The sequence below is a fragment of the Microbacterium sp. NPDC089190 genome, assembly GCF_040701795.1.
Classification (GTDB): Bacteria; Actinomycetota; Actinomycetes; order Actinomycetales; family Microbacteriaceae; genus Microbacterium; species Microbacterium galbum.
Map to the genome: position 1 here is coordinate 620,062 of NZ_JBFBHF010000002.1, position 54,889 is coordinate 674,950.

Genomic DNA, 54,889 nt, shown 5'->3' on the forward strand with positions numbered 1-54,889 from the left:
GCCCGCTACAAGCACATCGTGGACGCCTACGCGATGGGCGCCGCTCAAAAGCTCGCCCGCTGGTGACCCTGTGCCTGTGCCCGTGGTCGACGTACTCAGCATCCTGGGCGTCTACGCGGCCGTCTTCGCGATCTACATCGCGGTGCTCCTCGTGATCGCCTTCGGACGCCGACCGCTGGAGGACTGGATCCGCTCCCGCCGCGACCGTAAGCGCGCCCGTATCGAGGCGGAGCTCGACCGCACCCAGACGGAGCTCCGCCAGACGATCCTTCAGCTCGCGGTCGCCATGAACGGCGACGCGCTGGAGGCGCGCAAGGCGCTCATCCGCGAGTCGTACCTGGCCCGCGGCGAGGTACCCAAGGACTAGATCCTCCAGACCGGCCGGGGCGGTGACATCACAAACGTGTGCGTGGATTGCACCGCCCCGGCCCTCTTCCTTGCCGCCCCGCCGAGCCCCGGCGCGGGCGGCGTTCTCTTCCTGTGGATGAGGGCGTGTGCTTTACGCAACACGCTCCCGGTTATCCACACCCCTACCTCTGACGGGCCGTCGGAGCGGTGTTTCAGCCGCGCGATCGGACGGTTGCTGAATCGCAGCTGAGAGCGCATAACCAGGGGGCAGCCCCGCACGGCCTCTCATATCCGGCCGTCATTCCCAGCGGGTGAAGACCGCTGCGGGAAGGAGCACATTCTCATGCACACCACCAACACCACCCCCGAGCCGTTGGAGGCCGTCGGCACCCCCGACGAAACGCCCCCAGACTGCCGGGCCCAGTACAAGACGATCCTCGTCGACCCGCCCTGGCCCACGGGCCAGCAGGGCAAGTACGGCGCGGGGCACCACTACAACCTGATGACCCTCGAGCGCATCAAGGCGATGCCGGTCGGCGACCTCGCCGCCGACAACGCCCACCTCTACCTCTGGTGCTACCCGGCCACCCGGTACATCGCGGAAGACATCATGCGCGGCTGGGGGTTCGACTTCAAGGACGAGTTTGTCTGGGGCAAAGACCAGATGGGCCTTGGTCAGTACTTCCGCCACGCTCACGAGACGTTGCTGCTGGGGGTGAAGGGGAAGCTGGCGGTGAAGTTCCGCGGGCAGCGGTCGTTCACGATGCTGCCTCGCCAGGACCACTCCCACAAGCCGGAGGAAGTCCACGTCATGATCCAGCGCCTCAGCCCCGGGCCGTACCTGGAGCTCTTCGCCCGCCGCCCGATGCCGGGCTGGGACGTCTGGGGGAACCAGGTCACTTCCAACATCTCCATCCCGGGCTATCCCGTGCCCAGCAACATCACGACGAATTCCGTCGACAACCGCGCCGCCCCGGGGCAGGAGATCGACCATGCCTAGCCTCATCACCCCGATCTTCACGTCCCTCGTCGACCATCTGAATGGAGTACTTTATGTCCTCTTCCGACCGTGGCCCGCTGGAGGCCGCGAAAGCCCTCGCCTGGACCGTGTTCCTCGTCGCTTTGCTGCTCTGCGGAGCCGTCTGGCTCGTCCAGCAGGTCTGGGTGTGGCTGCTCGTCATCCTCGCCGTCGTCCTGGTTCTGGGCGCGCTGGTGTGGTGGCTGCGCGTGCGCCGCGACCGCTGGTGAAAGAGGCCCACCTATGAGCCGCTCATCCTCTCCGAAAAGGGGGCGGGGACGTCCCCGCCGCGAGTATCGCATCCGCGTCCGCGGCGAACGCCACGCGCAACCGGACTACGACAAACTCGCCCGTGCCCTCCTCGAGCACGCCGCCATGGAAGAAGCCAAGCGCCGTACGAGCGTCAGCGACACGACTGACACCACAGCGACGACGGGCACCAAGATCAACGGCGTCGACACCCCGTCGAGCGACGACTCCGACGACGGGGACGCCGATGACTGACACCTGGCGTCAACTGCACTGGCCGCGCCCCTTCGACGCCGCCATCGCACTTGGCCTTCTCGAGACGCTCGCTGCGGATGAAACCCGCGGCCCGGTGGTGTTCGAAGCCCGCGCTGAGGGCGGCAACATTCGTCACCTGATGGGTGGGCAGCCGATCACGCTGTCCGCGGTGAGCAGCGTCCTTCGTCGCTTACTTCCCGGGGTCGCTATGACAGACCTCGAATCCAACCGAGTGCCGGTGGAGCGGGCAGGGCGCGTCCGGATTCGTCAGCGCAACCTCGGCCTCAGCCTCGACACGACGGGCGCAGCCCTCCGTGCCCTCTACGCCGCCTTGTCTGGGGCGGTGGGGAAGGGGGACGTGCTGGTGCTGCAGGTCATCCTGGGAGCCAGTGTCCCGCCGCAGCCGCTGCCGGCCTCCACTCCGGATCCGAACCTCAGCTTGTTCGACCTCATCACCAAGGGGAGTCGCCCCGCTCCGTCGGAGATCCGGGCGGACCTGCGCGACAAGCTGGCCCAGTACCGGTTCCGTGCCACCATCCGCATTGGCGTCACCGCCGCGAGCTCCGTCCGCCGTCGCCTGCTCGTGCACGCCGTGCTCGCGGCTCTGCGGCAGCTCCAGACCGGCTCGACCCGCATCGACCTCGTCTCCGACCGCCCCGGGCTGGTCGACGACGCTGTCATCCCGGCGAAGAAGCCGCTGCGTCTCACGGCTGCCGAAGCCCTCTGCCTGGTCGGCTGGCCCACCGGCGAGACCGCGCTGCCCGGCATGCCGCCGGTCTACCCCCGCCAGATCGCCGCACCCACTGGATACAAACCGAGCAAGGAGCGCGTGTTCGCGCGCACCAGCGCCCCCGGCCCGAGCCTGCCGGTCGGGATCTCTATGAAGGATGCGGTCCGCCACACCCACGTCATGGGACCTAACGGCGTCGGCAAGAGCACCGTGCTGCTCAACCTCATCGCCGCCGACATCGCCGCGGGCAGGAGCGTCGTCGTCATCGACGCCAAACGTGACCTCGCAATGGACGTCCTCACCGTCATCCCGGAGTCCCGCGCCAGCGACGTCGTCGTCCTCGACCCGATCAGCCCCGACCCGGTCGGGCTGAACCCCTTCGCCGGGGCGGGCGACCAGGCACCGCTCATCGCTGATCGCCTCCTCGCGGTCTTTCGCAGCCTGTTCCCATCCGCGTTCGGGCCGCGCACCAGCGATGCCGTCCACGCTTCGCTCCTGACTCTCTCGGGGAGAGAGGGCTCGACGCTGGCGGACCTGCCCCGGCTGCTCACCGACGACCCGTATAGACGCAGCTTCACAAAGACCATCACCGACCCGTCGCTGATCGAGTTCTGGGCGGCGTACGACGCCATGAGCGCCGGAGCCCGCTCCGCCATGATCGGCCCCGTCCTTACTCGGCTCCGTCAGTTCCTGCTCCGCCCCTCCATCCGCGCGGTGCTGAATCAGGCTGCACCGCGCTTCGACCTCCGCGACCTGTTTGATAAGCCGCGCATCCTCGTTGTCCCTCTGAACCGGGGTCTGCTCGGACCTGTCGCGGCGGAGTTGGTCGGGTCGCTTCTGGTGAGCCAGCTCTGGCAGCTCACCCTCGCCCGGGCGGGTGTGCCGAAGGAGCAGCGCCGCCCCGTCTCGATCTACCTCGACGAGGCGCAGATGTTCGTGAAGCACGAGTCCGATCTCGGCGAAGCCCTCGAGCAGTCGAGGTCGATGAACGTCGCCTGGCACATAGCCCACCAACACCGTGCCCAGATGCCGCCCAGCCTGCTCGCCGGTATCGCCGCCAACGCCCGGAACAAGATCCAATTCCAGGCAGACCCCGTCGACGCCGCGGCCGTCACGAAGTACTCCGTGCTGACACCGGAGGACGTCATGAAGCTGCCGCCGTACCACGTCTACGTGGACCTCATGGCTGATGGCGTGCAGTCCGGCTGGTTCTCAGCCATCACGCTGCCGCCACCCGTCACCCTCTCTGACCCCGACGCCGTGCTGGCCGAAAGCCGCCTTCGCTATGGATCCCAGGTCAAGCACCAGAACCCGACCGCGACCGACCCGTTCGCCTCGGCCTCGAAACAGGGTGACGCGGGCATCACCCTCGAGGGTGACGGAGCGGGTGACGAGGGTGACGCTGAGCCCATCGGACGACGCCGAAAGGCCCGCCCATGACTACCCAACTCGACCTTCAGAGAAGAGGGCAGCGGTGTCCGGTCGCCCGTCCATTCGACCGTCCGATCGCCGAGACTTCGGACCCAGATGTACCGCGTGTTTCTGCGGTTCCTGGCTTCGGTTGGGAGCGGACTACTCCGCCCCTGGCGGAGTCCCGGGCCGCCCGCGAACTTGCCGGCCCCAGTCAGCGCCGCTCGCGGCCAGAGAGGGGACGCCCATGACGATGCATGTCCCTCGAACAGGAGCCGGACCATCCAAGCTGGTGGTGCTGCGCACCGAGCTCTCCGGCCGGGACGAGGAAATCCTGACGTTCCTCAACCGACACCGCTACGCCACCACCACGCACATCCGCGACGTCTTCTTCGCCGAACACACCACACCGACGGCGGGTACCCGTGCCTGCATCCGGGTGTTGCACCGGCTCCTGCACAACCGGCTCATCGCGAGGTTGGAACGCCGCGTCGGCGGCACCGCCCGCGGCTCTGCGGCCACCATCTGGTACCTCGACGCGGCCGGCGAACGCCTCACCCGACCGGAAGGCGCGAGGCGTCGCCGTTTCGCATCCGTGTCCACACCCTTCCTGGCCCACATCCTGGCCGTCACCGACACCCACGTCGCCCTCATCGCCCGCGCCCGCACCGGGGCGTTCCAGGTTGAGCGGGTCGATCTCGAGCCCGACACTTGGCGGTCGTTTCTCACCCGAGCGGGCACGGCCGGGATCCTCAAGCCCGACCTGTTCGTCCACCTCGCCACTACGGACTACGACGACCTCTGGTACCTCGAGATTGACTTAGGAACCGAAAGCATCCCCGTGCTCCTCGCCAAGTGCTGCACCTACACCGCCTACAAGGCCACCGGCCGCGCTCAAGCAGAACACGGCGTGTTCCCGCGTGTGCTCTGGATCCTGCCCACAGCCGCCCGGACAGCCCGCCTCCGTGCCGCCATCCACGCCGCCGCTGACCTCGACGACCGGCTCTTCGTCTGCACCACCTTCGACGCGTTCCTGGCTGCAGTAGAAGACCCGGACGTATCCAGTGAGCCGACGCCAAACAACCAAGAGAGGAGGAACCCATGACCCCCGAAGTACCACCCCCGCCAGAACGCGAACCGTCCTACTCCGACGGCAACGCCCCATTCGGCCCCGAAGCGGCGGCGTCCGTGGAGCGGTCGCTGGCCGCACTGCGCGACCCCGATGACGGTCTGCGCATCCTCCAGGGGGTAAAGAACAACGGTGTCGCCTTCGCCGCGTTCCTGCTGCTAGCCGACACGAACCTGGCCGATCGAGAGATCATCGACCGGTTCCACGAAAGCTATGCCGACGCGTGGGAGTACTTTGCCCAGTTCCGCCACGACGTGCTCGAAGGACTCGGCTGGCTGCAAGCCCTGGAGAAGGTCATGAGCGAACAAGGCATCCCCGACGACCATCTCACTTGGAACCACGCCGCCATCGACAAGCAGATCCTCGACACCTACGACGTTGTCCACCTCGACGGCTGGTGGCACGTCTTCAATAAGTAGATGCGCGAGTTTTCCCCAGATCAGTGATGGCAAAACCACAACGCCAAACATCTCGACTTAAGAGGTGGAGTGAGCGTAAATCAAGGAGCTAAGTCCGCCCGAACTCGGGCAGAAAAGGAGGACACTATGACGCACCACAAAACGAACACCCGCCACGAGCACCCAGTCCCGCGAGCACACGCTGACCCAGCAGCCATGCCAACGTCGAACGGGGCGCCTGCCCGCACGATCGTCCCGGGGAGCCCCGCGCACCACCTCATGCAGGAGCTGGTCCGGATCTTCCAGGGGCTCGCGGCGGAGCACCACGGTCGCGCCGTTCGCGAAGGAAAAGCCCGAGCGAAAGCAAGACGTCTCGCCGAACAGCGGGACAGGGCCAGCGCCGTCACTAGCGACGAGACTGAGCCGCGCCGATGAGCAGCGACCTCGAACCCCGAACGGCACCCGGACGTCGCCGTACCTCATTCGCAGGCTGGGAGCACCTCCTCGGCCTCGACGGGTCGGCTCCGCCTGAGTTCGACCTCGGTATCCAGGGCCAAGCGGTCCTATACCTGCGCGTATCGACGCAGCGCCAGATGTTCACCGCCATCGACATCGACGCCGACGGAAACTCAATCGCCACCCAGCGCGAGGCCTGCCTCGTTCGTGCCAAGCGTGTGAAAGCCCCCGTCATCAAAGAGTTCGTCGAGCCCGGAAACTCCGCGCAGACCATCGCCAAGCGTCCGGTCTTCCGCGAACTCCTCCAGTACGTCGAAGAGCACCCCGAGGTCGCCTACGTCGTGATCTACATGCGCTCCCGCGCGTTCCGCAACTCCGGGGACGCGGCGATCACCAAGCGCATCCTCGCCGGCATGGGCGTAAAGCTCATCTCAGCAAAAGAAGACTTCGGCGATGGCTACATGGCGGAGGCCATGGAAGCGGTCACGGACATCATGAACGAAGTTCAGGTGCGTCAGAGCGGAGAGGACATCAAGCAGAAGCTGCTCAACAAAGCAAAAAACGGCGGCACCGTCGGTCGCGCCAAGCTCGGCTACATCAACGACCGCAAGGACTTCGACGGGCGCCTGGTCAACACAATCAGCCTCGACGAGCAGCGCGCGCCCCTCATCCGCTGGGCCTTCGAGCAGTACGCGACCGGCGAGTACAGCACCACCAAGCTCGCGGCCCTGCTCGCCGAGCAGGGACTCACGACTCGCAAGTCCAGCAAGTGGCCCGAGCGTCCGCTGTCGCGCAGTCAGCTTGGCCAGATTCTCCGCGATCCGTACTACCTCGGGATGGTCACCTTCAAAGGGCACGTCTACCCGGGCCGACACCAGGCGCTCATCACACCGGAACTCTTCAACCGGGTCCAACAGGTCATCGACGCTCGAGTGAAACGGGGACAGCGAGACCGCGTCCATAATCACTTCGCCCGCGGCATGCTGCACTGCGGCCGCTGTCACTACGTTGGACGTGAACACCGCCTCATCTTCGCCGAGGCAAAGAATCACGCCGACCAGATCTACGAGTACTTCCTCTGCCGAGGGCGCCAGGACGGCCTCTGCGACCTGCCGTATCTCCCTACCGCAGAACTCGAGCGCGCGCTCACTCGTGAGTTCGCCAGCCTCCGCCTCTCCCCCGATGCCATCGACGACGCAAAGAGGGAAGTGCACGCCGCGCTCAACCACGTGCTCTCCCGTCACGCCGAGCAACGCGCACGCCTGCAGAAGGAACTGAAGAAGCTCGACGTCCAGGAAGAACGCCTCGTCGACCTCGCCGCCGACGGAGCCCTCGCCACCGACAAGCTCCGCACCCGGCTCCGCGACCTGCAGATCAAGAAGCATGAGGTCCGCACGAGCCTCGACACCACCACCGAGTCCCTCCAGCAGCACACCGAGATGGTGCTCAGCTACCTCGACCTCATGGCCCGGCCCGACGCGCTCTTCACGGCCGCCACCGGTGCCGTCAAGCGCAAGCTCCTCGCGGCCTTCTTCTCCCGCATCTGGGTCGACGACGACGGCCACCAGCTCACTGTCGCCGGGGAGTTCCAGCCCCTCTTCGCCGACATTCGCCACGCGGTGGCCCTCGACAGCCACAGCACCCTCGTCAACACAAAAAGCGCCGGAGAAAACTCCGACGCTTCTGATTCCGAACGCCTAAACCATTATCTCAAGGTCATTTGTTCGAGTAAAACTAGTTTGGTAGCGGGAGCGGGGCTTGAACCCGCGACCTCACGATTATGAGTCGTGCGCTCTCACCAACTGAGCTACCCCGCCGCGTGGCATCCGGATACCGAATGCTTGAGCCCCGAGTCAGGATTGAACTGACGACCCCTTCCTTACCATGGAAGTGCTCTGCCACTGAGCTATCGGGGCGTACCCGGATCGCTCCGGGCAACTAGAAGAGAATATCAGACCGAGACACTCTCTTACGAATCGAGGGTCATCCTCCGGCGTGCTGGCGCAGCCAGGCGATCGGGTCGATCGGCGTCGTGCCGTTCTGGAGGATCTCGACGTGGGTGTGCGCGCCGAAGGAGCGACCGGTGTTGCCGGTGCGACCGAGGAACTGACCCACGTGGACCTTCTCGCCCTGCGTGACCTGGAGCGAGCCGTATTGCATGTGGCCGTAGCGGCTCGAGACGAGCTGCCCGTCGATCTCGTGGTCGATCAGCACGGTGACGCCGAAGGCGCCGCCCTGCTCGGTCGCGATGCGCACGGTGCCGTCGGCGATGGCCTGAACGGGCGATCCCTCGCCGGGAACGAAGTCGGCACCCTCGTGGAAGCCGCCGTCGCGCATGCCGAAGCCGTACGAGATGGACACACCCACGGCGAAGGGCCACTGAATGGGCGCGGTCGGGTCGTTGACGTAGAAGTCGGACGGGCGGGTGATGCCCGAATCGAGAGCCATCTTCGCGTAGGTCGTGGCACTGTAGCCGTCGTCGGCGCGGTCGACGACACCGGCCTGCGCCTGCGCGGGGGCGACGTAGGCCTGGATCTCGCCGTCGCCGGCGGCGACGTCGCTGCCGCCGACCGCGAGGCGGGTCGTGGCGGACGCGGCCGGGGCCGTGACGCTGTCGGTGCCGCTCGCCGAGGCGAGGGCGCTGACGGGCATGGTCATGCCGACGGTGAGCAGGCCGACGACGCCCATGACGCCCACCGAGAACGACGTGGCCGCGATGCGCCGGACGTTCCGGCGGGTGCGGGGAGCGGCCGCCGCCGCGGCGGGCAGCCCCTCTGCGACAGGCTCCTGGGGCGCGACGATCGGCGACTGGATCGCGGTCTCGCCCGTGAAGGCGAAGAGTCGCGCGGCGGTGGCGAACTCGTCGGCCTCGTCCGCGGACGCGGAGGGCGATGCGACGGGCTCGTCGGCGGCGACGGAGGCCGCGAGCGCGGGGACGGCGGCATCCGGGCTCTCGTCGACCGGCTCGGCGGCGACGGCGTCGTCGACGGCGGAGTCGATGATGACCGAGGATGCCGGGCGACGACGCGAGCGGCGGGTGACCGGAAGCGTGATGGGCGAGGTCGGCAGCGAGACCGGGGTGGTGGCCACGTCGCTGTCGGCGCTCTGCAGGATGACGGCGACCTCGTCGGAGCGGCGCTCCTCGACGACGGTGACCTCGAGGGCGTCCGCCTCGTCGGCTGCGGCGCCGTCGGCCGGACCCTCCGCGACAGTGTCGCGGTCGGGCAGCGTCGGCTCGATCGTCGCGGCGATGACGGTCTCCATGACGGCCATCGCGACGTTCTCGATCAGCTCGGGCTGAGAGGCGGCTTCGGCGTCGACGGGGGCCGGATCGGCGGGCTTCGGGGCGGGCTCGTCGACGACCGCGGTGGGTGCTTCGCTCGCGGCGAGACGGCGCATCTCGGCGCGGGTCAATCGCGGAGCGGACTCGGCGGCGGGCGTGGCGAGGGGGCGACGAGACCGCCGGGTCGGGGCGGGCTCAGTCTCGGGGGCTTCTGACGGCAACGCGCGGGGGCTCTCGTGTCGTGTCGCAGGCGCGACGGCTTCGGGCTTTGGGGGCTTGGCCTTTTCCGCAGGTTCGGGTCGCGGAAAAATAACGAACTGGTAAACACCCTACCTCGGGCGGTCTGGGAATGCCATGAGCGCCCCGCCTTTTCACCTGTCGTAGTCGAGCAGGGGCTCCAGGCGGTCAAAGAAGGCCGGCCCGGCGGCGATGACCATGCCGTTGCCGGGGCGCCCGCCGGGCGCCCCACCCACCGTGCCGCCCGCCTCCTGCACGAGGAGCGAACCGGCCGCGTGGTCCCAGGGCTGCGTGCCGCGCTCGTAGTAGGCGTCGACGCGCCCCGCGGCCACCGAGGCCAGGTCGAGGGAGGCCGCACCGATGCGGCGCACATCGCGAGCGATCGGCATGACGCGCGCCAGCTGGTCGAGCGCCGGACCGTGGGTCTCGGGGTTGTAGCCGAAGCCGGTGGCCACGAGGCCGCCGGCGGGGCCCACCTCGCTCACCGCGAGACGTCGGTCGCCGAGCCACGCTCCCCCGCCGCGCGAAGCCGTGAACAACTCGCCCGTGACGGGGTTGAAGACGGCTCCGGCGAGCGCCGTCCACGCCGCCGTCTCGGCGGTGCCCTCGACCGCGGCGATGCTGACGGCCCACGCCGGGATGCCGTAGGCGTAGTTCACGGTGCCGTCGATGGGGTCGACGACCCAGGTGATCCCACTCGTGCCCTCCTCGGCCCCGGACTCCTCGCCGAAGAACCCGTCGTCGGGTCGCTCGCGCGCGAGCTCCGCGCGGATGAACGCCTCCACCTCACGATCGGCGGCGGTGACGATGTCGGCGGCGGCCGACTTGGTCGCGGCCACCGTCACCCCCTCCTGTCGACGGCGATGGGCGAGTTCGCCGGCCTCACGGGCGATGCGCGCGGCGATGTCGAGCAGTTCTGCGGGAAGGGTCATGGCATCCACGCTAGTGCGCCACCCCCTGCGCGGAATTCGTCGCCCTGGTTAGCGTGGGGTCATGACCGCTTCGGATTCTCGCCGGTACGACGTCGTCATCGCGGGGGCCGGGCACAACGCCCTGGTCGCCGCGGCCTACCTCGCCCAGGCCGGGCGCCGCGTGGCGGTGATCGAGAAAGCCGAGGCCGTGGGCGGTGCCGCCGTCTCGGAACGCCCGTGGTTCGGCGTCGATGCCCGCCTGTCGCGCTACTCCTACCTGGTGAGCCTGCTGCCCCAGAAGATCATCGACGACCTCGGGCTGCGGATCACGCTCGAACGGCGTCGGTACTCGTCGTACACACCCGACCCGCGCGATCCGTCCCGCGGAATCCTGATCGACACCCAGGATGCCGAGGCGACCACCGCGTCGTTCGTCCGGACCCTGGGCGACGAGGGCGCCGCCGAGGCGGAGCGGTTCTCGGCCTTCGGCGAGCGCCTCGCCCCGCTGGCCGCGGCGGTGTTCCCGACGATGACGGATCCCCTGCCGACCGCCGAGGAGCTGCGCGCCCGGGTGGGCGACGACGACCTGTGGGACGCGCTGACGACACGGCCCCTGGGCGACCTGCTGCGGCGGTCGTTCGAGAGCGATCTCGTGCGCGGCATCGCCCTCACCGACGGACTCATCGGCACCTTCGCCACCTCCGACGACCCCTCGCTCGTGCAGAACCGCTGCTTCCTGTACCACGTGATCGGCGGAGGGACGGGCGACTGGGACGTGCCCGTGGGCGGCATGGGTGCCATCACGAAGGAGCTCGAGCGAGCCGCTCTCGAGGCGGGCGTCGAGATCTTCACCGGCGTCGAGGTCGTCTCGATCTCGCCCGACGGCGACGTTCACACCATGACCGACCGCTCCGAGGTGTTCCACGGCGAGCTCGTGCTCAGCGGCGTGGGCCGCGCCGCCCTCGACCGATTGCTGTCCGCGGGCGGGAGCGCGACCACGGGCGCCGAGACGCCCGAGGGCGCTCAGGTCAAGGTCAACATGCTGCTGTCGCGCCTTCCCCGCCTGCGCGACGGATCGGTCACTCCCGAGGCCGCCTTCTCGGGGACCTTCCACGTCAACGAGACCATGACCCAGGTGGATGCCGCGTACGCGGCGGCATCCGGAGGGCTCATCCCCGAGCCGCTCCCCGTCGAGATCTACTGCCACTCGCTGACCGACCCGTCGATCCTGGGCGACCACCTCGTCGCGGACGGCGCACAGACGTTGACGATGTTCGGGCTGCAGGTGCCGCACCGGCTCATCGCCGACATGGATCCCGTCGCCGCGGGCGCGAAGCTGCTGGCGGCGGCGCAGGCCTCGCTCGAATCGGTCATCGCGGAGCCGCTGCGCGACTGCATCCTCCGCGCCCCCGACGGGCGACTCTGCATCGAGGCGCGCACGACCCATGACCTCGAGGAGTCGCTGAACATGATCGGCGGCGACATCTTCCACGGCGCACTGTCGTGGCCGTGGCTCGACGCCCCCGCGTCGACGCCCGCCGCCCGGTGGGGCGTCGCGACACCTCACCCGCGCGTGCTGGTGTGCGGCTCCGGCGCGCAGCGCGGCGGGGCGGTCAGCGGCATCGGAGGGCAGAACGCGGCGATGGCGGCGCTGGAGATCCTGGAGGGCTAGAGACCGCGCGCCACCGCGATGATCCGGCCGACGGCATCCATCAGGGAGGGCGTGGGCGGCTCGGCATAGCCGAACACGATGCCCGCGGGCAGGTCCGCGGCGGTCCCCGGCACCGCATAGGACGTCAGGGGCGAGACCAGGATGCCGAGGGCGGCGAGCGCGTCGACCATCGCCCGCTCCGACGCCGGTGGGGCGTCGTCGAGCAGAACCACCGCGTGCAGCCCACCGTCGGTCGCGGTCAGCGTCACGCCGTCGACCGCGGCGAAGGCATCCAGGAGCAGCCGGCGGCGGTGGCGGTAGTCGCGGCGGCGGCGAGCGGTGTGCCGGGCCAGAGCGCCCTCCGCCAGATAGAGGGCGAGCGCGCGCTGCTGGACCTGCGACACCGGCGGGTCGAGGTCGGTGCGCGCCTCGACGATCCGATCGCGCAGGACACCGGTCGCGACGATCCAGCCGCAGCGCAGCGCCGGACTGAGCACCTTCGACAGCGTGCCGATCGACACCACGTTCACGGGATCGAGCAGATGCAACGGCGCCAGGGGCATCCGACCGTGCGGGAATTCGCTGTCGTAGTCGTCCTCGACGACGACCGCGCCGACGCGCGCTGCCCCCTCCAGCAGGCGGGAGCGGGCAGCGGCATCCAGTCGGCTTCCCAGGGGGTAGTGATGGTGCGGGGTCACGATCACGGCGTCGAGGTCGTCGTGCGCCTCGAAGGCGTCGAGGTCGAACCCCCTATCGAGCCGGACGGGCAGAAGCACCGCCTCCGCGCCGAGGCGGCCGAGCAGGCGACGGACACGCGGGTAACCGGGGTTCTCGATCCCCACGCGCAGGCGGGAGCCGCGGGGCGAGAGGGAGAGCAGGGTGAGCAGCATCGCGTCGCTCGTGCCCGCGGTGACGATGACGTCGTCGGGTGCGAGGTCGAGGCCGCGGGTGCGCCCGAGGTGGGCCGCGATCGCCGCACGCAGCGCGGGGTCGCCCGTGACATCGGCCACGTCGGGCGCCACCTCGATCGCGCTCGCCCGACGCCAGGCCGACCGCCACGCGACGTCGGCGATGCCCGCGGTGCCGGGGCGACCGGGACGCAGGTCGACGACCGGGGCGCTCGCCGCGGGCACGGGCGACGTCGACGTGGCGGCGGACGACGCCGCGACCGGGCGCGCGATGTCGGCGACCGCCGTGCCCCCGCCTGGTCGGGCGACGAGATACCCCTCCCCCGCGAGGATCTCGTAGGCCGCCACGACCGTCCCGCGCGCGAGCCCGAGGTCGGCCGCGAGCGCGCGTGTCGACGGCACGTCGTCACCGCCGCGGACGCGCCCGGCCAGCACCGCCGCTCGGATGCCGCGCGCGAGCTGTTCGTGCAGCGGGACGGGCGCGCTGCGATCCAGGATGCCGACGTCGATCACGACCCGATTCTGTCACCGGTCCACTCGATCGCCACAGAACCGGACTAGGCCATGATCCACGCGGCGGGGTGAGATCGACCCATGACCGATCTGCCCCTGACGACCCTGACCCGTGTGCGCCGCGGAGCCCACCACCAGGTCACCGACCGCGCAGCCTTGTACGACGTGATCGACGGCGCCCTGTCCGCCACTCTCGCGATCGTGCGCGACGACCGCCCGATCGCCCTCCCGGTCGGCATCGGTCGCGACGGCGACGACCTCCTCGTGCACGGGTCGACCGGCAGCGACTTCTTCCGCCGCCTCGCCGCGGGCACGCCCGTCTGCGTCACGGTGACGCACCTGATGGGGCTGAAGTACGCGCGCTCCCTGTTCGACAGCTCGATGCGGTACCGGTGCGCGGTCGTGCACGGCGTGGCATCCGTCGTTCCGCCCGAGGAGAAGGAGGCGGCTCTGCTCGCCCTGTCGGAGCACCTCATGCCCGGGCGCAGCTCCGACGTCCGGCCGATGAACGCCCGCGAGCTCGCTGCGACGATGGTGCTGCGCATCCCCCTCGCCGAGGCGAGCGTGAAGGACAACGCCGGGTCGCTCGTCGAGGAGGACGACGACGGCGAGGATCGCCGCGTCTGGGCGGGGATGCTGCCGCTGCGGGTCGTCGCCGGAGAGCCGGTGACGTCGGCGCAGACGACGGAGGGGACGCCGGTCCCCGCCTCGGTGCGCCGCGCGGCGGCGCGCATCGCGGCGTCGGGCACGGCGTAGCCGCGACCGGACACGGGGAAGGCGGGGTCGCCCCGGAAAGGAGCGACCCCGCCTTCGACGACGTTCAGCGGCGGACGAGCGGCGGCACCGCATACCGGCGGGGCGTGCCGAACCGGTGCGCGGTGATCGACACGGCCTGCTCGCGCAGGAACGGCAGCAGCTCGACGTGTCCGGCTCGCGTGACCTCTCCGGCGTACACCGCGACAGACGGCGACCCTCCCGTGGCCTCGGCGACGGCGAGCGTCGAGCCGCCCAGCAGGCGCACGCGCCCGCCGGTGCGCGCGAGGCGCGCCGCGCGGCGAGCCCAGTCCGCGGCGTCCTCCACCGCGGCGCGGACGCCCACGCCCTCGAGCCACGCGCGCACGGCGGGCGACAGCTCGGCGGCGGCGCTCACGGTCACGACGGAGCCCGCCCGCACGCCCGCCGCGACCACGCGCACGAGGGCGGACGCCGACGCGTCCTCGACCCGCACGGTGACCGGCACGGCGGCGTAGCGCAGCACGTTCTGCTCCGACTCCAGCGCGGTCACGTCACGGGCGAGCGAGAACTCCTCGGCCCACGCGGCGGCGTCGCTCGCGAGCGCCTCGGCGAGCCAGTCGCGGTCGGCGGCGGGCACGGCGGCCAGCGCCGGAGCGGCGAGGGCGTCGGGCGTGTGAGGCGTCGAGGTCTCGGCATCCGCCCACGTTCCGAACCCGAAGAGGTAGTGCGGTCCGCCGGCCTTGGTGCCCGCGCCGACGGCCGACTTCTTCCACCCGCCGAACGGCTGCCGCTGCACGATCGCGCCGGTGGTGCCGCGGTTGACGTAGACGTTGCCGGCTTCGATGCGAGCGAGCCAGGTGTCGATCTCCGCGGAGTCCAGCGCGTGCAGCCCCGAGGTGAGGCCGTACTCGATCGCGTTGACGATCTCGATCGCCTCGTCCAGCGTCTCGGCGGTCATGATGCCGAGCACGGGTCCGAAGTACTCGGTGCGGTGGAAGGCGCTGCCGGGCTGGACGCCCTCGCGGATGCCGGGGCGCCACAGCGAGCCGTCGTCGTCGAGCTTCTTCGGCTCGACCACCCAGCGCTGGCCGGGCTCGAGGGTCGTGAGCGCCTGCAGGAGCTTGCCGTGCGCCGGCTCGATGAGCGGCCCGACGCGCGAGGCCTCGTCCCACGGCATCCCGACCTCGAGCGAGGTGACCGCGTCGACGAGCTGGTCGCGGAAGCGACGCGAGCGCGCCACCGAACCGACGAGCACGACGAGGGATGCCGCCGAGCACTTCTGCCCCGCGTGTCCGAACGCCGACATCGCGACGTCCTTCGCCGCGAGGTCGAGGTCGGCGCTGGGCGTGACGATCACGGCGTTCTTGCCGCTCGTCTCGGCGAGCAGCGGCAGGTCGGGGCGGAACGAGCGGAACAGCTCGGCCGTCTCGTAGGCGCCGGTCAGCACGACCCGCTCGACGGCGGGGTGGGTGAGGAGCTGTCGGCCGAGGTCGTTCTCGGACACCTGAACGAGCTGCAGCACCTCACGCGGCACGCCGGCCTCCCACAGCGCCTCGACCATGACGGCGCCCGAGCGCTCGGCCAGGGCCGCGGGCTTGATGACGACGGCGGATCCGGCGGCGAGCGCCGCGAGGGTCGAGCCGGCGGGGATCGCGACGGGGAAGTTCCACGGCGGCGTGACCACGGTCACACCGACCGGGGTGAAGGTCCCGCCGTCGACGGTCTCGAGGGTGCGCGCCTGCTCCGCGTAGTAGTGGGCGAAGTCGATCGCCTCCGACACCTCGGGGTCGCTCTGCTCGATGACCTTGCCGCACTCGGCGCCCATGACCTCGAGCAGGTCGGCGCGGCGCTTCTCGAGCGCATCTCCGGCGCGGTGCAGGATGTCGGCGCGACCGGCGGCCCCGAGCGCGCGCCACGACGCGGCGGCGTCCGCGGCGTCCTGGATCATCGCGTTCAGCGCGGTCTCGTCCGTGACCGTGTGGTCGGCGATGGTCTGCGCGCCGAGGGTCGACTCCTCCATGCGAGCGACGATCGCCCGCGACCAGTCGCGGTTCGCCTCGATCGCCGGGTCGGAGTCGGGGGTGTTGCGGAAGCCGTGAATCGGCGCGGGGGCCGCGGCAGCAGTGCGGTCCTGCACGCGGTTCGATGCGGGAACGCCCTCGGGCATGTCGGCGAGGGATGCCAGGAAGCGGTCGCGCTCCCGGGCGAACAGGGCCGCATGGGTGTCGAGGTCGAAGACCGCCGACATGAAGTTCTCGCTCGACGCCCCCTCTTCGAGGCGGCGGATCAGGTAGGCGATCGCGACGTCGAACTCCTGCGGGTGCACGACGGGGGTGTAGAGCAGGATCGAACCGACCGTGCGACGCACGACGGCCTGCTGAGCGGTGGCCATGCCGAGGAGCATCTCGACGTCGATGCCGCCGGTCACGCCGCGGCGCTCGGCGAGGAGCCAGGCGAGGGCGACGTCGAAGAGGTTGTGCCCGGCGACGCCGATCCGCACGTTCGCGGTGTGCTCGGGGCGCAGCGCGTAGTCGAGCACGGCCTTGTACGAGGCGTCGGTCGCCTGCTTCGACGGCCAGGTGGCGAGCGGCCAGTCGTGCACGTCGGCATCCACGCGTTCCATCGGCAGGTTCGCGCCCTTGACGACGCGCACCTTGATGTGGGCTCCCCCGGATGCCACCCGCGCGGCGGTCCATTCCTGCAGGCGGATCATCGCGGCGAGCGCGTCGGGGAGGTAGGCCTGCAACACGATGCCGGCCTCGACGCCGTGGAACTCGGGCTCGCCCAGCAGCGTCTCGAAGACGGCGAGGGTGAGGTCGAGGTCTTTGAACTCCTCCATGTCGAGGTTCAGGAACGTGCCCGTCTCCTTCGCGACCCGGTACAGGGGGCGCAGGGCCGCCACGGCGTCGGCGACGGCCGCGTCGAACGCCCACGGCGTGTGCGGGGCGACGGTGGACGACACCTTGATCGAGACGTAGTCGACGTCGTCGCGCGCGAGGAGCTTGCGGGTGCCGGCCAGACGACGCGCGGCCTCCTTCTTACCGAGGATCGCCTCACCGAGCAGGTTCACGTTGAGGCGGATGCCGTCTCCCCGGCCGCGGATCGAGGTGATGGCCTCGCCGAGCTTGCGGTCGGTGGCGTCGACGATGAGGTGGCGCACCATCGAGCGCAGCGCCGTCCGCGCGGCGGGGACCACGACCTGCGGCAGGATCGGCGCGGCGAAGGCGCCGAGACGGATCGCGGCCTTGAGGTGCAACGGGAGGAACCCGGGGATGAGCGGGGTGAGCGCCGCGAGGTTGCGCGCGGCGACGCGCACGTCTTCGGGACGCACGACGCCGTCGACGAATCCCACCGTGAAGTCGAGGCCGTGCGGGTCGCGCAGCACGCCGGCCAGGCGCTGGGCCGAGACATCGACCGGCTCCTCCCGGCTCTCGGCGAGCCAGCGGCGCACGAGGGCGATCGCCTCATCGGCGAGCTCGGCGGGCGACACGAGCTCCTGCGGCGACGGCGGAGCGGGGGTGGTGCCGGACGTGGTGCCGGACGTGGTGTCGGGGACATCGGTGAGCGACATGGCGATCCTTCCTCGGATGCTCTCAGCATGAGGTTCGCATCCGTTCGAGAAAAGCGATGAATACTGACGCATACTGATCGAGAGAACCGAAGGGATGCCGTGTTCGATCTGCGCCGACTCCGCCTGCTGCACGAACTGTCGGTGCGGGGCACCCTCGCGGCCGTCGCCGAGGCCCTGTCGTACAGTCCGTCGACCATCTCGCAGCAGCTCGCCCTGCTCGAGAAGGAGGCGGGGGTCGCGCTGCTCGAGCCCGACGGACGGCGGGTGCGCCTCACCGCGCAGGGCGCCGCTCTGGCCGCGCATGCCGCCCGCATGCTCGCCGCCGACGAAGCCGCTCGCGCCGAACTCGAACGCATGCGGCCATCGCTCGCCCCGGTGCGGGTGGCCGTGATGCAGTCCGCGGCGCACGGTCTGCTCCCGCGCGCCCTCGACGCCCTCGCCGCCAGCGAGCCGCAGCTGCGCGTCGAGGTGGCCGAGCTCGCCCCCGAGGAGGGACTGTTCGAGGTGGCCGCCCGCGGCTTCGACCTCGCCGTCGCCGAGCAGTACCCGGGTCACACGCGCGAGCATCGCGAGGGCCTGGAACGCGGACTCCTCGGACGGGATGCCATCCGCCTGGCCGTCGCGCCGGGCGATGCGGCGCACCGGCTCGAGGATCTCCGCGACCGCGCGTGGGTGATGGAACCGGTGGGCACCGCCGCTCGTCAGTGGGCCACCCAGCAGTGCCGGGCGGCGGGGTTCGAGCCCGACGTGCGGTTCGAGATGGCCGATCTCACCGCGCACGCGCGGCTCGTGGCATCCGGTCACGCCGTCGGCATGATCCCCGACCTCGTGTTCGCGGGTGAGGCGCCTCCCGTGCGACTCGTGGACCTGCCGGGCGAGCCCCGACGCGAGGTGTTCACGGCCGTGCGCCGCGGAACCGCCGACCGCCCCGGCGTCCGTGCGGTGCGCGCGGCGCTGCAAGTGGCGTACGACCGGGGCGGACGGTGAGACGCACCCGGGTCGCAGACGCGCACTCCCCTCGCAGAAGTCCGCCGCGGCCCGGTGAGGACGCGCGCATCTGCGAGGGGAGCCGAGCGCCGCTTACTTCGTCAGGGCGATCTCGTTCGGCGTCTGCGCGAGCGTCACGCTCTTCACGACCTCGCCGGTGGTGAGATCGACCGCGTGCACGGTGTTCTTCGCCGGCTCGGTGACGTAGGCGATGTCGCCCGAGACCTTGATGGCGGGGTGGGCGTCCTGCCACTCGACCGGGCCCTCCCAGGCGTCGATCACCGGGAAGGCGTCGGTGAACTCCCCCGTCGCCGGGTCGAGCACGTGGATCGCGCCGTCCGACGAGAGCACGTACGCGAGCTCACCGGGACCCCGCGCGACGTCGCGGAAGGTGTACTCCGCGCCCTCGGGCATGTCGATCACGCGCTGGGTCTTCGCGGCGGTGTCGATCAGCGCCACGCGGTGCAGCAGGTAGCCCTCGGCATCCCGGTCGTCCTTGTAATCGCCGACGACGAGGGCGCTGGTCTCGCTCACGTAGGCGTTGCCCATGCGGCCGTAGGGCTGGTCGGGGGCGGTGAGCTTGGTGAACGCACCGCCGTCGAACACGAGCGCGCCGTTCTCGCAGCCGAACACGACGACCTCGTCCTTCGCGGTGCCCTCGCCGTGCACGCCCGGACAGTCGGCGCTCTCGGCGATGGTGGAACCCGCGGCATCCTTCGCCACGACGCCCGTGCGGCCGTCGGCGGTGCCCACGGTGGTGAGGAACGTGCCGTCCTCCAGCACGATCGAGACACCGTGGTGCGCCTCGACGCCGGGGACGGTCTGCACCGCGGGAAGAGAATCGGTGGATGCCAGGAGGGCGTCGCTGTCGAAGATCGTCGAGTCGCTCGTGCCGTCGGCGTAGAGCACGGTCGTCCCGCCGTGGGTGACGACGTGACCGGGCTTGGACGCCTCGAACACGAGGTCGGTGAGCTCCGGCTCGACGCCGGAGGCGCCGGCATCCAGCACCTGGAAGCCCGCGCTCGTGGTGACCATGACGTGACGGCCGTCGCCCGCGGGGTTGAGCCGGGTGAACTCCTCGCTCGGCATGTCGCCGAGGGTCTCGAGGGTGTCGCCGTCGAGCACGAGGATGCCGCCGGGGTACGACAGGGCGACCCGGGTCGCCGCGTCGGCGGGGGCGCTCGACGCGGGGGCGGCCGAACCGGCGCCGCCCGCACAGGCGGACAGGCCGACGGTCGCGCCGACCGCGAGCGCGAGCAGGCCCGCGCGGCGGAAGGAGGAAGTGCGCATGTGATTTCTCTCTCTCAGGTGGTGACCGGTCGCTTACGGCGACAGGCCGGTGGCGATGCGCTCCGTGTTGACGCGCATCATGGTCAGGTAGTCGGGGGCGTCGCCCGCGGCGTCGGTGAGCGACTCGGTGAACAGCTCGGTCACCTCGACCCGCCGATCGGCCTCGTCGGCGAGCGCGCGCACGAGTCGATCCGGTGACGACGACTCCGCGAAGATCGTCGGCACTCCCGCCGCGTCGATCGCCGCGACCAGGTCTGCCAGGTCGCTCGCACTCGGTGCGGCGAGGGTCGTGCCGCCGGGGATGACCGCCCCGATCACGCGGAATCCGAACCGATCGGCGAGATAGCCGAACACGTGATGGTTGGTCACCAGCGCCCGCCGCTCGGCCGGGATGGCGGCGAACGCGGCCGTCATGTCGGCATCCAGCGTCGCGAGCTCGGCGCGATACGCGGCGGCGTGGTCGGCGACGGCGGTCCCGCCGAACTCCTCGAGCACCGGCGACAGGGCGTCGACGACCGCGATCATCTGCGCGGGGTCGGTCCAGAAGTGCGGGTCGTCAGCGCCGTCGGCGTCGGTCGAGCTGTAGGGCAGCACCTCGACGGCGTCCCCCGCGACGAAGGTCGCGACGCCGTCGGCGGACGCGGCGTCGAGGTGCTGCTGCAGCCCCTCTTCGAGCCCCAGGCCGTTGGCCACGAGCAGGTCGGCCGAGCGCATGCGGGCGGCCTCGGCCGCCGAGATCTCGAACGAGTGCGGATCGGCGCCGGGGCGCATGAGGGTCAGCACCTCGACCTCGTCACCGGCCAGATGCGAGACGACGTCGCCGAGGATGTTCGTCGTCACGACGACCAGCGGGCGGTCGGATGCCGCTCCCCCGGCGCACCCGGTCAGCGCGAGCAGTGCGGCGGTCAGCGCCGCGGCGAGCGCCCGTCGCCCCGTCATCGGCCCGTCTCCGCGACGAAGAGCGGAACATCCCCGGGCGTGAACTCCCGCGCGACGCGCGCGCCGTCGGCGAAGTCGAGCTCCCACAGGCGACCCTCCGCGGGGCCGTTGAGGTAGGCGCGCTGCTGATCGGCGATCAGCGACACCGGCTTCCCGGCGGCGAGGCTCGCGCCCACCAGCGGTACGGATGCCGCCCGCAGCTCCCCCGTCTCGCCGTCGAGCACGAGCACACGCCCGTCCGCCGTCAGAGCGAGCAGGTGGGCGTCCTTGTCGTCGACGGCCGTGGCCTGCACGACCGGCTCGGCCGTCGGCACGAGGTTCCAGGTGCGCTCTCGGGTGTCGAGCATCCAGACGCCCGCCTCCCCGGCGGGGGCGGCGACGGTCGGGCGGCCCTCGCGGTTCGCGAAGACCGTCGCGCGCGGCGCGGTCGTCCCCGCGGGGTAGGCGATCCGCTCGATGACCGCGCCCGCATCGGCGACCGTGACGAGGAGCGCCCCGTCGCGGCATCCGATGACCGCTCCGACCCGCGTGGTGATGGTGCCGGCCGGGTCGATGCACGGGGTGGGTGCGCCCACCTCGTCACCGTCGGCCGCGTGCAGGGTCACCTCGCCCGCCGAGGCGACGGCGGCGAACGATCCGACGGGGACGACCAGGCCCCCTCCGGCGGGACGCTCGAGCCGGAACCGCTCGACGACCTCGCCCTTCGACAGCGCCTCGGTGTCGAGGAGCACCGCCTCGCCCGAGGCGGGGAAGAACAGCCCCGTGCCTCCCGTCGTCGACGAGTTCGACGTCGCCACGGTCGCCACTCCCCGTCCCTCGACGGAGCCGAGCACCCGCGCCTCGGCCCGGTAGTAGTGGAAGTGGTCGACGTGGTCCCAGGTCCACACCCCGCTGTCCACGATCGAGACGCCCTCGTCGTCGGCGGCGAACAGGTACCGCCCGTCGGAGTGCACCGAGGAGGGCGCGCGCACGCTGCCGATCTCGACGGTCGTCTCCTCGAGCAGGTCGAGGTGCGTAACGCTCCCTGCGGCGTCGATGGTCGTGAGGCCCAGTGCGGGTTCGGCGAGCTCTGCGGCGCCGTCGATCGCGCCGTGCGTGTCGGCGGAGGGCTCCGGGGCGGGCGCGGCCGGAGCGGCGCAGCCGGTGAGGACGAGGAGACCGAGAGCGCCCAGGAGGGCGCAGCGGCGGGGGGCGGAGAGCATGGGGGGCCTTCGGGTCAGACGGAAAGAGGAATGGGGGATGCCGCGCGGCGGCGGACGGCGTCGACGGTCGCGCGGAGCACCCACGACAGCCCGGCGCCGGCGATCGCGGTCGCGGCGATGGTGGCGCCCGCGGCGGTGGCCGCGTGCCAGGAGACGAGCAGGCCCACGGCGACGGCGGCGGAGCCCACGACGGCGGCGAGCAGCATGGTCGTCGGGATGCGCGCGGTCCACTGCCGCGCCGCCACCGCGGGGGCGACGAGCAGACCCACCACCAGGAGCGAGCCGACCGCCTGGTACGACGCGACCACGGCGAGGGTGACCAGGCCGACGAGCACCGTCTGCGCGATCCGGGGACGCAGCCCCAGCACCGTCGCGACGCGCTCGTCCACGGCGGCGGCGACGAGTGCGCGATGGGCGAGCACCGCCGTGGCCACGCCGATCGCGGCGGCGATCGCGAGCACGACGAGATCGTCCGCGCCGACCGCGAGGATGTCGCCGAACAGGATCGCCGTGGAATCCGTCGCAAAGCTCCCCGCGTGCGAGATGACGATCACACCGAGCGCCAGCATGCCGACGAACAGCAGCCCGATGCTCGTGTCGTACGAGAGCTTCGCCCGGCGCTGGAGGGCGCCGATACCGAGGCTCATCACGATGGCACTCGCGGCCGCACCGAACAGCACCGGCACGCCCGCGACGGTCGCGAGGGCGACGCCGGGGAGCATCCCGTGGGCCAGCGCCTCGCCCAGGAAGGCCATCCCCCGCACGATCACCCAGGTACCCGCCACCGCGCACAGCACGGCCACGAGGACGCCGCCCCACAGGGCACGCATCACGAAGTCGAGGGAGAAGGGATCGGTGAGCCAGGACACGATGTCCGACCGTAGCGTTAAGTGATAACGATTCTCAAACTCGTATGATGGATGCCGTGCACCCCCCTCCCGAACCCGTCGCCGCCCTCACCGCCCACGCCGTGCGCGTGTCGTTCGGCGACACGACCGCACTCGACGGAGTGGGGCTCGTCGTGGCGCGCGGCCGTCTCACCGTGATCGTCGGCGCCAACGGCGCCGGCAAGTCGACGCTGCTCGAAGCCCTCGCGGGGGCTCGCGAGCCGTCGTCCGGGCGCGTCGACACCCACGGGTCCTCACGCTCGTTCGTCCCTCAGCGCGCGGCGGTGGGCGAGCACCTCCCCTTGACCGTGCGCGACGTCGTGACGATCGGCGCATGGGGACGAACGGGGCCGTTCCGCCGCCTGCGGCCCGCCGACCGCACAGCCATCGACGACGCCCTGCGCCGCCTCGACATCGCGGATCTCGCGCGGCGCCCCTTCGGCATCCTGTCGGGCGGCCAGCGGCAGCGGGCCCTCCTCGCCCAGGGGCTCGCCCGCGGCGCCGACGTCCTGCTGCTCGACGAACCCACGACCGGCCTCGACGCGGCGAGCGCGAAGCTCAACCGGACGGCCGTCGCCCGCGAGATCGAGCACGGAGCCACGGTCGTGTGCGTCAGCCACGACCAGCGCCTCATCGCCGCCGCCGATCACGTCGTCGAGCTGGCCGACGGCCGCGTCGTGCGCAGCGGGGTCGAAGGCGTCAGCTTCGAGCGCGAACGCGCTCGGTGATGCGCGCGAGCATCTCCGCGGCGGCGGCAGCGACGTCGGCCGGCTCGGAGCGCACGGCCTCTTCGACCTCGCGGGGGAAGCGTCGCAGCGCCACCCACGGCTCGTCATCCATGTCGACCTCGAGGTAGATGTGGTTGACGCGGCGATCCTCGGCGTCGAGTTCACGTCGCAACAGGCCACGGCCGATCAGGCGATCGACGAGCGTCGTGACACCGGCGGCGGTGACTCCGAGATGCGCGCGCAGGTTGGACGGGCGGATACCGGGCTCTTCGGCGATGCACGACATGGCCGACGCCTCGAGTTCGCTGACGTTCAGGTCACGACGCGCGCGGGCGATGGCCTCGTCGCGGGCCGCGACGTAGTCGTCGAGCGCCGAGAGCAACGCAGAGGGAAGCGACATGTCGACCCCCCTCCGAGTGCGATCCGGCCGATCGCTCGACTCCACTCTAGTGAGGAATCCGAATATTTCGCGAAGATAATTAACAGCGTGAAATACGTGGTACGTTAGAAGTCAACGCGACCCGACCACTCGACGAAGGAGATCATCATGGCCACGCTGTTCTACGGTTCCGACACCGCCCCCATCTCCCTCCCCGATCGCCTGATGGGCTACATCAAGGTGATCACGTCGACGAAGCTGCGCCGCGGGGAGTCTTTCACGCTCACCTGGACCGGCACCGACGAGGAGAGCGGCCGCTCGACCATCTGGCTCCAGCCCGCCATCCCCCTGCGCTTCGTCTTCGAATCCCCCGAGCCCGAGCAGCTCGTCGGCGATTACCTCCGCTCCTTGGCCGATCAGGCGAACGCCGCTTCCGGCCTCGTCGTGGACACCCGCACGTGGGAGGCCGCCGAACAGGCATCCCGTACGCCGGTCCACTCCGCTCGCACGGCTGCAGCCGGCCGCCCGGTGCGAGCCGCCTGATACCACGCTTCGCCACCCGGCGCCGCACGCCCCCCACGCCCTCCATAATGTGGGGGGCGTGTGACATTCATGCGCCTGAATCGAGGTGACGGATGCCGGTACGAAAGCTGCTCGACAAGGCGCTGCTCGAGGCGTGGCTGACGGACTTCCGCGGCCTCGGCTACCTCACCGGCAGCGACATCCGTGTCCTGGAGCAGGATGACGACGCCGATCCCGACGCCGACATCGGTCTGATCGTCGTCGATTTGAGCAACGCCAAGACGATCACCTACCTGCAGCCGATCGCGGGTGGCGACGGCACGTGGAAGGCGACGATGGAGGCACGCGACGCCACCATCGAGCTCGGTGCGGTCGAGCTCGTCAACCTCGGCAACGAGGTCAACGTCCTCGGCGCGCTCGTCGCGTTCCTCGAGACCAAGTCGAAGGCGCTGCTCGCCGCCTGCTGATGGGCGATGCGTCGCCGCGGGGCGGCGGACGCGGAGTCTCCGCGTCGTCGAGTCCCGATCTCGCGTCGCCCCGTCGCCGTGCGCGCGACCGCGCGGACGATCCCCGCTCGGGAAAAGAAAAACCCCTCCGCGAGGAGGGGTTTGTTCTTCCGGTGGCGAGTGAGGGATTCGAACCCCCGAATGCAATGCAGTCTGATTTACAGTCAGATCCCTTTGGCCGCTTGGGTAACTCGCCAGATGCGCACCCGCCCGGCTTTCTCAGTCGACCAGAGGCGCGAGAAACCACTCTACTATCCCCGGAGGGGTGCCTCAAACCACGCGCGCCGTCATTCGGGCGTCCGCAGCAGTGCTCCCTCGTGTCGGCAGGTGGCGGCGGCCACGTCCATGGCGCGCGAGAGCACGGCATCCCACTCCTCCGCCGTCGCGGGCAGGCGGTCGCGCACGAGGGCGGCGGTCGTGGCGAGCACGGCGTCGCCCCCTCCCATCGTGTCGACGATGCGGCCCGGCAGTTCGGAGATCCCCCGCGACACCGAGGTGCCGTCGGCGTCGATCGCCGCTCCCCCGGCGCCGTACGTCGCCAGCACCGCGCCGACGCCGAGGGCGACGAGCTTCTCGCGGAGCTGCTCGAGCGGCGCGTCATAGAGCAGACGCGCATCGTCCTCGCCGACCTTCACGAGCAGCGCTCCGGATGCCGCCTTCTCGAAGCCGCGGACGAACTCGGTGCGATCGTGGAGCATGCCGCTGCGGGGGTTCGGGTCGATCGCGAGGGGCGTCGACGGCGAGGCCGTGGCATCCACGAGCAGGTCGGTCTGCTCGCGATCGTCGAAGGGGAAGCAACTCACGACGACCATCGGGGCGGCGGCGATCGCGGCGTGCTCGGCGTCGCCGTACGAGACGCGGCGGTTCTGGGCGGCGTCGTTGAACACGTACTCGGGCTCGCCACCCGGCGAGCGCGTGCTGACCGCGCGCGACGTGCCGTGCTCCGACGGGCTCGCGAGCAGCTCGACGTCGTACTGCTCGAGGTAGCGGCGGATCTGCTCCCCCGCGTCGTCGTCTCCGACCATGGCGATGAGGGATGCCGGCACTCCGAGCCTCGACAGGCCCACGGCCACGTTGAGCCCCGCTCCGCCGACGAACTCGCGCACGCCCGTCTCGTCTCGCAGCTCGTCGATGAGGGCGTCGCCGATCACGACCACGCGTCCGGTCACCGCGTCACCTCCGCGGCATCGAGCACGCGCGAGACGAACTCCTCGGTGCGGCGCTTGGTGCCGTCGATCTTGCGGTCGACGCTCGCGCGGATCTCGCTAGGGGCGAGCGGGGCCGCGAGGCGCACCGTCTCGTGACACGACAGGTCGGCGCAGATGTAGGTGCCGACGGTGTCGCCGTGCTCTCCCGCCTCGCCGGCCTTGCGCGCCGTGAACAGCGACACCTGGTCTCCGGGCTGCATCGTGTGGCAGAGGTTGCACATCGCCGACCGCGCGCGGGACTGCCCCTCGGCCGCCCGCAGCACGACAGCCGTGGGCTCGCCGTCGTGCTCCGTGAGCACGTAGCCGCGCCCGCGCGTGCGGGGGTCGCGCCACGCGAGGAAGTCGAGGTGGTCCCAGTCCGCCAGCAGGAAGTCGTGGGGTAGGGCGATGATCCGCAGCTCGTCGGGGGTGGCGTTGACGAACGCGTCCCTGACCTCGTCTTCGGTGAGTGCTCGCATGGCATCCGAGTCTACGAGCGACACGGAGCCGTGGCGCCTGCCGGTCTCACTTCGTCACCGTCACCCAGGCCCGTTCCGTGTCCGAATCGACGGTGAGCACGACCTGCACGGTGCCCGACAACCCGACGCCGTACGTGTTCCCCTGCGGCGCCGAGGAGTCGCACCGGAACGTCCCGCTGGTCAGCACGGCACCCTCCCCGTCCGGGGTGGAGTCGCGCAGCGCATACGTCATCCGTTCCCCTCCTTCGCATTGGCCCGAGACCGTCAGCGCGTCGCCCGCGTCGAAGGCGTCGGAGAGCACGGTGTCGGTGGTGTTCACCCCGTCGACCACTTCGAAGACGGCACGGGCGACCTCGGCGGGCCCGGCGGAAGGCACCGCGTACGGACGGGGGGTCTGCGACACCGGCGTGGCGGTCGGCGCCGGGGAAGGCTCGGTCGCCGGTTCGGCGTCGGGTGCGCACCCCGCGGCTCCGATCACCACCAGAGCGAGCACGGTCAGGACGATGGGTGTTCCACGCACGGCCATCACCCGACGCTAGGCGCGACCGCGCCGGGTGTCGAGGCGCTGTGCGTTCGAGGGACACGACGTCCAGCCCCGGGACGCCACTCCTGCGCGCCGGTACCTTTGGATCATGGCTGACTCATCGTTTGACATCGTCTCCAAGATCGACCGGCAGGAAGCCGACAACGCCCTCAACCAGGCGCACAAAGAGGTCGAGCAGCGCTACGACTTCAAGGGCACCGACGCCTCCATCGCGTGGAGCGGCGAGTCGATCGTCATCAAGGCGAACTCCGAGGAGCGCGCGAACGCCGTGCTCGACGTGTTCCAGACCAAGCTCATCAAGCGCGGCATCTCGCTCAAGAGCCTCGACAGCGGCGAGCCGGTGCAGAGCGGCAAGGAATACCGCATCACCTCCACGCTGAAGGAGGGCATCTCGCAGGAGAACGCGAAGAAGATCGGCAAGATCATCCGCGACGAAGGCCCCAAGGGCGTGAAGTCGCAGATTCAGGGCGACGAGCTGCGCGTGCAGTCGAAGTCGCGCGACGACCTGCAGGAGGTGCAGCGCCTTCTCAAGGCCGCCGACCTCGACGTCGACCTGCAGTTCACGAATTACCGCTGAGCCCGTCCGCGGGGAGGATGACATGGCCGTCCGCGTCGATCTGAACATCTCCCTCGACGGCGTCGCCGCGCCCGCCGATCCAACGCCCGAGAACCCCATGGGCGCGGACTGGGGCCGGCTCGTCGAGGACTACATGGCGACGCGCACGTTCCGCGCGCGCGTGTTCGGCGACGCTTCCGGTGCCGGTACCACCGGGATCGACGACCGCTATGCCGCCGCGTACTTCGAGGGCATCGGCGCAGAGGTGATGGGGGCCGCGATGTTCGGCCTCCATTCCTTCCCCGACGACCCCGACTGGCGCGGATGGTGGGGCGACGAACCGCCGTTCCGTGTGCCCGTCATCGTGCTGACGCATCGACCGCGCGAGCCGATCTCGTTCGCCAACGGCACGCGCTTCGAGTTCTCGTCGGAGGCGATCTCGGATGCCGTCGCCCGAGCACGCGATCTCGCCGACGGCGCCGATGTCCGTGTCGGCGGCGGACTCTCCACCGTCCGCGCCGCGCTGGCCGCCGGTCTCGTCGACCGCCTGCATGTGGCGGTGCGCCCCGTGATCCTCGGTCGCGGCGGCCGCCTGTGGGACGACCTCCCCGGTCTCGACACCGGCTACACGGTCGCCTCGGAGGTCGCGGAGAGCGGCGTCGTCCACGTGACCTTCTCGCGATGAGCCGGCCGCTCGACCCCCTGACCTGCCCGACGTGCGGCGATCCGTTGCGCTTCGAGATCCTCGACGACGAGCGCTTCCTCGTCGCGTGGTCGTGCGTGAACTGCGGCCTGATCCGCACGACCGAGCCGGTGTGACCGTGCCGCGGGCGCGACGAGAACCGACGCCCGGGCCGGCCGTCAGTTGATGATCTCGGCGTTCTCGTCGCGCAGCGTCGTCAGGCGCTCGCGCCACGAAGCCAACGCCTCGGGGGTGAGTCGCGTCCAGTCGTCGCGCTCCGCGACGATGCGCAGAGGGGACGTGGTGCGGAACGAGCGGGTCGGGTTGCCCGGGAACTTCTTGTCGGTGACGTTCGGGTCGTTCTCGAAGGCTCCCAGTGGTTCGACCTCGTAGACGCGGGGTGGCGCGTCTCCGGGGATGATCTCGGCGGCCAGGCCGGCCCCGTCGAGCAGCGCCGTGAAGTAGACGTGGTTCATCACGATCTCGGGGCGGTAGTTCGACCGGAAACCGGGGGTGAGGAGGTCGCCCACGCCGAGAGCCGCCTTCGTGCCGTGGAAGAACGGACCGGGGTCGAGCACGTCATCCATTCCGTGAGTGTCGCACGTTGCGTGGCGAACGCGCGTCAGTACGTCAACGCCGCCAGGACGGCATCGGCGATCGCCCGGTGCCCGGCGTCGTTCGGGTGGAACTCGTCGCCCGCCCCGGCGAAGGTGTCGCGCCCCGCGGGCCCGTGGAAGTCCGCGTTCGCGAACGGTTCGGCGAGCGACACGTACACGCCGGCGCGCGCGGCGCACGTGCGCGAGACGACCTCGTCGTAGGCCCGGCCGTCGGCGGTCCAGGTGCCGAGGCACACGAGCCCGGCCCGGGGGGATGTCGACCGGATGCGATCGAGCAGGCCCGCGTACTGCTGCTCGAAGTCGGCGAGAGGGGTCGGCACGCCGACGTCGTTGGTGCCGAGCTCGACGACGGCGACTCCGACGTCGGCGGGCACGTCGGTCACGGCCGCCACCGTCGACAGCGTCTGCTGCGCCTGCGCGGCACCCGTGATGTCGACCCGTCCGATCTCGGCGGCCACCAGGTGGATGAACCCCTCGTCCTTGGTGGTGGCGAAGAACCCGGCGGTGAGCGAATCCCCGGCCACGAGCATGCGGACGCTCTCGTCGCCCTTCCGCTCGACGAGCACGGTTCCCGGCCGCGCCGTCGGCGTCGGCGTCGGAGTCGTAGTGGACGTCGGCGTCGGGGTGGGCGTCCGGGTAGCAGATGCGCTCGGCCGGGGGGACGCGGATGCCGCGGGGGCCGTCTCCGGCGCGTTCCGTCCGGCGGAGATCACCACGGCGGCGACACCGACGACGGCCGCGACCGCGACGACGCTGATCGTGACCGTCCAGGCCGCTCGGGGACGCAACGAGGGACTCAGCCCTCGATGCCGTTGATCATCTGGGTGATCTCGCGCTCGGTGTCGCGTCCCACGTTGCGTTCCTCCTGCAGCGAGGGCATGTCGCTCTCGTCGTCGACGGTGGGGTTCTCGAAGGGCTGCTTCTTCTCGTGGTCCATGTACCGATGCTCACATGTCGGCGGGCGCGATGCGAGGGGTTGCGGGCCGTGTCATCCGCGAAGGGAATCGTCGCGCCACTCCACGCAGACCACCTCGCCGCGGAACACCGCCTCCTCCCGCTGACGCAGTTCGACCCGGCGGATCTTGCCCGAGATCGTCTTCGGCAGATCGAAGAACTCCACGCGACGCACGCGCTGGAAGGGAGCCAGGCGCTCGCGCGCGAAACGCAGGATGTCCAGCGCCACCTCTTCGCCCTCCTCGTGCCCGCCCGCCAGCACGATGTACGCCTTGGGGACGGCGAGGCGCAGGTCGTCGGGGGCGGGGACGACCGCGGCCTCGACGACGGCGGGGTGCTCGATGAGGACGCTCTCGAGCTCGAACGGACTGATCTTGTAGTCCGACGCCTTGAAGACGTCGTCGGTGCGGCCGATGTAGGTGATGCTGCCGGTCTCGTCGCGGCGGGCGACGTCGCCGGTGTGGAAGAGATCGTCGGCGAACGCCTCGGCGTTGCGCTCGGCATCCCCCACGTACCCCGTCATGAGGTTGACCGGGCGCGCGGACAGGTCGATGCAGATCTCGCCCTCGTCGGTGCGCTCACCGGTCACCGGATCGACCAGCACGACCGGGCACCCCGGGAGCGGACGCCCCATCGACCCCGGCACGAGGTCGGCGCCGGGCGTGTTCGCCACGACCGCCGTCATCTCGGTCTGCCCGTAGCCGTCGCGGATGTCGAGGCCCCACGCCCGCTGCACCGAGGCGATGACCTCGGGATTGAGCGGCTCGCCCGCCGACACGACCTCGCGCAGCGCCCCACGGCGGCCGGTCAGGTCGGCCTGGATGAGCATGCGCCACACGGTCGGCGGAGCGCAGAAGGTCGAGACACGGTCGCGCTCGAGCTCGGCCAGGAGGCGCTCGGCCGAGAAGCGCGTGTAGTTCAGGGCCAGCACTGTCGCGCCCGCGATCCACGGCGCGAAGAACAGGCTCCACGCGTGCTTCGCCCATCCCGGAGAGCTGATCGCCAGGTGCACGTCGCCGGGCTGCAGTCCGAGCCAGTACATGGTGCTGAGGTGTCCGACCGGGTACGAGGCGTGCGTGTGCTCGACGAGCTTCGGCTTCGACGTCGTTCCCGAGGTGAAGTACAGCAGCAGGCGCTCATCGGCGGTGGTTCCCGGATGCCCTGCCGGCTCGGCATCCTGGAGGAAGGCGTCGTCGTACGAGACCCAGCCCGGGTGGGTTCCGCCCACGACGATGCGGCCGAGGCCCTCGGGCAGGTCGTCGAACTTGTCGGCGTCGGCGGCTCCCACCACGACGTGGCGGATGTCGGCGCGCGCGATGCGGTCGCCCAGGTCGACGCGGCCGAGGGCGGTCGTGGTGGGGGCGATGACCCCGCCGAGCTTCATGATGGCGAGCATCGCCTCCCAGAGCTCCACCTGGTTGTTCAGCATGAGCAGCACGGCGTCGCCGCGAGCGACGCCCTGCGACGACAACCAGGCCGCGACCTGATCGGAGCGACGCGCGAGCTCGTCGAAGGTGCGCTCGTGGTGCGTCTCGTCGTCGTCGACCACGATGAGCGCCGTCGCGTCGTTCCCCCGCGCCATCGGGTCGAACCAGTCGATCGCCCAGTTGAACGGCCCCTCGAAGCGGGGCCACGCGAAGGCGGCGGCGCGCGCCGGGTCGGTGCGGGCGGCGAGGAGTTCGTCTCGGGCGGCACGGTAACGCTCGGTCGCGGACGTCGACGCGGATGCGGTGGGGATCATGGTGCTCCTTGGATCGCGTTCTACGCTAGACCCGTCATCCCCCTCCGCAGCGCCGCGTACGCGGCATCCCGCGCCGCGGGCGCCGACAGGAACACGTCGTGCAGCGCCCCGTCGATGCGGGCCAGGGTGACGGTCGCCGAGATGCGGGTGGCGGCTCGCGCGATGTCGTCGACGACGAGCACCGAGTCGCTCGAGAGCATCGCGTCGCTCCAGCTGAGCGCCGAGGTCGACCGCTTCGACAGCAGCACGAGGGCCGGGCACCCGACGTCGAGCCCGGATGCCACCCGCGCGTGCCCCGCGATGATCGCCGCGAGCCAGCCGGGGTGGGTGGGGAAGCCCTGCGCCGGACGCCATCCGTCGGGGGCGTCGGGCAGCGTCCCGATCTGCCGCTGAGCGCGGGTGTAGAACCCCAGATCGACGACCGGATGGGTGCCGAGCGGGTCGAGCCGGGCGCGGACGTTCACGATCGGCGCGAGCGCCTGACGCCCGAGCGGGCCCAGCTGCAACTCGAGCCACGGGCTGTTCAGCACGAGCAGATCGGCCACTCCCGGGTGTCGCGCCGCCCACAGCGTGAGGGTCAGGCCACCCGTGCTGTGCCCGAGCAGCACGAGGCGACGCCCCTCGCCGGCGGTGCCCATCGCATCGAGGGCCGCGGCGATGTCGGCGTCGTAGACGTCGAGCGACACGGTGTAGCCGGGTGTCTGACCGGGCCGGAGGCTGCGACCGTACTTGCGCAGGTCGAGGGCGTGAAACCGCGCGCCGCGATCGGTGAAGAAGTGCGCGAGGTCGGTCTGGAAGAAATAGTCCGACCACCCGTGCACGTACAGCACGTCGACGTCGCGCCACTCCCCGAACAGGCGCGCGCCCGGGTGGGGACGTGAGCGCACGAGGGTGGCGACGACCTCCCCCTCGTCGTCGGGGCGCAGCGGGAGAGAACGCTGCTCGAAGCCCTCGCCGAGGACGTCCGGATGCCACTCGCCCATCGCCTCAGCCTACGGCGGCGATATCCGCCTCGAGGATGACGCAGCGCCCTCTGCCGGCGGACGCGCGGACGGCCGGGTCTTCCTAGCGTGGGAACGTGCACCCCCGCCACTGGTTCGTCCCCGCTCTCTCCGTCGCCGCCGCCTCGCTCGTCCTCGGAGGACTGACGAGCGTCGGCCAGACCGTGCTCCCCGCCGCCCTCGTGTCGTTAGCCAACTCGGCCGGCGGCTGGACGATGCTCGCGTTCGGTCTGGTCTGGCTGACGCGCGCGCGTCCGCCGGTGGCCGCGGCGCTGGGCATCGTGTCGTTCGTGCTGCTGATCGAGGGCTACCGGATCGTTTCGGGCTGGCGCGGTTTCTTCTACGCCGAACCGTTCCAGGACACGTTCACGTTCATCGGAGTCTTCGCCGGGCCCGTGGTCGGACTCTCGGCGTCCCTTCTGCGCAGAGGTGCCGCCGCGTGGAAGCCGTTCGCCGCCGCGCCCGTCGCCGCGGTGCTGATCGGCGAAGGGGTGTACGGCCTCACGGTCGTCGCCTCCTCGACGAGCCCGGTGTACTGGGTGGTGCAGATCGTGGCCGGGCTCGCGCTGATGGCCGCCGCCGTGCATGCCGCGCGACACCGGATCGTGCCCGCGGTCGTCGGCGTCGTCCTCGCGCTCGGCGGTGCGGCGGCGTTCATCGCCTTCTACCTCTGGTTGGGGCAGCTCGGCTCCGCCGGCTGAGGACCGGGACGGTCAGCTCGACGCCGAGGCCTCCTCGCGCGACGCCCGTTCCTTGGCCCGCTCCAGCGCGCGCTTGCGTGCGGCCCGGGCGTCCTCCTCGAGCTTCTCGGCCTTCGCCTCGTCGCGCGTGAGGTTCACGCCCGTCTCCGGGTCGAACAGGTGCAGCGAGTCCGGCGAGAACCACAGGCGCGCCGCGTCTCCCGCGCGGATGGAGCTCATGGCATCCAGGGCCACGACGAGTTCGGTCCGCAGGCTCTCGCCGTCGAGGTCGCGGTCGAGCTCCGACAGCTTCTCCTTCACGGTGGCGTCGGTCTCGTACGGCACGTAGGCGTAGAGCACCTCGCCGAGCCATTCCGTCATCTCGATGTCGAGCTCGGCGGTGATCCCTCCCGCGAGGTCGCGCTCGGTGGCATCCGCGTCTTCGAAGGCGTCGGGACGCACCCCGACGATGACGAGGTCGCGGCCCTCGACCGCTTTGCGCAGCCGGTCGTCGAGCGGCACGTCGGCGATGGGCAGGCGCAGCACGTCGCCGTCGACCGTGCCGCTGAGGAAGTTCATGGGCGGCGACCCGATGAAGCCCGCGACGAAGAGGTTCACCGGCTGGTCGTAGAGCCCGCGGGGGCTCGCGACCTGCTGCAGCTCACCCCGGCGCAGCACCGCGACCCGGTCGCCGAGGGTCATGGCCTCGGTCTGGTCGTGCGTGACGTAGACGGTCGTGATGCCGAGCGAGCGCTGCAGCCGCGCGATCTCGGTGCGCATCTGCCCGCGCAGCTTCGCGTCGAGGTTCGACAGCGGCTCGTCGAAGAGGAACGCGCTGGCGTTGCGCACGATCGCGCGCCCCATCGCCACGCGTTGGCGCTGACCGCCGGACAGGTTCGCGGGCTTGCGCTCGAGGTGCTCGTCGAGCTCGAGCAGCTTCGAGGCGCGTCGCACGCGCTCGTCGATCTCCTTGTCGTCGAGGTCGCTCGACTTCAGACGCATCGGGAAGGCGATGTTCTCGTAGACCGTGAGGTGCGGGTACAGCGCGTAGTTCTGGAAGACCATCGCGAGGTTGCGGTCCTTCGGCGCTTTGTCGTTGACGACCTCGTCGGCGATCTTGAGCTCTCCGTCGGAGATGTCCTCGAGACCGACGATCATGCGCAGCAGCGTCGACTTTCCGCAGCCCGACGGCCCGACGAGGATCACGAACTCCCCGTCGGCGATGTCGAGGTCGACGCCCTTCACCGCGGTGAAGCCGTCGTCGTACGTCTTGACGATCCTGTTGAGAGTGATGGATGCCATGGACTCGCTCCTTAGCCTTTGACGGCGCCCTGCGTGAGACCGGACACGATCCGGCGCTGGAAGATCACGACGACGATGACGATGGGGATGGTGACGACGATGGCCGCGGCCGAGATCGCGCCCGTGGGTTCCTCGAACTGCGAGGCCCCGGTGAAGAACGACAGGGCCGCGGGCACCGGGCGGGCGGCATCCGTCGATGTCAGCGAGATGCCGTAGACGAAGTCGTTCCACGCGATGAAGAAGGCGATGATCGCGGTGGTGAACACCCCGGGAGCCGCGAGCGGCACGACCGTCTTGCGGAACGCCTCGAACGGGGTCGCGCCGTCGACCTGCGCGGCCTGCTCGAGCTCCCACGGGATCTGGCGGAAGAACGCGGCGAGCGTCCAGATCGAGATGGGCAGCGTGAGCGACAGGTACGGGATGATCAGGCCGAGCCACGTGTCGTACAGGCCGATCACGCGCCACAGGTTGAACAGCGGCGTGACGATCGACACGATCGGGAACACCGAGACTGCGAGCGCCGTGGTGAGGATGATGCGCTTGCCGGGGAAGTCCAGGCGCGCGATCGCGTAGGCGCAGAGGGTCGCGAGCACCACGGCGATGAAGGTCGCGATGAGCGAGATGCCGATCGAGTTGCGCAGGGCCGGGAGGAAAAGGTCCTGCGCGCTGCCGCCCGGGGCGAGGATCGTGGCGTAGTTGTCGAGCGTCCACTCCTGCGGGAGGAGCGTCCCCGAGAACAGGCCCGCCTGGGTCTTGAACGACGTCATCGCGATCGAGAAGACCGGGAAGAGCGACCAGACGAGCACGGCCGCGATGATCACGAGCCACATGATCCGCTGGGGCCAGGTCATTGCGCGCATCAGGAGTTCCTCCCCGCCGACAGGTCCACTTTGAAGCCCTTGATGAAGATGCCGGCGATGATCAGGACGCTGAGGAACAGCAGCACCGAGATCGCCGAGCCGAGTCCGATCTCGAGGCGCCCGATCGAGGTGTTGTAGGCCAGCAGCGACAGCGCCTCGGTGTCGTTCGCCCCCGCGGTCATGATGAAGATGTTGTCGAAGATGCGGAACGCCTCGAGCGTGCGGAAGAGCACGGCGACCATGATCGCGGCCTTCATGTTCGGCAGGATCACGCGGCGCAGCACCTCCCAGCCGGTGGCCCCGTCGACCTTCGCGGCCTCCTCGAGGTCGCCGGGCACCTGTGCGAGACCCGACAGCAGCAGGAGAGAGATGAAGGGCGTGGTCTTCCACACCTCGCTGAGGATGATGACCGTGAGCGAGGTGCCCTGATAAGCGAACCAGTTGAGGTTCTCGTCGAACCCGGGGATCCACGACAGCCAGCTGTTGACGTACCCGCCGGAGTTGATGTCGAAGGCGTAGAAGAACGCGAAGGCCGAGACGACGGTGATGATGCCGTAGGGCACGAGGATCGCCGTGCGGGCGAAGCCGCGGAGCTTCTTGATCGCGCGGTGCATGACGAGCGCGAACCCGAACCCGATGATCAGTTCGAGCAGCACCGTGACGACGGTGATGAACAGCGTCACGCCCATCGACTGCCAGAAGGCCGGGTCGCCGAGGATGACCTGGTAATTGCGGAACCAGATGAACTCGCGGTCGTCGGGCGCGGTGAGGCGCAGGCTGAACAGCGAATCCCACAGCGCCTGCACGATCGGGTACAGCGTGACCAGGAGCATGATGCCGAACGCGGGGCCCGCGAGCATCCAGCCCAGCCGGGCCTCCGCCCGCGCGCGGTCGGAGCGGCGCTTCTTGGGCTTCGCACCCGGTTCCTTGTCGGCCCGGATCTTGCCGGCCGCGGCGATTTCGGCGGTCACAGCAGTCGCTCCCCTCTGAGCACCGCGAGGATGAAGTCGGTCGAGGTCTGCGGCGTCGTATCGGGGGTGACGGCGTTCGGCGGATGCCACGTGCGCTGCAGCCCGATGGAGATCTCGTTGTAGTAGGGCGTCTGCGGTCGGGGCGCACCCAGCTGCAGGGACTCCGCGATCGTGGATGCCATCGGGAACTTCTCGTTCACCTCGGCGTCGTCGTACGCGGCGAGGTTGGAGGGCGGGTTGCCGTTGGTGACGAAGTACTGCGCCTGATTCTCCGGGGTCACGATGCACTGCACGGCCTGCCAGGCGAGGTCGACGTGCTCGCTGTACGCCCCGACGCCGAGGTTGATGCCGCCGACGGGAGGGGCGGCCGGGGTGCCGGCATCCACTCGGGGGTACACCGCCCAGCCGAGGTCGTCGACGACCTCGGGAGCTGCCCCCTGCATGGCCGGGTAGACGAAGGGCCAGTTGACCATGAACGAGCCGTTGTCGCCCTGGAAGAGGTTCATGCTCGCGTTCTCATCCGCGGTCGGCAGCCCCGCGCCGCCCAGGCCCGAGGAGCCGATGCGCCCGATGATCTCGGCGGCCTTCTTGCCCGCGTCGGACTCGAGTCCGAGCTGCATCTCGTCGGGCTTCGCCTCGGGGTCCTCGAGGATCTTCCCTCCGCCCGACGCGACCAGGGCGTTGATCCAGACCGTGAGCGACTCGGCGAGGGCGCCCTGCACGCCCAGCTGCTTGTTCTGGTCCTCGGCGGCTTGGATGATCTGGTCCCAGGTCACGGGCTGCGTCATGTCGAGGCCCGCGGCCTCGGCGACCGACTTGCGGTACCAGAGCAGCTGCGTGTTCGCCCAGAAGGGCACCGTCACCAGCTCGCCGTTCCAGCTGGCCGACTGCACCGCCCCCTCGACGATGCCGTCGGTGTTCTGCAGGTCGTCGGGAACCGGCGCGAGGAACCCGGGCTCGGCGAGCTCGGGGATGAACGGCGGGTCGAGGCTCATGATGTCCAGCGACCGGTCACTCGCCGCCAGACGGCGGGCGAGCTGCTCGCGCTGCGAGGCGGCATCGCGCGGCAGCAGCGAGGTCTCGATGCGGTACGCCCCGTCGGCGGCCTCGGTACAGGATGCCGCGATCTCGGCCTGACCGCCGTCGTCGGGGTTGATGTACCAGGTCAGGGTGGGCACCCCGTCACCGGCGGAGCAGGCCCCGAGAGTGCCCGCGAGGGCCAGCGCCGAGGCTCCGGCCACGATCCGTCTCACCGTTCGCATCCGGCCCCCTCGCCTCGGTGCGGGAACCGGACGGCCCCCTCGTCGTGGGCTCCATCCTGCCGAGCAAAGGATTTTCACAGCCTCAGGCTTGCCCCCACGAGGGGCGGATGATATTCGCGAGGAGCCGCCCCGGCGGCGCGGAGAGACGGCGGTCGCGCGCTCCTGCGGGCGCGCCGGCGCGGCTGGGCCCGGACGCGGAAGAGCCGCCCACGTCGCGACGACGGGGCGGCTCTTCGCACACGCGGGTTACTCTCCGCGCGAGATCGCGATCATCTCGTCACGGGGCACGACCTTGATGCGCGCACGCTCGTGCGGCGCGCCGAGGGCCATCTCGTGCTCGTCGAGGCGGTGCCAGCCGTCGAGGTCGGTCCAGCGCACGCCGCGCTCCGCGAGCAGGGCCGGGATCGACTCCTCCTCGGGGTGCTCGGGGCGCCACCAGTCGCCCTGGTCGTTGATGACGTGGCGCACCGTCTCCATGGCGTCCGACTTGGTGTGTCCGATGAGACCGACGGGGCCGCGCTTGATCCAGCCGGTGGCGTACAGACCCGGCATGCGGGAATTCGAGTCGGCCGAGAGCACCTGGCCCTCGTGGTTGGGGATGACGCCGCGCAGTTCGTCGAACGGGATGTCCTTCAGCGGGGAACCGAAGTAGCCGACCGCGCGGTAGATCGCCTGGATCGGGACCTCGCGGATCTCGCCGGTGCCGACGACCCCGCCCTCGGCGTCGGGCCGGGTGCGCTCGTAGCGGAGGGCGGCGACGCGGCCGTCCGCGTCCTTCACGACCTCGAGGGGCTTGGCCCAGAAGTGCAGGTGCAGGCGGCGCGAGGCTTCTCCCCCGGCGTTGTTGACGCCCGGGCGGGTGCGCCACTGCTGCAGCACCCGGTCGATGACCTTGACCTGCTTGTTCGTCTCGATCGCGGTCTTGGACGCCTCGTCGTAGTCGAAGTCCTCGTCGTAGACGACCATGTCGACGTCGCGCAGCTCGCCGAGTTCGCGCAGCTCCAGGGGGGTGAACTTCACCTGCGCGGGGCCACGGCGGCCGAAGACGTGCACGTCGGTGACGGGCGAGGCCTTGAGTCCCTGGTAGACGTTGTCGGGCACCTCGGTGGGCAGCAGGTCGTCGGCGTGCTTGGCGAGCATGCGCGTGATGTCGAGGGCGACGTTGCCGTTGCCGATCACCGCGACCGACTCCGCCTCGAGCGGCCACTCGCGCGGCACGTCGGGGTGCCCGTCGAACCAGCTGACGAAGTCGGCGGCGCCGTAGGAGCCCTCCGCGTCGATGCCGGGGATGTCGAGGTCGGCGTCGCGGATCGCGCCGGTCGAGAAGATCACGGCGTTGTAGTGCTTCTTGAGGTCGTCGAGGGTGATGTCCTCGCCGAAGCGGACGTTGCCGAAGATGCGGATGTCGCCGCGGTCGAGCACCTCGCGCAGGGCCGTGATGACGCCCTTGATGCGCGGGTGATCGGGGGCCACGCCGTAGCGGACCAGGCCGTAGGGCGCGGGGAGCTGCTCGAACAGGTCGATCGACACGTCGAACTGACGCTCGGCCTTCAGCAGGATGTCCGCGGCGTAGATGCCGGCGGGGCCGGCTCCGACGATGGCGAGGCGCAGCTTCGTCATGGGTTCCTCTCGATCGCGATCGGGGGGGGTGGGGGAAAAGGGTCAGGCCGAGCGGTCGGCCACGGCGCGGGCGAAGCGCGTCAGCGCCTCGCGCACGGCACCGTCGGGCAGCGGCGCGAGAGCGTCGATGGCCTCCTGCGACCAGCGGTGCGCGAGAGCCAGGGTCTCGTGCGTGGTCTCGTGGTCGCGCAGTTCGGCGAGCGCGCCGTCGAGGATCGACGGATCGGCGCCCGCAGCGATGCGCTCCTGGCCGTCGTCGATGCGCGCGCGCAGATCGGTGGATGCCGCGTCGGAGCGATGCCCGAGAAGCAGGTACGGCATCGTCGGCACGCCCGCACGCAGGTCGGTGCCGGGCACCTTGCCCGTCTCGGACGGGTCGGGCGAGAGGTCGATGACGTCATCGAGCAGCTGGAAGGCGACGCCCGCCTTCTCACCGAAGACGACCATGGGCTCCTCGAACTCCTCGGGAGCACCGGAGTAGATGATTCCCGACTGCGCGGCAGCCGCGATGAGCGACCCCGTCTTGTCGGCGAGCACCTGCAGGTAGAAGTCGACGGGCTCGTCGCCGTCCTGCGGGCCGACGGTCTCGTGCATCTGCCCGAGCACGAGACGCTCGAACGTGTCGGCCTGCAGCTGGATCGCCCGCTCGCCGCGGCGGGCCATCAGCTGGCTCGCGCGGGCGAAGAGCAGATCGCCGGTGAGGATGGCGATGTTGTTGCCCCACACCGTCTGAGCGCTGGGCACACCGCGACGCTTGTCGGCACCGTCCATGACGTCGTCGTGGTACAGCGAGCCGAGGTGGGTCAGCTCGAGGGCCGTGGCGACCTCGACGACCTCCTTGGTCGTGCCCTGACCGAGCTGCGCCGTGAGGATCGCGAGCATCGGCCGGACCCTCTTCCCGCCGGCCTCGTAGAGGTAGCGGGCGGTCACGTCGGCGAGCTTGTCGGCGCTGCGTACCTCGCCCTCGAGCTCGCTCTCGACGCGCGCCAGTCCGGCCTCCACGGTGGAGAGGAGGGTGCGAGAACGCAGGCCGGCGAAGATGCGGTCGCTCAGGCCCAGCTTTCCCGACAGGCGGGTGCTGGCCGCAGACGGTCTCGGGGTCACGATTTCAGCCTATCCTGGCGCAGCCGGAGGCCGCCGCGGGTATCTCGACGGTTGACAGGGCCCTAGGAGGCCGGGCGGATGCCGCGGTGCAGCGCCACGATCCCGAATGACAGGTTGCGGTAGGCGACGTCATCCCATCCCGCGTCGCGCATCCAGCGCGCCAGGGTGGGCTGGTCGGGCCAGTCGCGGATCGACTCGTTGAGGTAGTCGTAGGCCTCGGCGTTGCTGCTCATGGCCTTGGCCACGACGGGGAGGACCCGGTCGTTGTAGAAGCGGTAGAGACCGTTGAACGCGCGCGACGGCGGGTGCGAGAACTCGCACACGACGATGCGGCCGCCGGGGCGGGTCACCCGGCGGAGCTCCCGGAGCGCGCGACGGGGGTCGTTGACGTTGCGCAGACCGAACGACATCGTCACCGCGTCGAACTCGCCGTCCTCGAACGGCAGGTCGGTGGCATCCGCCTGCACGAACTCCAGGTTCGGCACGTCGCCGTGACGACGGCGCCCCTCGGCGATCATGCCCTTCGAGAAGTCGGCGGCGACCACGTGGGCGCCGCTGGGCACGAAGGCCATCGACGAAGTACCGGTCCCGGCCGCGAGGTCGAGGATGCGCTCCCCGCTCTTCGGCGCCACGGCCCGCAGGACGGCCGCGCGCCACAGGCGGTCGTTGCCGAGGCTGAGGACCGAGTTGGTGCGGTCGTAGGCTGCGGCGACCTGGTCGAACATGCCGCTGACGCGCTGCGGGTCTTTGCCGAGGTCGGCGCGGTTGGGGTCGCTGCTCACCCGTCGAGTCTAGGCGCGCGCCGGGTCGTCGTCGCCGGGAGTTGCCAGCGCCGCCAGGCGTTCCAGCCAGGGACCCGTGACGTCGTCCGAGAACGGCGCCTCGCGATCGCGCACGCGTCGCTCGAGGTCGCTCGCCGTGGCGTCCAGGTGCTCCACGATGTCGAGGGGGTAGCCGTACCGCACGCGGTGCTCGTCCCACTCGTCGCGGTCGTCGATCCAGGTGCCGCGTTCGTCGGTGCGGCGCACCACGTCGAGGTCCATGTCGATGCCCCGGGGCACACCGTCGTCGTGCCAGCGCACGTCCCACGCGAGGTCGATGTAGACGGCGACCGGGTGGGGGTCGGCGTTGTGCGTGAAGGCCCAATCCCCACTCGCGGGAACGAGGGTCACGTTCGGCTGCCGGCACACGAACTCCGCCCCCGGTCGCGCGCTGCGCCAGCCCACCTGCTGACCGAACCACTCGCCCCATTCGTCGGAGCCGAGGTACACGCTGTCCTGCACCCAGTGCGGCGAACCGTCCCACTTGCGCCATTCGAAGAGCAGGCGGGTGCCGGGAGCGGGACGGTTATCCATGTTCCGGAGTCTAAATCGCACCGCGGCGCCGGGCTCTGGTCTCCACGCGAGCCACGGCGCAGGACATCTCCGTTTGGGGCGCCGGACACCCGCCGGCGCGACCATCTCGGCCGCGTCCCCTCGACGCTGTAGCATCCGGAGACCGCGCACCGCCGGGGCGAGGAGCGCGGGTCTACGCTGAAAGACGTGCTCGAACCCGCGGATGACGTCGTGCCGCGCCTGCGCGTGGTGACACGAGAGCTGGCCCCGATGGACGACGTGCTGGCGTACACGACGCCGTACGACCCGCTGTTCTGGAGCCGTCGCGGCGAATCGCTGGCCGCCTTCGGCGACCTGCTGACGCTGCGCTACACCGGCGCGCAGCCGGGCGACGCGACGATCTCCGAGCGCTGGCGCGCGATCGCGGCGGCCGCCGAGGTCGACGATCCGGTGCAGTTGCCGGGCACCGGACTCGTCGCCTTCGGATCCTTCGTCTTCGACCCGCAGTCCGAGCGCGAGAACGTGCTCCGCGTGCCGGGGACCATCGTCGGGCGCCACAGCGGCCGCGCGTGGGTCACGCGCCTCGCTTTCGACGACACCCCCGACGAGCCCGAACCCGAACTTCCGCCGCGCTCCCCCTTCGGTCCGCACTGGTCGGCGACCCTGGGCCCCGGTCGGCAGACGGCCGAGAAGTACCAGGATGCCGTCCGCCAGGCGATCGAGGCGATCGGCGCCCGCGAGGTGGCCAAGGTCGTGCTGGCCCGCGACATCGCGGGGACGGTGCCCGCGGGGTCCGACCTCCGCCGCCTGGTGAGGTCGCTGCTCGAGGGCTACCCCGACTGCTGGGTGTTCGCCGTCGACGGTCTCATCGGCGCGAGCCCGGAGACGCTGGTGACCGTGTCGAAGGGCACCGTGACCGCACGCGTGCTCGCCGGGACCGTCGCGCGCGGAGGAGACGCCGACGCCGACGTCGCGGCATCCGTCGGTCTCACGCGGAGCACGAAAGACCAGGACGAGCACCGCTTCGCGGTGCAGAGCGTGCTCAAGGCCCTTGCGCCCCACACGTCGTCGCTCGCGGCCGAGGACCAGCCCTTCACCCTCAAGCTCCCGAACGTCTGGCACCTCGCCACCGACGTGGAGGGGGTGCTGAGCGAAGACGCCTCGTCGCTCGATCTGCTCTCGGTGCTGCACCCCACCGCGGCCGTCGCGGGAACGCCGACGACCGCGGCGATGGAAGTCATCCGCCGCCTCGAGCCCTTCGACCGCGGCCGGTATGCCGGAGCGGTCGGCTGGACGGGGGCCTCGGGCGACGGCGAGTGGGCGATCGCGCTGCGGTGCGCCCAGATCGACCGCGCGGCTCCGTCGTCGCCCACCGCGCCGATCACCGCCTACGCGGGGGCGGGCATCGTGGCCGACAGCGTCCCGGAGTCGGAGCTGCTGGAGACGCGCGTGAAATTCCGTCCCATCGTCGAGGCTCTGGCCTGAGTCAGGACTCGGCGAGACGCCGGCGCTCCACCTCGACGTCATAGTCGGCCGCGGGCCACTGCGGATCGATGTCGACCAACGCGTCGATCAGCAGCTGCTGCACGGCGAGGCGGGCGTACCACTTGCGGTCGGCCGGGACGACGTGCCACGGCGCGACCGGTGTCGACGTGCGCTCGATGGCGACCTGATAGGCGTCCATGTAGTCGTCCCAGAGCTCGCGCTCGTCCACGTCGGAGGGGTTGTACTTCCAGTGCTTGTCGGGGCGCTCGAGCCGCTTCGCCAGGCGCTCGCGCTGCTCGTCCTTCGAGATGTGCAGCATCACCTTCACCACCCGGATGCCCATCTCGGCCGCCTGCGCCTCGAAGGCGACGATGGCGCCGTAGCGGCGGTCGATCTCATCCGCCGGCGCGAGGGAACGCACGCGTCCGATGAGGACGTCTTCGTAGTGCGAACGGTCGAACACCCCGATGTGGCCGGTGTTCGGCAGGCGTTTCTCGATGCGCCACAGGAAGTCGTGCGCGAGCTCCTCGGCCGTGGGCTTCTTGAACGACGCGAGCTCGACACCCTGCGGGTCGACCGCGCCGACGACGTGGCGCACGATCCCGCCCTTGCCCGCGGTGTCCATCGCCTGCAGCACCAGCAGCACCGACCCCGTGGCCGTGCCGGCCACGCTCTCCGCGAAGAGTCGCTCCTGCAGGTCCTCCAGCGGCTCCCGGCCGGCATCGAGATCGGCCTTGCCGTCGTCCTTGTCTCCGTCGTAGCCGGGCGTCGACCGCGTGTCGATGTCGGCGAGGCGGAACCCCGGGTCGACGCGCAGGGCGTCGGCGGCGGGCGTGGACCATCTCTGGCTTCTGCTCATCCCGACATGGTGCCGTGGCATCCGGGATCGATGCGAGAGGTTGACGGGATCGACCTCTGCGCGGGACGGAGCCACCGGCGGGGGCGAATCGGCGCTCGGTCCGCCGATGAACGCGATCATCACCCCTGCTGCGACTCGGAACACGCGTCAGGGTACGACGATGACCTTGCCGGCGATGCGCCCCTCGGCCCCCTCCGCGTGCAGAGCGGGCAGGTCGCTGAGCGGGATGCGGCGGGTGACGTCCACCGCGAGGTCACCCGCGTCGACGAGCCGGACGATCTCGGTGAGACGGGCCGAGTTCGGGCGGACGAACACCGTCGCCGCACGGACGCCGCGTTCGTCGTCGCCGGGGGTCGTCATGAATGCGGTGGTGCTGACGACCACGCCACCGTCGCGGACGAGGGGCACCAGCGCGGTGAATTCCTCGGGGGAGATCGGAGCGAGGTTGAGCAGCACGTCGACCGGCTCGGCGACCGCGTCCCGCAGCATGGTGCGGGTGTGGTCGACGACCTCGTCGGCACCCGCGGCGCGGACCGCCGACGCACTGCGCGGGCTCGCCGTCGCGATGACGTGCGCTCCGGCACGGCGAGCGAGACGGATCGCGTGAGCCCCCACGGCGCCGCCGGCCCCGACGATGAACAGGCGCTGGCCCGCCTGAAGCCCACCCTCGTCAAACAGTGCCTGCCACGCGGTCAGAGCGACCGAGGGGAGAGCCGCCGCATTGGCGAGATCCACCCGGGAAGGAGCAGCGGTCAGGGACCGGGCCGGGGCGACGACGTACTCCGCGGCGCCGCCGTCGCCCTCCATCGGCAGGAAGCCGATCACCGCGTCGCCCACCGCGAGGTCGTGGACGTCTTCGCCGACCGCGTCGACCGTGCCCGAGACGTCGTAGCCGGGAACGTGGGGCAGCTGGATCGGGATCGGGAGGAATCCCGCCCGCATGCCGTTGTCCGCGGCGTTGAACGCCGACGCGGCGACCCTCAGGCGCACCTGATCGGCGCCGGGCTCAGGAAGCTGGATCTCCTCTGCGCGCAGCACCTCGGGTCCGCCGATCTCGTGGAATCGCATTGCCTGCATGATGTTCCCCTTCGTCAGATACTTCGTATTCGAAGCAACATGGGAACCCTAGCACTGCTACGAATTCGAAGCAACGCTAAGATGGGGGAATGAGCCGCGACGCATCCACGGTCAGTCCCACGCAGCTGCGCGCCTACCTCGCCTTCACCGAGGTCAGCAACCTCCTGCGACACGCGGTCGAGAAGCAGCTGCGGGATGCCGGCGAGCTGAGCTACGTGCAGTTCCAACTCCTCGCGACCCTGGGGGAAGCGCAGGACGGACGCCTGCGCATGACCGATCTCGCCGATCAGCTGGTGCACAGCCGCAGCGGCCTGACCTACCAGGCGCAGACGCTGGAGCGGCGCGGACTGGTGACACGTTCGCCGTCGCCCGACGACGAACGCAGCGTCGTGGTCGCCCTCACCGCGGCCGGGCGGGACGTGCTCGCCGCCGTGTTCCCCGGCCACATCGACGCGCTGCACCGATTGCTGTTCTCGTCCTTGACGGACGCGGACATCGACGATCTCGCCCGCATCCTCCAGCGCGCGGCCGACCATCTGCGCGCCGATCCGCCCCGCTCAGCCGCGCCGCGGTCGGCGTCGAGCCGCTAAAAGCGCAGAACCCCGACACGAACCGCTGACGGCACGCGCGGTGTCGGATGTCAGCGCGACAGCGGCACCTCGATGAGCTGTCGACCCCCGCTCGGGGCCGTCAGCACCTGATCGAGAGCGACGCGGGTGGTGCAGCGGTGGTACTCCCACCCGAAGGCGAGGGCGAGCTGCTCGAGACGCGCGGTCTGGGGGGTGTACTGCACGCGCGTCATCGCATCGTCGCCGGCGACGGATGCCACCTCGAGGCCGTCGAAGATCGTGCCGCCTCCGTCGTTGCCGACGACGACCTGCAGGCGCGGCTCCTGCTCCCCCGGCGGCAGCAGCAGCGCGCCCATGTCGTGCAGGAAGGCGAGGTCGCCCAGCAGCAGGCGCGTGACGCCCGGTCTCTCGTCGACCTGGCTGGCGAGGGCGACGCCCGTCGCGGTGGCGATCGTGCCGTCGATGCCCGCAAGGCCGCGATTGGAGTGCACGGTCACCTTCTTGCCCCCGAGCAGCTCATCGGCCACGCGGACGATGCGCGACGAGCCGAACACCAGACGGTCGTGCGGCCAGGTGGCCCGCCACAGCGCGTCGACGAGGGCGGCCCGATCCACGGGCGCCCGCATCACGCCGACCTCGGCGTTGATCGCCCCGAGCCGCTCCGACGGGACGACGGATGCCAGCCCCTCGGCGTCGGGAGCGGGCGGCGACAGGTCGACGGCGGCGTCGCGCGAAGCGCGCATCCACTCGCCGAGCCACGCCCGATCGCCGGTGCCCGCCGGTCGCACGGCATCGACCGCGACCGTCGCGCCGTTCAGGTTCACGGGCTCGCCCGGTCCGCGCACCGCGAGGATCTCGACGTCGTCGCGCATGAGCAGCCGGGTCACCTCGCGGCTGAGCGTCGGGCGACCGAACACCACGACGCGCTCGATCCGCCCGCCGAGGTCGGGGTCGCGCAGTAGAGCGCGGTAGCCGTGCACCACGTGGCGGCCGAATCGCGCGCCGCTGACGATCTCGGCGACGAGGGGGAACCCGCCGTCGTGCGCGAACTGCTCGGCGGCGGGACCGGCGTCGGCTCCCGCGACCACGATGGTGCGGAGGCCGGAGGGCACGGGGTGCGCCGCCTCGGTCTCGGGCGCGACGTCGGCGACGCCGATGCCGCCGCCCCCCTGGTACAGCGCGCCGGACACGTCGGGATCTTCGGCGGCGGCGACGACGTCGGATGCGGGGGATGCCGCCCGCGCGGCGAGCCACGACGGGGCGGCGCCGGCGAGGGGCTCGCGGAAGGGCACGTTGAGGTGCACCGGACCGGCGGCACGCGCTCCCTCGCCGAGAGAGGCGGCGAGCGCTTCGGCCGCGACCTGGTCGAGAGCTGCGCTCTGCTCGTCATCCCCGGTGTGGTCGACCGCCTCGGGAACGGCGAGATCCGCCTCGAACCGGGTCGCCGAGCGGAACAGCCCCGGCTGCCGGGTTGTCTGGTTCGCCCCGACCCCGCGCAGCTCCGGCGGGCGGTCGGCGGTCAGCAGCAGCAGCGGCACGCCGGCATGGTGGGCCTCGAGAGCGGCCGGCACGAGGTTGGCCACGGCGGTGCCGGACGTGCAGACGACGACCGCCGGCATCCCGGTCTCTCGACCGATGCCCAGCGCGGTGAAGCCGGCGACGCGTTCGTCGATGCGCACGTGCAACGCGACCAGGCCCGCGCGCTCGAGCTCGGCAGCGACGATGGCGAGAGCCTGCGAGCGCGAGCCGGGGCTGACCACGATGTGCCGCACGCCACGGGAGACGAGACCGGCGAGCAGCGCGGCGGCCGCATCCGTCGAGGGCGCGGCGGACCGATCGTTCGGCGAGGTCACGAGCGGCTCAGCCGACGGTGCCGCGCTGGCCGCGGGTGTCGTCGTCGCCGGGCTTGCCGCCATCGGGAGCGTCACCCGGGTCGGTCGTGCGGGGCGGGCGCGGCGGTTCGTCGGCGTCGGCGTCGAGCTGGGCGAGCTCCTCCTCGAGACGTCGGATGCGCTCGTCCTGCTCGGCGCGCGCCGAGGCGGTCATGCGCCCGAGGAACTCGGGGTCGTCGTCGGGGGCGCGACGTACGACCGTCTGACTCGCCCGGCCACGACCGATGAGGAACCACAGGATGCCGCCGAGCACCGGCAGCAGGATGACGATGGCCATCCACGCCGGCTTGCTGACCCCGCGGTGACGCGAGGGGGGTTGCACAGCGCAGTCGACGATCGTGTAGACCCAGAACAGGACCGCCACGAACGCCAGGATGAGAAGCAGCCGTGCCATGGACCGATTCTACGTGCGTCGGCTGGACGAGGGCCCGGAGCTCCTCCTCATCCCCCACCGTCGAACGACCCGGGAAGGAGGCGAAGGCCGCCGCCGTAGAATGGACGAATGCGCGCACGTTCGGCCCTCGTCTACACGGTGCTGCGATTGCTCGCGTTCCTCGTGCCGCTCGGCGTCCTGCTGCTGTTCCCCGTGTTCCAGGAGCTCCCCTGGCTCGCGGCGATCTTCGCGGCCCTCATCGGCTTCAGCCTCTCGCTGCTGTTCCTCCGCCGCCCCCTCGAGAAGGTCACCGGCGGACTCGCCGAGCGCCGCACGCAGCGCAGCACGACGACAGGACGCCGCTCCGGTGCGGACTCCGACGCCGATGCCGAAGACGCGGTGGTCGACGCCGCACGCGTCGACGTCGACCGCGAGCAACGGCCCGCCGCGGACTGAGCTCCCACCGGCCGACTCGGCCGCACGGGAACCCCCGGCCGGACGCCCGCACCCCTCCCGTCATCCGGTCCGACCGGCGCGCTCGACCGACGGCGGGGCGACGCAGATCACGGCGCCCCTCCGCAAGGGGCGGTCGGACCCCCGCGGGGTCCGGATCAGCCGGCGAACGCCCAGAAGAGCAGCGCGCCGTAGGCGACGGACGTGAAGCTCGTCACCTGCAGCGCCGTGATGAGCTCCCGGGGTGTGCGGTACGTCCACACGATGAGGATCGCGGCCAGGCCGCCGAGCAACGCGATGAGGGTCAGCCAGGCGATCGGGTACACGAACGCCAGGAACACGGCGATCGCGAACGGGACGAGCACGAAGAGCGTGAACAGCACCTGGGTGGGACGCCGGCCGATCAGCACCGACAGCGTGCGCTTTCCGGCGAGGCGGTCCTGATCGATGTCGCGCAGGTTGTTGGCCAGCAGCACGGCGCACGCGAGCAGACCCGCGGCGACCGCGCCGAACCATGCTTCCTGCGGTAGCGCCTGCACCTGCAGCCACGTCGTGCCGAGGGTGGCGACGAGGCCGAAGAACACGAAGACGAAGAGCTCGCCCATCGCGTTGTAGCCGTAGGGGCGCTTGCCCCCCGTGTAGAACCACGCGGCGACGATGCAGACGGCCCCGACCGCGAGCAGCCACCACTGTCCCGTGCGTACGACCAGCGCCAGCCCGATGACGGCGGCGAGCGCGAAGAACGCGAGCGCGACGATCAGCACCGTGCGCGGCTTCGCCTTCCGGCCCCCGGTGAGGCGTCCGGGCCCCACGCGCACGTCGTCGGTCCCCCGGATGCCGTCGGAATAGTCGTTGGCGTAGTTGACGCCGATCTGCAGGGCGAACGCGACCGCCAGACAGGCGAGCGCGATCACCCAGTGGAGCCGCTCGTCGACGAGCGTCGCCGCTCCCGTTCCGATCAACACGGGGGTGATGGCGAGCGGAAGGGTCCGCAGGCGGGCGGCCGCGATCCAGTCGCGCGCCGTGGCCGGGGCGGTGGCCTGCGGCGCACCCGCCTTCGCCTTCTGCGGGTTGCCGCCGGGGCGACGCTTCTTGGCGGGGTGCGAACGCTTGCGAGAGGGTGCTGCCACGGAGGGCAATCCTATGCCCGCCGGTCGTGCCCCTGTCCGCACGTCGTGCCCGTGCCCGTACGATCTCGCCCGCGGGTCGCGCTCATGCCCGCGAGTCGAGCGCGACCGCGGCGCGCAGCGCCGCTCGGTCGGGCTTTCCCGACGACAGCGTCGGGAGCTCGGCGATCGAGACGACCCGCGCCGGACGCGCCGGTGCCCCCATCGACGAACCCACCACCGCGCGGATGCGCTCGAGGACCGCGGCCTCCGCGGCCGGTGGGATGCCCGGGACCACGACGGCGGACCCCTGTCCCCACTCGGCATCCGGGATCGGGACGACCACCGCCTCCTCGAGCCCCGCGATGGCTCGCACCGCCGCCTCCACCCGGTCGAGGGAGACGTTCACCCCGCCCGAGACGACGACGTTGTCGATCCGACCGGTCACGCTCAGCACGCCGTCGACGATCTCGCCCCCGTCGCCCGTGCGGTACCAGCGGGTGCCGTCGGCGCCGACGGGAAAGACGGATGCCGTGCGCTCGGGGTCACCGAGATAGCCCTCCGCGAGCGTGGGTCCCGACAGGAGCACCTCACCGTCGACGACCGTCATCCCGACCCCATCGAGCGGCACGCCGTCGTAGACGCAGCCCCCGCTCGTCTCGCTCGAGCCGTAGGTGCGCACGATCCGGGCGCCGAGGGCCTCCGCACGCGCCGCCACCGACGGCGCGAGGGCCTGACCGCCGATGAGGATCGCCTCGAACGAGCGCAGCGCCTCGGCCACCGTCGGATCGGCGTCCGCGGCATCCACCAACCGCTGCAGCTGCGCGGGGACGAGGGAGGTGTAGGTCGGCACGCGGGCGCCGTTGTCGTGCGACGCCATTCCGCGCGCCGCCGCGGCGAACGGCTCGGGGCGGAAGGGCCCCGCGACGACCGCGGGCTCGCGATCGGCCAGCAGGGCGCGCACGAGAACCTGCACGCCCGCGACGTAGGTCGCCGGCACGGCCAGCAGCCACGCCCCCTCCCCGATGCGCGCCGCGGTCGCGTACGCGCTCGCGATGAGGGCGTTCCGGCTGATCACGACCGACTTCGGCACACCGGTCGAGCCCGAGGTCGTCACGACGACGGCGGTTCCGGGTGGCACGTCGTCGGGCAGCGCACCGCCGCCCAGGGCGACGGCGGGACCTGCTCCGACGACGGCCGCCCTCAGCGCTCGCAGCACATCGCGCGGATCCGTGGATGCCGGCGGCTCGAGCCTCACGGGCGGGTCCGAGCCATCAGTAGTGCCACGGCACGTCGGACCAGTCGGGCTCGCGCTTCTCGAGGAAGGAGTCGCGCCCCTCGACGGCCTCGTCGGTGCCGTACGCGAGACGGGTCGCCTCTCCGGCGAACAGCTGCTGGCCGACGAGCCCGTCGTCGACGGCGTTGAAGGCGTACTTGAGCATGCGGATCGCGGTGGGCGACTTCGTCAGGATCGTGCGGGCCATCGACAGCGCTTCGCGTTCGAGATCGGCGTGCGCGACGACTCGGTTGACCGCGCCCATCTCGTACGCCCGCTCGGCGGAGTACTCCTCGGCGAGGAAGAAGATCTCCCGCGCGAACTTCTGACCGATCTGGCGCGCGAAATAGGCGGAGCCGTACCCCGCGTCGAACGAGCCGACATCGGCATCCGTCTGCTTGAACCGACCGTGCTCGCGGCTGGCGATGGACAGGTCGCAGACGACGTTGAGCGAGTGGCCGCCACCGGCCGCCCACCCCGGGACGACGGCGATGACGACCTTCGGCATGAACCGGATGAGGCGCTGGACCTCGAGGATGTGCAGACGACCGGCGCGGCCCGGGTCGTGCACGACATGCTCTTCGTGCGAGTACTTGTAGCCGTCGCGCCCCCGGATGCGCTGGTCGCCCCCGGAGCAGAACGCCCACCCGCCGTCTTTCTGGCTCGGGCCGTTGCCCGTCAGCAGGACGACGCCGATCCGGTGGTCCTGCCGCGCGATGTCGAGGGCGCGGTACAACTCGTCGACGGTGTGCGGACGGAAGGCGTTGCGCACCTCCGGGCGGTCGAACGCGATGCGCGCGACGCGGCCATCGTGGGTGACGTGGGCGGTGATGTCGGTGTACCCCTCGGCGCCGGGCGCCAGGGTCCATTCCGCGGGGTCGAAGAGCTCGGAGACGGTCACGGTTTCAGCCTACGCGCGGGCGCCCCGCACGGACCGGCGGGCGCCCACCTGTGGACGGACCCCGTGAAGCGCCGTAGCCTGGGCAACCCGACGATCGGAGTCAGCATGACGAAGAAGGTGTCGATTCTGGGCCGCATCCGCGAATACTTCCTGGGTGCCCCCTCACACGACCAGTCCGAGGATGCACGGCGCTCGATGAACCATCAGAGCGAGACGGCGTACTACGCCGGCGAGGCCGTGAAGAACGGGACGGGCACGTCCGGCGGAGCACAGTTCAAGCCGTGAACGACGACAGCGGCGCCCCGATCGAATCGGGGCGCCGCTGACGTCGTGGGGCGCCCTCAGCGATCGGGGCGCCCGCGCTCACGCGTTCTTCGCGTCGCGCCAGCGCAACCAGCGCTCGACGAGGGAGTAGTCCCATTCGGGACCCGAGAAGCCGAGCGTGAACAGGCGGGTTCCCGCGTCGAAGAGCGCGTCGGCGACGTCCTCGTCGCGGTCCTTGAGCTCGTTCGAGACGACGAGGTCGGACAGGTCGCGCTGCTCGGTCTCGGCCCACTTCTGAATGACGTCGAACTTGTGGGGCAGTTCGTCGGGCGTGACGAAGCTGTGCCAGATCTGGGCATGACGGGCGACCATGCGGAGGGTCTTCTGCTCGCCCTTGCCGCCGATCATGACGGGGATCTCGCGGGTGGGTGCGGGGTTGAGCTTGCCCCATCGGTCGGCGATGCGGTCGAGGTCGCTCGCGAGAGCGTTGAGACGCGAGCCCGCGGTGCCGAACTCGTATCCGTACTCGTCGTAGTCGCGCTGGAACCATCCGGAACCCGTGCCGAAGATGAAGCGACCGGTGTCGCCCCCCTTCTTGCTGATGTGGTCGACGGTGCGGGCCATGTCGGCCTGCAGGTCGGCGTTGCGGTAGCTGTTGCAGTTGACGAGAGCGCCGAACTCGACGCGCTCGGTCTGCTCGGCCCACGCGGCTAGCATCGTCCACGCCTCGAAGTGCTCGCCGTCGGGATCGCCGTAGAGCGGGAAGAAGTGGTCCCAGTTGAACAGGACGTCGACGCCCATCTCCTCGAGACGGAGGACGGCGTCGCGGATGTCGGAGTACTGCACGTGCTGCGGCTGGATCTGGACGCCGAGCCGGACGGGGGTGTCGAAGAGCATGGCGTCAGCCTATGCCCGCTGCCGGGCGCCGAGACGGGTGGACCTCGCGGGCGACCGCACGTAGCGTGGAGGGTTCACGACGATCGGAGTCATCATGACGAAGAAGGTGTCGATCCTCGCGCGGATGCGCGACTACCTGTTCGGCCCGCGACGCACGCGGGCGGAATTCGAGGGGGCGATGGAGTCGCTCGACCACCAGCGCAACCTGTCAGCGTCGTACAGTGACGAACGGCAGAAATTCCTCCCCGGCGGGCCCCCTGCTCCGAACCACCGCTGAGCACCATGATGAGGGCATGAGCACCGTCGCCCTCCCCCCGCTCGCCGACATCCTCGCCACCGCGCGGGTGGTGTCGCTTCCCCTCGCCGCCCGTTTCCGCGGCATCCTCACGCGCGAAGCGCTCGTGTTCGAGGGACCGGAGGGATGGACGGAGTTCTCGCCCTTCGTGGAGTACGACGACACCGAGGCCGCGACCTGGCTCGCCGCCGCCGTCGACTACGGGTGGGCGGCCTCCCCCGCCCCGGTCCGCGACGGCGTCGGAGTGAACGCGACGATGCCCGCGGTCGCGGCATCCGAGGTCGCCGGGCTCCTCGCCCGATACGACGGATGCCGGACGGTCAAGGTGAAGGTGGCCGAGGCCGGGCAGACCCTCGCCGACGACGTCGCGCGGGTCCGCGCGGTGCGCGAGAGCATGGGCCCGGAGGGGCGTGTGCGCATCGACGCCAACGCGGCGTGGAACGTCGACGAGGCGGAACGGGCCGTGCACGCCCTGGCCGAGTTCGACCTGGAATACGTCGAACAGCCGTGCGCCGAGATCGAGGAGCTCGCGCAGCTGCGGGAACGCATCGCCTACCTCGACATCCCGATCGCCGCCGATGAAAGCGTCCGCAAGGCGGCGGACCCGCTCCGCGTCGCGCGCAGCGGCGCGGCCGATCTGCTCGTCATCAAGGCGCAGCCCCTCGGCGGTGTCCACGCGGCACGCGAGATCGTGCGGCAGGCGGGACTCCCCGTCGTCGTCTCCAGCGCGCTCGACACCTCGATCGGGCTGTCGATGGGCGCCGCCCTCGCGGCATCGCTGCCCGCGCTCCCCTACGACTGCGGGCTGGGCACAGCCTCGCTGTTCGCCGCCGACGTGGTGGCATCCCCCCTTGTGGCCCGTGGCGGGGTGCTCTCCCTCGAGCGCCCGCGCCCCACCGGCCTCGACCTCGACCGCGTGGCCGCCGACGACGAACGGCGCGACTGGTGGGTGGCGCGCCTCGGCCGCTGCCACGACCTGCTCACTCGAGGATGAGGCCGACCACCTGTGACAGGCGATCCGCCAGACCGGACCGCGACTCCGACGGCGCCTGACGAGTGAGCAACGCCGTCTCGGACGTCGAAATCCACACCGACAGCAGAAGATCGGTGGCCACGTCCGCAGGAACGCGGAGCGAGAGTCCCCGCGCGGCGGCGATGTCACGGACGAGCTGGGTGACGCTCTCCCCCAGGCCCTGGTTGAGAGCCAGGTAGGCCTCGGCGAAACCCGGGTTGCGCAGCGCCTGAAGGCGCGTTTCGGCCCCGAGGAGGACGTCCAGCCGGTCCTCGCCGGTGGCCTCGAGCACCT

At 70.7% G+C, this 54,889-nt stretch carries 60 protein-coding genes and 3 tRNA genes (2 of these 63 running past the window's edge); 26 read left to right on the top strand and 37 right to left on the bottom strand.

Annotated features, from left to right (window positions below; translation table 11 throughout):
* The 9 genes from AB0230_RS08850 to AB0230_RS08890 form a co-directional block, all read left to right on the top strand.
* A protein-coding gene (locus AB0230_RS08850) for a hypothetical protein (RefSeq protein WP_366375249.1) crosses the window boundary here: on the top strand, positions 1-66 show its 3' portion. Its footprint begins 243 nt before the window's first position; the window shows 66 of its 309 coding nt (coding positions 244-309); its start codon lies beyond the left edge, outside the window; the stop codon is at positions 64-66.
* A gap of 10 nt (positions 67-76) precedes the next feature.
* A complete protein-coding gene (locus tag AB0230_RS08855) occupies positions 77-367 on the top strand; it encodes a hypothetical protein (RefSeq protein WP_366375251.1) in 291 nt (96 codons plus the stop codon).
* A 324-nt stretch (positions 368-691) separates the two neighbouring features.
* Positions 692-1,348, top strand: coding sequence for an MT-A70 family methyltransferase (locus tag AB0230_RS08860; RefSeq protein WP_366375253.1), 657 nt, complete (start codon positions 692-694; stop codon positions 1,346-1,348).
* Positions 1,349-1,401: 53 nt separating this feature from the next.
* Positions 1,402-1,596, top strand: coding sequence for a hypothetical protein (locus AB0230_RS08865; protein WP_366375255.1), 195 nt, complete (start codon positions 1,402-1,404; stop codon positions 1,594-1,596).
* A gap of 13 nt (positions 1,597-1,609) precedes the next feature.
* Entirely contained in the window at positions 1,610-1,870 is a 261-nt protein-coding gene (locus AB0230_RS08870; RefSeq protein WP_366375257.1) for a hypothetical protein, read from the top strand.
* A complete protein-coding gene (locus tag AB0230_RS08875) occupies positions 1,863-4,040 on the top strand; it encodes a hypothetical protein (protein WP_366375259.1) in 2,178 nt (725 codons plus the stop codon). Before AB0230_RS08870 ends, AB0230_RS08875 begins: the two co-directional genes overlap by 8 nt.
* 262 nt (positions 4,041-4,302) lie before the next feature.
* Positions 4,303-5,115 (top strand): replication-relaxation family protein, encoded by an 813-nt coding sequence (locus AB0230_RS08880; protein ID WP_366375261.1) that lies wholly within the window; start codon positions 4,303-4,305, stop codon positions 5,113-5,115.
* On the top strand, positions 5,112-5,558 hold the full coding sequence (locus tag AB0230_RS08885) for a hypothetical protein (RefSeq protein ID WP_366375262.1): 447 nt from the start codon (positions 5,112-5,114) through the stop codon (positions 5,556-5,558). The genes AB0230_RS08880 and AB0230_RS08885 overlap by 4 nt, the downstream gene beginning before the upstream one ends.
* A 572-nt stretch (positions 5,559-6,130) precedes the next feature.
* On the top strand, positions 6,131-7,777 hold the full coding sequence (locus AB0230_RS08890; RefSeq protein WP_366375487.1) for a recombinase family protein: 1,647 nt from the start codon (positions 6,131-6,133) through the stop codon (positions 7,775-7,777).
* Here AB0230_RS08890 and AB0230_RS08895 read toward each other — a convergent pair.
* From AB0230_RS08895 to AB0230_RS08910, 4 genes are all read right to left on the bottom strand, one after another.
* A tRNA-Met gene (locus AB0230_RS08895) sits at positions 7,734-7,810 on the bottom strand. The two genes, AB0230_RS08890 and AB0230_RS08895, sit on opposite strands and share 44 nt — an antisense overlap.
* A 27-nt stretch (positions 7,811-7,837) precedes the next feature.
* Positions 7,838-7,909, bottom strand: a tRNA-Thr gene (locus AB0230_RS08900).
* 67 nt (positions 7,910-7,976) lie between these two features.
* Entirely contained in the window at positions 7,977-9,407 is a 1,431-nt protein-coding gene (locus tag AB0230_RS08905; protein WP_366375263.1) for a peptidoglycan DD-metalloendopeptidase family protein, read from the bottom strand.
* A 240-nt stretch (positions 9,408-9,647) separates the two neighbouring features.
* Positions 9,648-10,445, bottom strand: coding sequence for an inositol monophosphatase family protein (locus tag AB0230_RS08910; RefSeq protein WP_315995066.1), 798 nt, complete (start codon positions 10,443-10,445; stop codon positions 9,648-9,650).
* Positions 10,446-10,506: 61 nt separating this feature from the next.
* Here AB0230_RS08910 and AB0230_RS08915 point away from each other — a divergent pair, with 61 nt between their 5' ends.
* Positions 10,507-12,096, top strand: a complete 1,590-nt coding sequence (locus AB0230_RS08915; RefSeq protein ID WP_366375264.1) for an NAD(P)/FAD-dependent oxidoreductase — start codon at positions 10,507-10,509, stop codon at positions 12,094-12,096.
* Here the strand turns inward: AB0230_RS08915 and AB0230_RS08920 are convergent.
* Entirely contained in the window at positions 12,093-13,496 is a 1,404-nt protein-coding gene (locus tag AB0230_RS08920) for a PLP-dependent aminotransferase family protein (RefSeq protein ID WP_366375265.1), read from the bottom strand. The two genes, AB0230_RS08915 and AB0230_RS08920, sit on opposite strands and share 4 nt — an antisense overlap.
* An 81-nt stretch (positions 13,497-13,577) precedes the next feature.
* Here AB0230_RS08920 and AB0230_RS08925 point away from each other — a divergent pair, with 81 nt between their 5' ends.
* On the top strand, positions 13,578-14,252 hold the full coding sequence (locus tag AB0230_RS08925) for a pyridoxamine 5'-phosphate oxidase family protein (RefSeq protein WP_366375267.1): 675 nt from the start codon (positions 13,578-13,580) through the stop codon (positions 14,250-14,252).
* Positions 14,253-14,316: 64 nt separating this feature from the next.
* Here the strand turns inward: AB0230_RS08925 and AB0230_RS08930 are convergent, their stop codons facing one another.
* The gene (locus tag AB0230_RS08930; RefSeq protein ID WP_366375268.1) at positions 14,317-17,802 is read right to left on the bottom strand and encodes a bifunctional proline dehydrogenase/L-glutamate gamma-semialdehyde dehydrogenase; all 3,486 of its coding nucleotides are present in this window, start codon (positions 17,800-17,802) and stop codon (positions 14,317-14,319) included.
* 99 nt (positions 17,803-17,901) lie between these two features.
* Between AB0230_RS08930 and AB0230_RS08935 the strand changes: the two genes are divergently transcribed.
* Entirely contained in the window at positions 17,902-18,789 is an 888-nt protein-coding gene (locus AB0230_RS08935; protein WP_363578298.1) for a LysR family transcriptional regulator, read from the top strand.
* 93 nt (positions 18,790-18,882) lie between these two features.
* Here AB0230_RS08935 and aztD read toward each other — a convergent pair whose 3' ends face one another.
* The 4 genes from aztD to aztB are packed head-to-tail and all read right to left on the bottom strand — an operon-like array spanning position 18,883 to position 23,089.
* Entirely contained in the window at positions 18,883-20,079 is a 1,197-nt protein-coding gene (aztD, locus tag AB0230_RS08940; RefSeq protein WP_366375270.1) for a zinc metallochaperone AztD, read from the bottom strand.
* 33 nt (positions 20,080-20,112) lie between these two features.
* Positions 20,113-21,018, bottom strand: coding sequence for a zinc ABC transporter substrate-binding protein AztC (gene aztC, locus AB0230_RS08945; protein WP_363578297.1), 906 nt, complete (start codon positions 21,016-21,018; stop codon positions 20,113-20,115).
* Positions 21,015-22,220, bottom strand: a complete 1,206-nt coding sequence (locus AB0230_RS08950) for an ABC transporter (RefSeq protein ID WP_366375272.1) — start codon at positions 22,218-22,220, stop codon at positions 21,015-21,017. The genes aztC and AB0230_RS08950 overlap by 4 nt, the downstream gene beginning before the upstream one ends.
* Before the next feature lie 14 nt (positions 22,221-22,234).
* The gene (gene aztB / locus AB0230_RS08955; protein ID WP_366375274.1) at positions 22,235-23,089 is read right to left on the bottom strand and encodes a zinc ABC transporter permease AztB; all 855 of its coding nucleotides are present in this window, start codon (positions 23,087-23,089) and stop codon (positions 22,235-22,237) included.
* A gap of 47 nt (positions 23,090-23,136) precedes the next feature.
* On the opposite strand from aztB, the gene aztA reads away from it, so the two are divergent.
* The gene (gene aztA / locus AB0230_RS08960; RefSeq protein ID WP_366375277.1) at positions 23,137-23,835 is read left to right on the top strand and encodes a zinc ABC transporter ATP-binding protein AztA; all 699 of its coding nucleotides are present in this window, start codon (positions 23,137-23,139) and stop codon (positions 23,833-23,835) included.
* Here the strand turns inward: aztA and AB0230_RS08965 are convergent.
* Positions 23,807-24,235, bottom strand: a complete 429-nt coding sequence (locus AB0230_RS08965; RefSeq protein WP_315995077.1) for a MarR family transcriptional regulator — start codon at positions 24,233-24,235, stop codon at positions 23,807-23,809. The genes aztA and AB0230_RS08965 overlap by 29 nt on opposite strands.
* A gap of 147 nt (positions 24,236-24,382) precedes the next feature.
* On the opposite strand from AB0230_RS08965, the gene AB0230_RS08970 reads away from it, so the two are divergent.
* Positions 24,383-24,757, top strand: a complete 375-nt coding sequence (locus tag AB0230_RS08970) for a hypothetical protein (RefSeq protein ID WP_366375280.1) — start codon at positions 24,383-24,385, stop codon at positions 24,755-24,757.
* Between the two features lie 92 nt (positions 24,758-24,849).
* Positions 24,850-25,203 (top strand): hypothetical protein, encoded by a 354-nt coding sequence (locus AB0230_RS08975; protein ID WP_315995079.1) that lies wholly within the window; start codon positions 24,850-24,852, stop codon positions 25,201-25,203.
* 153 nt (positions 25,204-25,356) lie between these two features.
* Here the strand turns inward: AB0230_RS08975 and AB0230_RS08980 are convergent.
* The 4 genes from AB0230_RS08980 to AB0230_RS08995 form a co-directional block, all read right to left on the bottom strand.
* Positions 25,357-25,438, bottom strand: a tRNA-Tyr gene (locus AB0230_RS08980).
* 91 nt (positions 25,439-25,529) lie between these two features.
* Positions 25,530-26,411 carry a PfkB family carbohydrate kinase gene (locus AB0230_RS08985; RefSeq protein WP_366375282.1) on the bottom strand — a complete coding sequence of 294 codons (882 nt, stop codon included), beginning with the start codon at positions 26,409-26,411 and terminating at the stop codon, positions 25,530-25,532.
* Complete coding sequence (locus tag AB0230_RS08990; RefSeq protein WP_315995081.1) at positions 26,408-26,908, bottom strand: FBP domain-containing protein; 501 nt, start codon at positions 26,906-26,908, stop codon at positions 26,408-26,410. The genes AB0230_RS08985 and AB0230_RS08990 overlap by 4 nt, the downstream gene beginning before the upstream one ends.
* 46 nt (positions 26,909-26,954) lie before the next feature.
* The gene (locus tag AB0230_RS08995; protein ID WP_315995082.1) at positions 26,955-27,434 is read right to left on the bottom strand and encodes a hypothetical protein; all 480 of its coding nucleotides are present in this window, start codon (positions 27,432-27,434) and stop codon (positions 26,955-26,957) included.
* Between the two features lie 106 nt (positions 27,435-27,540).
* On the opposite strand from AB0230_RS08995, the gene AB0230_RS09000 reads away from it, so the two are divergent.
* From AB0230_RS09000 to AB0230_RS09010, 3 genes are read left to right on the top strand one after another with little or no spacing between them, the layout of a single operon-like run.
* Positions 27,541-28,029, top strand: a complete 489-nt coding sequence (locus tag AB0230_RS09000) for a YajQ family cyclic di-GMP-binding protein (protein ID WP_315995083.1) — start codon at positions 27,541-27,543, stop codon at positions 28,027-28,029.
* Between the two features lie 22 nt (positions 28,030-28,051).
* Positions 28,052-28,693: a dihydrofolate reductase family protein gene (locus AB0230_RS09005; RefSeq protein ID WP_363390739.1), complete on the top strand. Its 642-nt coding sequence runs from the start codon at positions 28,052-28,054 to the stop codon at positions 28,691-28,693.
* Positions 28,690-28,827: a hypothetical protein gene (locus AB0230_RS09010; RefSeq protein ID WP_167494239.1), complete on the top strand. Its 138-nt coding sequence runs from the start codon at positions 28,690-28,692 to the stop codon at positions 28,825-28,827. Before AB0230_RS09005 ends, AB0230_RS09010 begins: the two co-directional genes overlap by 4 nt.
* A gap of 42 nt (positions 28,828-28,869) precedes the next feature.
* Here AB0230_RS09010 and arr read toward each other — a convergent pair whose 3' ends face one another.
* Together arr and AB0230_RS09020 are read right to left on the bottom strand one after the other, a co-directional pair.
* A complete protein-coding gene (arr, locus tag AB0230_RS09015) occupies positions 28,870-29,277 on the bottom strand; it encodes an NAD(+)--rifampin ADP-ribosyltransferase (RefSeq protein ID WP_363578290.1) in 408 nt (135 codons plus the stop codon).
* A gap of 35 nt (positions 29,278-29,312) precedes the next feature.
* Positions 29,313-29,831, bottom strand: coding sequence for an SGNH/GDSL hydrolase family protein (locus AB0230_RS09020; RefSeq protein ID WP_366375286.1), 519 nt, complete (start codon positions 29,829-29,831; stop codon positions 29,313-29,315).
* On the opposite strand from AB0230_RS09020, the gene AB0230_RS09025 reads away from it, so the two are divergent.
* Entirely contained in the window at positions 29,812-30,123 is a 312-nt protein-coding gene (locus tag AB0230_RS09025; protein ID WP_366375288.1) for a hypothetical protein, read from the top strand. The two genes, AB0230_RS09020 and AB0230_RS09025, sit on opposite strands and share 20 nt — an antisense overlap.
* Here the strand turns inward: AB0230_RS09025 and AB0230_RS09030 are convergent.
* The 3 genes from AB0230_RS09030 to AB0230_RS09040 are packed head-to-tail and all read right to left on the bottom strand — an operon-like array spanning position 30,104 to position 32,985.
* Positions 30,104-30,244, bottom strand: coding sequence for a hypothetical protein (locus AB0230_RS09030; protein WP_315995088.1), 141 nt, complete (start codon positions 30,242-30,244; stop codon positions 30,104-30,106). The two genes, AB0230_RS09025 and AB0230_RS09030, sit on opposite strands and share 20 nt — an antisense overlap.
* 51 nt (positions 30,245-30,295) lie before the next feature.
* Positions 30,296-32,002 carry an AMP-binding protein gene (locus AB0230_RS09035; RefSeq protein WP_363390752.1) on the bottom strand — a complete coding sequence of 569 codons (1,707 nt, stop codon included), beginning with the start codon at positions 32,000-32,002 and terminating at the stop codon, positions 30,296-30,298.
* Between the two features lie 20 nt (positions 32,003-32,022).
* Positions 32,023-32,985 (bottom strand): alpha/beta fold hydrolase, encoded by a 963-nt coding sequence (locus AB0230_RS09040; RefSeq protein WP_366375290.1) that lies wholly within the window; start codon positions 32,983-32,985, stop codon positions 32,023-32,025.
* A gap of 95 nt (positions 32,986-33,080) precedes the next feature.
* Between AB0230_RS09040 and AB0230_RS09045 the strand changes: the two genes are divergently transcribed.
* On the top strand, positions 33,081-33,704 hold the full coding sequence (locus AB0230_RS09045) for a DUF6518 family protein (RefSeq protein ID WP_366375292.1): 624 nt from the start codon (positions 33,081-33,083) through the stop codon (positions 33,702-33,704).
* 12 nt (positions 33,705-33,716) lie between these two features.
* Here AB0230_RS09045 and ugpC read toward each other — a convergent pair whose 3' ends face one another.
* The 8 genes from ugpC to AB0230_RS09085 form a co-directional block, all read right to left on the bottom strand.
* Positions 33,717-34,985 carry a sn-glycerol-3-phosphate ABC transporter ATP-binding protein UgpC gene (ugpC, locus tag AB0230_RS09050; protein WP_363390759.1) on the bottom strand — a complete coding sequence of 423 codons (1,269 nt, stop codon included), beginning with the start codon at positions 34,983-34,985 and terminating at the stop codon, positions 33,717-33,719.
* A gap of 11 nt (positions 34,986-34,996) precedes the next feature.
* The gene (locus AB0230_RS09055) at positions 34,997-35,845 is read right to left on the bottom strand and encodes a carbohydrate ABC transporter permease (RefSeq protein ID WP_315995096.1); all 849 of its coding nucleotides are present in this window, start codon (positions 35,843-35,845) and stop codon (positions 34,997-34,999) included.
* The gene (locus AB0230_RS09060; protein WP_307387111.1) at positions 35,845-36,786 is read right to left on the bottom strand and encodes a sugar ABC transporter permease; all 942 of its coding nucleotides are present in this window, start codon (positions 36,784-36,786) and stop codon (positions 35,845-35,847) included. Before AB0230_RS09060 ends, AB0230_RS09055 begins: the two co-directional genes overlap by 1 nt.
* A gap of 26 nt (positions 36,787-36,812) precedes the next feature.
* Positions 36,813-38,078 (bottom strand): extracellular solute-binding protein, encoded by a 1,266-nt coding sequence (locus AB0230_RS09065; RefSeq protein WP_315995097.1) that lies wholly within the window; start codon positions 38,076-38,078, stop codon positions 36,813-36,815.
* Between the two features lie 246 nt (positions 38,079-38,324).
* Positions 38,325-39,698, bottom strand: coding sequence for an FAD-dependent oxidoreductase (locus AB0230_RS09070; protein WP_366375295.1), 1,374 nt, complete (start codon positions 39,696-39,698; stop codon positions 38,325-38,327).
* Positions 39,699-39,740: 42 nt separating this feature from the next.
* Entirely contained in the window at positions 39,741-40,802 is a 1,062-nt protein-coding gene (locus tag AB0230_RS09075; RefSeq protein WP_315995099.1) for a polyprenyl synthetase family protein, read from the bottom strand.
* Positions 40,803-40,864: 62 nt separating this feature from the next.
* Positions 40,865-41,584, bottom strand: a complete 720-nt coding sequence (locus tag AB0230_RS09080) for a demethylmenaquinone methyltransferase (RefSeq protein WP_363390766.1) — start codon at positions 41,582-41,584, stop codon at positions 40,865-40,867.
* A 9-nt stretch (positions 41,585-41,593) separates the two neighbouring features.
* Entirely contained in the window at positions 41,594-42,157 is a 564-nt protein-coding gene (locus AB0230_RS09085) for a DUF402 domain-containing protein (RefSeq protein ID WP_363390769.1), read from the bottom strand.
* A gap of 249 nt (positions 42,158-42,406) precedes the next feature.
* Between AB0230_RS09085 and AB0230_RS09090 the strand changes: the two genes are divergently transcribed.
* Complete coding sequence (locus AB0230_RS09090; protein ID WP_315995274.1) at positions 42,407-43,621, top strand: chorismate-binding protein; 1,215 nt, start codon at positions 42,407-42,409, stop codon at positions 43,619-43,621.
* Between the two features lies 1 nt (position 43,622).
* On the opposite strand, the gene AB0230_RS09095 is transcribed toward AB0230_RS09090, so the two are convergent.
* Positions 43,623-44,480 carry a PPK2 family polyphosphate kinase gene (locus AB0230_RS09095; protein ID WP_363390772.1) on the bottom strand — a complete coding sequence of 286 codons (858 nt, stop codon included), beginning with the start codon at positions 44,478-44,480 and terminating at the stop codon, positions 43,623-43,625.
* Positions 44,481-44,627: 147 nt separating this feature from the next.
* Positions 44,628-45,557, bottom strand: a complete 930-nt coding sequence (locus AB0230_RS09100; RefSeq protein WP_366375298.1) for an NADP-dependent oxidoreductase — start codon at positions 45,555-45,557, stop codon at positions 44,628-44,630.
* Positions 45,558-45,646: 89 nt separating this feature from the next.
* On the opposite strand from AB0230_RS09100, the gene AB0230_RS09105 reads away from it, so the two are divergent.
* Positions 45,647-46,147 (top strand): MarR family transcriptional regulator, encoded by a 501-nt coding sequence (locus tag AB0230_RS09105; protein WP_315995104.1) that lies wholly within the window; start codon positions 45,647-45,649, stop codon positions 46,145-46,147.
* A 50-nt stretch (positions 46,148-46,197) separates the two neighbouring features.
* On the opposite strand, the gene menD is transcribed toward AB0230_RS09105, so the two are convergent.
* The gene (menD, locus tag AB0230_RS09110; protein WP_366375300.1) at positions 46,198-47,979 is read right to left on the bottom strand and encodes a 2-succinyl-5-enolpyruvyl-6-hydroxy-3-cyclohexene-1-carboxylic-acid synthase; all 1,782 of its coding nucleotides are present in this window, start codon (positions 47,977-47,979) and stop codon (positions 46,198-46,200) included.
* Between the two features lie 7 nt (positions 47,980-47,986).
* Entirely contained in the window at positions 47,987-48,412 is a 426-nt protein-coding gene (locus tag AB0230_RS09115; RefSeq protein ID WP_366375302.1) for a PLDc N-terminal domain-containing protein, read from the bottom strand.
* A gap of 108 nt (positions 48,413-48,520) precedes the next feature.
* On the opposite strand from AB0230_RS09115, the gene AB0230_RS09120 reads away from it, so the two are divergent.
* The gene (locus AB0230_RS09120; protein WP_315995107.1) at positions 48,521-48,847 is read left to right on the top strand and encodes a DUF4229 domain-containing protein; all 327 of its coding nucleotides are present in this window, start codon (positions 48,521-48,523) and stop codon (positions 48,845-48,847) included.
* Between the two features lie 155 nt (positions 48,848-49,002).
* On the opposite strand, the gene AB0230_RS09125 is transcribed toward AB0230_RS09120, so the two are convergent.
* The 3 genes from AB0230_RS09125 to AB0230_RS09135 form a co-directional block, all read right to left on the bottom strand.
* The gene (locus AB0230_RS09125; RefSeq protein ID WP_366375304.1) at positions 49,003-49,974 is read right to left on the bottom strand and encodes a 1,4-dihydroxy-2-naphthoate polyprenyltransferase; all 972 of its coding nucleotides are present in this window, start codon (positions 49,972-49,974) and stop codon (positions 49,003-49,005) included.
* Between the two features lie 82 nt (positions 49,975-50,056).
* Positions 50,057-51,208 carry an AMP-binding protein gene (locus tag AB0230_RS09130; protein WP_363578278.1) on the bottom strand — a complete coding sequence of 384 codons (1,152 nt, stop codon included), beginning with the start codon at positions 51,206-51,208 and terminating at the stop codon, positions 50,057-50,059.
* A 16-nt stretch (positions 51,209-51,224) separates the two neighbouring features.
* Positions 51,225-52,127 carry a 1,4-dihydroxy-2-naphthoyl-CoA synthase gene (locus AB0230_RS09135; RefSeq protein ID WP_315995110.1) on the bottom strand — a complete coding sequence of 301 codons (903 nt, stop codon included), beginning with the start codon at positions 52,125-52,127 and terminating at the stop codon, positions 51,225-51,227.
* Positions 52,128-52,190: 63 nt separating this feature from the next.
* On the opposite strand from AB0230_RS09135, the gene AB0230_RS09140 reads away from it, so the two are divergent.
* Positions 52,191-52,412, top strand: a complete 222-nt coding sequence (locus tag AB0230_RS09140) for a hypothetical protein (RefSeq protein ID WP_366375307.1) — start codon at positions 52,191-52,193, stop codon at positions 52,410-52,412.
* A gap of 78 nt (positions 52,413-52,490) precedes the next feature.
* Here the strand turns inward: AB0230_RS09140 and AB0230_RS09145 are convergent, their stop codons facing one another.
* Positions 52,491-53,288 (bottom strand): LLM class F420-dependent oxidoreductase, encoded by a 798-nt coding sequence (locus AB0230_RS09145; RefSeq protein ID WP_315995112.1) that lies wholly within the window; start codon positions 53,286-53,288, stop codon positions 52,491-52,493.
* Between the two features lie 94 nt (positions 53,289-53,382).
* Here AB0230_RS09145 and AB0230_RS09150 point away from each other — a divergent pair, with 94 nt between their 5' ends.
* Positions 53,383-53,565, top strand: coding sequence for a hypothetical protein (locus AB0230_RS09150; RefSeq protein ID WP_363390802.1), 183 nt, complete (start codon positions 53,383-53,385; stop codon positions 53,563-53,565).
* Positions 53,566-53,581: 16 nt separating this feature from the next.
* Positions 53,582-54,577: an o-succinylbenzoate synthase gene (locus AB0230_RS09155; protein WP_315995114.1), complete on the top strand. Its 996-nt coding sequence runs from the start codon at positions 53,582-53,584 to the stop codon at positions 54,575-54,577.
* On the opposite strand, the gene AB0230_RS09160 is transcribed toward AB0230_RS09155, so the two are convergent.
* A protein-coding gene (locus AB0230_RS09160) for a TetR/AcrR family transcriptional regulator (protein ID WP_363578275.1) crosses the window boundary here: on the bottom strand, positions 54,564-54,889 show its 3' portion. 301 nt of this gene lie beyond the right edge of the window; only the last 326 of its 627 coding nucleotides appear in the window; its start codon lies beyond the right edge, outside the window; it ends in the stop codon at positions 54,564-54,566. The genes AB0230_RS09155 and AB0230_RS09160 overlap by 14 nt on opposite strands.

Bases quoted from the DNA above. Each gene is read 5' to 3' on its own strand.
- aztD (WP_366375270.1), bottom strand. From the start codon at position 20,079: ATGCGCACTTCCTCCTTCCGCCGCGCGGGCCTGCTCGCGCTCGCGGTC.
- AB0230_RS08930 (WP_366375268.1), bottom strand. From the start codon at position 17,802: ATGTCGCTCACCGATGTCCCCGACACCACGTCCGGCACCACGTCCGGC.
- AB0230_RS09085 (WP_363390769.1), bottom strand. From the start codon at position 42,157: ATGGATAACCGTCCCGCTCCCGGCACCCGCCTGCTCTTCGAATGGCGC.
- AB0230_RS09150 (WP_363390802.1), top strand. From the start codon at position 53,383: ATGACGAAGAAGGTGTCGATCCTCGCGCGGATGCGCGACTACCTGTTC.
- arr (WP_363578290.1), bottom strand. From the start codon at position 29,277: ATGGATGACGTGCTCGACCCCGGTCCGTTCTTCCACGGCACGAAGGCG.
- AB0230_RS09000 (WP_315995083.1), top strand. From the start codon at position 27,541: ATGGCTGACTCATCGTTTGACATCGTCTCCAAGATCGACCGGCAGGAA.
- AB0230_RS08975 (WP_315995079.1), top strand. From the start codon at position 24,850: ATGCCGGTACGAAAGCTGCTCGACAAGGCGCTGCTCGAGGCGTGGCTG.
- AB0230_RS08970 (WP_366375280.1), top strand. From the start codon at position 24,383: ATGGCCACGCTGTTCTACGGTTCCGACACCGCCCCCATCTCCCTCCCC.
- aztA (WP_366375277.1), top strand. From the start codon at position 23,137: ATGGATGCCGTGCACCCCCCTCCCGAACCCGTCGCCGCCCTCACCGCC.
- AB0230_RS08990 (WP_315995081.1), bottom strand. From the start codon at position 26,908: ATGCGAGCACTCACCGAAGACGAGGTCAGGGACGCGTTCGTCAACGCC.
- AB0230_RS09095 (WP_363390772.1), bottom strand. From the start codon at position 44,480: ATGAGCAGAAGCCAGAGATGGTCCACGCCCGCCGCCGACGCCCTGCGC.
- AB0230_RS08885 (WP_366375262.1), top strand. From the start codon at position 5,112: ATGACCCCCGAAGTACCACCCCCGCCAGAACGCGAACCGTCCTACTCC.
- AB0230_RS09035 (WP_363390752.1), bottom strand. From the start codon at position 32,002: ATGATCCCCACCGCATCCGCGTCGACGTCCGCGACCGAGCGTTACCGT.
- AB0230_RS08995 (WP_315995082.1), bottom strand. From the start codon at position 27,434: ATGGCCGTGCGTGGAACACCCATCGTCCTGACCGTGCTCGCTCTGGTG.
- AB0230_RS09005 (WP_363390739.1), top strand. From the start codon at position 28,052: ATGGCCGTCCGCGTCGATCTGAACATCTCCCTCGACGGCGTCGCCGCG.
- AB0230_RS09155 (WP_315995114.1), top strand. From the start codon at position 53,582: ATGAGCACCGTCGCCCTCCCCCCGCTCGCCGACATCCTCGCCACCGCG.
- AB0230_RS08915 (WP_366375264.1), top strand. From the start codon at position 10,507: ATGACCGCTTCGGATTCTCGCCGGTACGACGTCGTCATCGCGGGGGCC.
- aztC (WP_363578297.1), bottom strand. From the start codon at position 21,018: ATGACGGGGCGACGGGCGCTCGCCGCGGCGCTGACCGCCGCACTGCTC.
- AB0230_RS08965 (WP_315995077.1), bottom strand. From the start codon at position 24,235: ATGTCGCTTCCCTCTGCGTTGCTCTCGGCGCTCGACGACTACGTCGCG.
- AB0230_RS08875 (WP_366375259.1), top strand. From the start codon at position 1,863: ATGACTGACACCTGGCGTCAACTGCACTGGCCGCGCCCCTTCGACGCC.
- AB0230_RS09120 (WP_315995107.1), top strand. From the start codon at position 48,521: ATGCGCGCACGTTCGGCCCTCGTCTACACGGTGCTGCGATTGCTCGCG.
- AB0230_RS09145 (WP_315995112.1), bottom strand. From the start codon at position 53,288: ATGCTCTTCGACACCCCCGTCCGGCTCGGCGTCCAGATCCAGCCGCAG.
- AB0230_RS09115 (WP_366375302.1), bottom strand. From the start codon at position 48,412: ATGGCACGGCTGCTTCTCATCCTGGCGTTCGTGGCGGTCCTGTTCTGG.
- AB0230_RS08925 (WP_366375267.1), top strand. From the start codon at position 13,578: ATGACCGATCTGCCCCTGACGACCCTGACCCGTGTGCGCCGCGGAGCC.
- AB0230_RS09100 (WP_366375298.1), bottom strand. From the start codon at position 45,557: ATGCAGGCAATGCGATTCCACGAGATCGGCGGACCCGAGGTGCTGCGC.
- AB0230_RS09040 (WP_366375290.1), bottom strand. From the start codon at position 32,985: ATGGGCGAGTGGCATCCGGACGTCCTCGGCGAGGGCTTCGAGCAGCGT.
- AB0230_RS08860 (WP_366375253.1), top strand. From the start codon at position 692: ATGCACACCACCAACACCACCCCCGAGCCGTTGGAGGCCGTCGGCACC.
- AB0230_RS09030 (WP_315995088.1), bottom strand. From the start codon at position 30,244: ATGGACCACGAGAAGAAGCAGCCCTTCGAGAACCCCACCGTCGACGAC.
- AB0230_RS08870 (WP_366375257.1), top strand. From the start codon at position 1,610: ATGAGCCGCTCATCCTCTCCGAAAAGGGGGCGGGGACGTCCCCGCCGC.
- AB0230_RS09105 (WP_315995104.1), top strand. From the start codon at position 45,647: ATGAGCCGCGACGCATCCACGGTCAGTCCCACGCAGCTGCGCGCCTAC.
- AB0230_RS08865 (WP_366375255.1), top strand. From the start codon at position 1,402: ATGTCCTCTTCCGACCGTGGCCCGCTGGAGGCCGCGAAAGCCCTCGCC.
- AB0230_RS09065 (WP_315995097.1), bottom strand. From the start codon at position 38,078: ATGCGAACGGTGAGACGGATCGTGGCCGGAGCCTCGGCGCTGGCCCTC.
- ugpC (WP_363390759.1), bottom strand. From the start codon at position 34,985: ATGGCATCCATCACTCTCAACAGGATCGTCAAGACGTACGACGACGGC.
- AB0230_RS09070 (WP_366375295.1), bottom strand. From the start codon at position 39,698: ATGACGAAGCTGCGCCTCGCCATCGTCGGAGCCGGCCCCGCCGGCATC.
- AB0230_RS09010 (WP_167494239.1), top strand. From the start codon at position 28,690: ATGAGCCGGCCGCTCGACCCCCTGACCTGCCCGACGTGCGGCGATCCG.
- AB0230_RS09055 (WP_315995096.1), bottom strand. From the start codon at position 35,845: ATGCGCGCAATGACCTGGCCCCAGCGGATCATGTGGCTCGTGATCATC.
- AB0230_RS09090 (WP_315995274.1), top strand. From the start codon at position 42,407: ATGGACGACGTGCTGGCGTACACGACGCCGTACGACCCGCTGTTCTGG.
- AB0230_RS08910 (WP_315995066.1), bottom strand. From the start codon at position 10,445: ATGACCCTTCCCGCAGAACTGCTCGACATCGCCGCGCGCATCGCCCGT.
- AB0230_RS08950 (WP_366375272.1), bottom strand. From the start codon at position 22,220: ATGCTCTCCGCCCCCCGCCGCTGCGCCCTCCTGGGCGCTCTCGGTCTC.
- AB0230_RS08890 (WP_366375487.1), top strand. From the start codon at position 6,131: ATGTTCACCGCCATCGACATCGACGCCGACGGAAACTCAATCGCCACC.